General features: G+C 71.5%; 36 protein-coding genes (2 of these 36 only partly in view). 14 read left to right on the plus strand and 22 right to left on the minus strand.

Annotated elements, in window-relative coordinates; genetic code table 11:
* Positions 1 to 1,075, minus strand: the 5' portion of a protein-coding gene (locus OG912_RS03030) for an aminotransferase class V-fold PLP-dependent enzyme (protein ID WP_327708035.1). 74 nt of this gene lie to the left of the window's left edge; 1,075 of the gene's 1,149 nt are visible here — the first part of the coding sequence; its start codon is at positions 1,073 to 1,075; its stop codon lies off the left edge, out of view.
* Positions 1,076 to 1,325: 250 nt separating this feature from the next.
* Here OG912_RS03030 and OG912_RS03035 point away from each other — a divergent pair, with 250 nt between their 5' ends.
* Together OG912_RS03035 and OG912_RS03040 are read left to right on the plus strand one after the other, a co-directional pair.
* On the plus strand, positions 1,326 to 1,514 hold the full coding sequence (locus OG912_RS03035) for a hypothetical protein (protein WP_327708036.1): 189 nt from the start codon (positions 1,326 to 1,328) through the stop codon (positions 1,512 to 1,514).
* 61 nt (positions 1,515 to 1,575) lie between these two features.
* Complete coding sequence (locus tag OG912_RS03040) at positions 1,576 to 1,914, plus strand: SHOCT domain-containing protein (protein ID WP_327708037.1); 339 nt, start codon at positions 1,576 to 1,578, stop codon at positions 1,912 to 1,914.
* Positions 1,915 to 1,923: 9 nt separating this feature from the next.
* Here the strand turns inward: OG912_RS03040 and OG912_RS03045 are convergent, their stop codons facing one another.
* From OG912_RS03045 to OG912_RS03080, 8 genes are all read right to left on the minus strand, one after another.
* A complete protein-coding gene (locus OG912_RS03045; RefSeq protein WP_326739812.1) occupies positions 1,924 to 2,472 on the minus strand; it encodes an LURP-one-related/scramblase family protein in 549 nt (182 codons plus the stop codon).
* Between the two features lie 168 nt (positions 2,473 to 2,640).
* Entirely contained in the window at positions 2,641 to 2,970 is a 330-nt protein-coding gene (locus tag OG912_RS03050; RefSeq protein ID WP_327708038.1) for an integrase core domain-containing protein, read from the minus strand.
* 74 nt (positions 2,971 to 3,044) lie between these two features.
* A complete protein-coding gene (locus tag OG912_RS03055; RefSeq protein WP_327708039.1) occupies positions 3,045 to 5,471 on the minus strand; it encodes an NACHT domain-containing protein in 2,427 nt (808 codons plus the stop codon).
* Positions 5,472 to 5,875: 404 nt separating this feature from the next.
* The gene (locus OG912_RS03060) at positions 5,876 to 6,244 is read right to left on the minus strand and encodes a VOC family protein (RefSeq protein WP_327708040.1); all 369 of its coding nucleotides are present in this window, start codon (positions 6,242 to 6,244) and stop codon (positions 5,876 to 5,878) included.
* A 305-nt stretch (positions 6,245 to 6,549) separates the two neighbouring features.
* Positions 6,550 to 6,909, minus strand: coding sequence for a hypothetical protein (locus tag OG912_RS03065; RefSeq protein ID WP_327708041.1), 360 nt, complete (start codon positions 6,907 to 6,909; stop codon positions 6,550 to 6,552).
* A 69-nt stretch (positions 6,910 to 6,978) separates the two neighbouring features.
* Positions 6,979 to 7,983 carry an NADP-dependent oxidoreductase gene (locus tag OG912_RS03070; protein WP_327708042.1) on the minus strand — a complete coding sequence of 335 codons (1,005 nt, stop codon included), beginning with the start codon at positions 7,981 to 7,983 and terminating at the stop codon, positions 6,979 to 6,981.
* Positions 7,984 to 8,113: 130 nt separating this feature from the next.
* Positions 8,114 to 8,251 carry a hypothetical protein gene (locus tag OG912_RS03075; protein ID WP_443060939.1) on the minus strand — a complete coding sequence of 46 codons (138 nt, stop codon included), beginning with the start codon at positions 8,249 to 8,251 and terminating at the stop codon, positions 8,114 to 8,116.
* 56 nt (positions 8,252 to 8,307) lie between these two features.
* Positions 8,308 to 9,000, minus strand: a complete 693-nt coding sequence (locus OG912_RS03080; RefSeq protein WP_327708043.1) for an SDR family oxidoreductase — start codon at positions 8,998 to 9,000, stop codon at positions 8,308 to 8,310.
* 115 nt (positions 9,001 to 9,115) lie between these two features.
* Between OG912_RS03080 and OG912_RS03085 the strand changes: the two genes are divergently transcribed.
* Positions 9,116 to 9,676 (plus strand): TetR/AcrR family transcriptional regulator, encoded by a 561-nt coding sequence (locus OG912_RS03085; RefSeq protein WP_327708044.1) that lies wholly within the window; start codon positions 9,116 to 9,118, stop codon positions 9,674 to 9,676.
* A gap of 301 nt (positions 9,677 to 9,977) precedes the next feature.
* On the opposite strand, the gene OG912_RS03090 is transcribed toward OG912_RS03085, so the two are convergent.
* From OG912_RS03090 to OG912_RS03105, 3 genes are all read right to left on the minus strand, one after another.
* On the minus strand, positions 9,978 to 12,263 hold the full coding sequence (locus OG912_RS03090; RefSeq protein WP_327708045.1) for an outer membrane protein assembly factor BamB family protein: 2,286 nt from the start codon (positions 12,261 to 12,263) through the stop codon (positions 9,978 to 9,980).
* A 152-nt stretch (positions 12,264 to 12,415) separates the two neighbouring features.
* Positions 12,416 to 14,335, minus strand: coding sequence for a hypothetical protein (locus tag OG912_RS03095; protein WP_327708046.1), 1,920 nt, complete (start codon positions 14,333 to 14,335; stop codon positions 12,416 to 12,418).
* A gap of 609 nt (positions 14,336 to 14,944) precedes the next feature.
* Positions 14,945 to 15,403, minus strand: a complete 459-nt coding sequence (locus OG912_RS03105) for a winged helix-turn-helix transcriptional regulator (RefSeq protein ID WP_327708047.1) — start codon at positions 15,401 to 15,403, stop codon at positions 14,945 to 14,947.
* A 92-nt stretch (positions 15,404 to 15,495) separates the two neighbouring features.
* Between OG912_RS03105 and OG912_RS03110 the strand changes: the two genes are divergently transcribed.
* The gene (locus tag OG912_RS03110) at positions 15,496 to 16,335 is read left to right on the plus strand and encodes an SDR family oxidoreductase (RefSeq protein WP_327708048.1); all 840 of its coding nucleotides are present in this window, start codon (positions 15,496 to 15,498) and stop codon (positions 16,333 to 16,335) included.
* A 288-nt stretch (positions 16,336 to 16,623) separates the two neighbouring features.
* On the plus strand, positions 16,624 to 17,679 hold the full coding sequence (locus OG912_RS03115) for a GDSL-type esterase/lipase family protein (protein WP_327708049.1): 1,056 nt from the start codon (positions 16,624 to 16,626) through the stop codon (positions 17,677 to 17,679).
* A gap of 269 nt (positions 17,680 to 17,948) precedes the next feature.
* Here the strand turns inward: OG912_RS03115 and OG912_RS03120 are convergent, their stop codons facing one another.
* Positions 17,949 to 18,416 (minus strand): MarR family winged helix-turn-helix transcriptional regulator, encoded by a 468-nt coding sequence (locus OG912_RS03120; protein ID WP_327708050.1) that lies wholly within the window; start codon positions 18,414 to 18,416, stop codon positions 17,949 to 17,951.
* Positions 18,417 to 18,501: 85 nt separating this feature from the next.
* Here OG912_RS03120 and OG912_RS03125 point away from each other — a divergent pair, with 85 nt between their 5' ends.
* Positions 18,502 to 19,428 carry a zinc-binding alcohol dehydrogenase family protein gene (locus OG912_RS03125; RefSeq protein WP_327708051.1) on the plus strand — a complete coding sequence of 309 codons (927 nt, stop codon included), beginning with the start codon at positions 18,502 to 18,504 and terminating at the stop codon, positions 19,426 to 19,428.
* Between the two features lie 385 nt (positions 19,429 to 19,813).
* On the opposite strand, the gene OG912_RS03130 is transcribed toward OG912_RS03125, so the two are convergent.
* The 6 genes from OG912_RS03130 to OG912_RS03155 all read right to left on the minus strand — a co-directional run bounded on the left by OG912_RS03130 (position 19,814) and on the right by OG912_RS03155 (position 34,204).
* Entirely contained in the window at positions 19,814 to 21,694 is a 1,881-nt protein-coding gene (locus tag OG912_RS03130) for a hypothetical protein (protein WP_327708052.1), read from the minus strand.
* Positions 21,691 to 25,659 carry a vWA domain-containing protein gene (locus tag OG912_RS03135; protein WP_327708053.1) on the minus strand — a complete coding sequence of 1,323 codons (3,969 nt, stop codon included), beginning with the start codon at positions 25,657 to 25,659 and terminating at the stop codon, positions 21,691 to 21,693. The genes OG912_RS03130 and OG912_RS03135 overlap by 4 nt, the downstream gene beginning before the upstream one ends.
* A 3-nt stretch (positions 25,660 to 25,662) precedes the next feature.
* Positions 25,663 to 26,886: an ATP-binding protein gene (locus OG912_RS03140; protein WP_327708054.1), complete on the minus strand. Its 1,224-nt coding sequence runs from the start codon at positions 26,884 to 26,886 to the stop codon at positions 25,663 to 25,665.
* Entirely contained in the window at positions 26,883 to 32,102 is a 5,220-nt protein-coding gene (locus OG912_RS03145) for a hypothetical protein (RefSeq protein ID WP_327708055.1), read from the minus strand. Before OG912_RS03145 ends, OG912_RS03140 begins: the two co-directional genes overlap by 4 nt.
* The gene (locus OG912_RS03150; protein WP_327708056.1) at positions 32,099 to 32,959 is read right to left on the minus strand and encodes a DUF4132 domain-containing protein; all 861 of its coding nucleotides are present in this window, start codon (positions 32,957 to 32,959) and stop codon (positions 32,099 to 32,101) included. Before OG912_RS03150 ends, OG912_RS03145 begins: the two co-directional genes overlap by 4 nt.
* A gap of 231 nt (positions 32,960 to 33,190) precedes the next feature.
* Complete coding sequence (locus OG912_RS03155; RefSeq protein ID WP_327708057.1) at positions 33,191 to 34,204, minus strand: helix-turn-helix transcriptional regulator; 1,014 nt, start codon at positions 34,202 to 34,204, stop codon at positions 33,191 to 33,193.
* Between the two features lie 202 nt (positions 34,205 to 34,406).
* Here OG912_RS03155 and OG912_RS03160 point away from each other — a divergent pair, with 202 nt between their 5' ends.
* From OG912_RS03160 to OG912_RS03180, 5 genes are all read left to right on the plus strand, one after another.
* Positions 34,407 to 37,214 carry a M4 family metallopeptidase gene (locus OG912_RS03160; protein ID WP_327708058.1) on the plus strand — a complete coding sequence of 936 codons (2,808 nt, stop codon included), beginning with the start codon at positions 34,407 to 34,409 and terminating at the stop codon, positions 37,212 to 37,214.
* Positions 37,215 to 37,366: 152 nt separating this feature from the next.
* Positions 37,367 to 40,744, plus strand: a complete 3,378-nt coding sequence (locus OG912_RS03165; protein ID WP_327708059.1) for an ATP-binding protein — start codon at positions 37,367 to 37,369, stop codon at positions 40,742 to 40,744.
* Between the two features lie 183 nt (positions 40,745 to 40,927).
* Complete coding sequence (locus OG912_RS03170; protein WP_327708060.1) at positions 40,928 to 43,465, plus strand: S8 family serine peptidase; 2,538 nt, start codon at positions 40,928 to 40,930, stop codon at positions 43,463 to 43,465.
* Positions 43,465 to 46,398, plus strand: a complete 2,934-nt coding sequence (locus OG912_RS03175; RefSeq protein WP_327708061.1) for an FG-GAP-like repeat-containing protein — start codon at positions 43,465 to 43,467, stop codon at positions 46,396 to 46,398. Before OG912_RS03170 ends, OG912_RS03175 begins: the two co-directional genes overlap by 1 nt.
* 190 nt (positions 46,399 to 46,588) lie before the next feature.
* The gene (locus OG912_RS03180; RefSeq protein ID WP_327708062.1) at positions 46,589 to 47,269 is read left to right on the plus strand and encodes an AroM family protein; all 681 of its coding nucleotides are present in this window, start codon (positions 46,589 to 46,591) and stop codon (positions 47,267 to 47,269) included.
* Between the two features lie 7 nt (positions 47,270 to 47,276).
* On the opposite strand, the gene OG912_RS03185 is transcribed toward OG912_RS03180, so the two are convergent.
* Positions 47,277 to 48,059, minus strand: coding sequence for an IclR family transcriptional regulator (locus OG912_RS03185; RefSeq protein WP_327708063.1), 783 nt, complete (start codon positions 48,057 to 48,059; stop codon positions 47,277 to 47,279).
* A gap of 254 nt (positions 48,060 to 48,313) precedes the next feature.
* On the opposite strand from OG912_RS03185, the gene OG912_RS03190 reads away from it, so the two are divergent.
* From OG912_RS03190 to OG912_RS03200, 3 genes are all read left to right on the plus strand, one after another.
* Complete coding sequence (locus tag OG912_RS03190; RefSeq protein WP_327708064.1) at positions 48,314 to 49,945, plus strand: OPT/YSL family transporter; 1,632 nt, start codon at positions 48,314 to 48,316, stop codon at positions 49,943 to 49,945.
* A gap of 65 nt (positions 49,946 to 50,010) precedes the next feature.
* On the plus strand, positions 50,011 to 51,075 hold the full coding sequence (locus tag OG912_RS03195; RefSeq protein WP_327708065.1) for an S-methyl thiohydantoin desulfurase domain-containing protein: 1,065 nt from the start codon (positions 50,011 to 50,013) through the stop codon (positions 51,073 to 51,075).
* A complete protein-coding gene (locus tag OG912_RS03200) occupies positions 51,068 to 52,528 on the plus strand; it encodes a M20/M25/M40 family metallo-hydrolase (protein WP_327708066.1) in 1,461 nt (486 codons plus the stop codon). The genes OG912_RS03195 and OG912_RS03200 overlap by 8 nt, the downstream gene beginning before the upstream one ends.
* 99 nt (positions 52,529 to 52,627) lie before the next feature.
* Here the strand turns inward: OG912_RS03200 and OG912_RS03205 are convergent, their stop codons facing one another.
* Together OG912_RS03205 and OG912_RS03210 are read right to left on the minus strand one after the other, a co-directional pair.
* Positions 52,628 to 56,221, minus strand: coding sequence for a S8 family serine peptidase (locus OG912_RS03205; protein WP_327708067.1), 3,594 nt, complete (start codon positions 56,219 to 56,221; stop codon positions 52,628 to 52,630).
* Between the two features lie 20 nt (positions 56,222 to 56,241).
* Positions 56,242 to 57,671, minus strand: the final stretch of a protein-coding gene (locus OG912_RS03210) for a S8 family serine peptidase (RefSeq protein WP_327708068.1). 2,161 nt of this gene lie beyond the right edge of the window; the window shows 1,430 of its 3,591 coding nt (coding positions 2,162–3,591); its start codon lies beyond the right edge, outside the window — the gene reads right to left on this strand; its stop codon occupies positions 56,242 to 56,244.

The following is a 57,671-nucleotide window of genomic DNA, read 5'->3' on the forward strand; positions in this document are numbered from 1 at the left end:
TGGTGTGGAGGGCCTCGGTGAGCAGGTCCGCCGCGGCGTCGGACGTCGAGGCGTGGGGGGACAGCCGGATCCACTCGTCGCGGCGGGTGGTGACGACTCCGCCCGCTTCGAGGGCACGGTGGACGGCAGCTGGATCATGGCCGGGCAGCCGGAAGGCACCGATGCCGCCGCGTTCCTGGGGCCCGATCCCGTCCAGCAGGACCTCGGCACCGGCGAGGCGCGCACGGTCGAGCAGTTCGCCGAGTACGGCGCGGATGCGACCGCCGACGACGGCCGCTCCGCCCTGGGCCGCCAGGTCGTCGATCGCCGCACCGAGGGCCGCTGCGGCCGGGAAGTCCGGGTTGGTGGCGAGATGGGCTGCGGCCCCGGCCAGCGGCGGCGCCGGATGCCGCGCCGCGAAGGGCTCCGCGACGCCGGCCCAGCCGCCGAGCCCGGGAACCAGGCGCTCGCCGCACCGGTCTCGGATCAGCAGCAGTGCGGCTCCCCAGCCGGCCCGCATCCACTTCTGGCCGCCGCTGACGAGGATGTCCGCGGCGTCCGCTTCGAGCGGGACGGCACCCAGCCCCTGGATGGCATCGACGATCAGGAGCCGGCCGGGTCCGAGGACCTCCTTGAGGGCGGCGAGCGGTGCCAGGTGGCCGGTGAGCGAGTCGACGGCGCTGACGGTGAGGGCGGTGACATCGGGGGTGAGGTGTCGGCGCAGCAGATCGGGCGTGATGTGCCGCTCCCCGACCGAATCGACGAACCGGACGGCGGGGCCGCCGCGCCCGGCGAAGCGGAGCCAGGGGTAGACGTTGGCGGGGAACTCGCCGCGGGGTACCAGGACGGTCCCGGGGCCGGAGAGTGCGGCGGCCACGGTGAACAGGCCGTTGCTGGTGGACGGGGCGAGGGCGATTTCGTGCGGCCGGGCGTCGAGCAGCGATGCCGCCGAGGCCAGGGAGGCCTCGTGGAGGGCGAACAGCTGGTCGAGATCTGCAGGGTTCACCCGGCCGGCGAGCGCGGCCGCGTCGGTGCGCGCGGCGGCGGCCGGGCGGGAGAGCGGGCCGATCCTGGCGTAGTCGAGGTAGCCCGCCATCGGACCACCGACGGGAGCCGCGCCTGAGGCCGCGGAAGTGGCGGCTTCGGGTACCTGAATAATTTGATCGTTCAAAAAACTGACCTAACGAGGCTTGCTGCAAGTACGTTCCGGGAATTTGAAGGTTCAGATTAGGGAGATCACCCCCTCGCGGCAAGAGGTTCGGCAAAACCGGCTTCCCGGAGCCTGCCGATGGGTCCGCGCGAGTGCTCCGGTGCGCGCTGCATGCCGACGTGAGCCGGGCTCCGCCGTGACCTCCGGACAGGCGCGCATCCCGCCGGTCCCCGGCGGGTCCTCGCGCGAGTCACCCCAGCGCGCCGCACCACCCCGCCGGCATACGCGGCTGTGTTACGACCACCTGGCCGGCACCGTCGCGCCGGCAATCACCGACGCGATGGCCGGGCGCGGGCTGCTGGAGTGGGGGCCGAGCCGGGTCTGACCGGCAAGGGCACCCACTGGGCACGGCCTTCACGCGCAACTGCCGAGGGTGCGGGCACGCCATGTCCCTTCATGCCCGCAAGGACAACAACGCGCTCCCGCGGGTCCCGGACCACCGGGGCGCACCGGTCGTACCCAGTCACGCTGCTCCTTACCCGCCCACCCCGGCTCCCGCATGGGGCGCACCGGCCCTGGCACCCGCTCCCGCGTCGGGTGCGCCGCCCCGGACGCCCGCGGTGCGAGCCCCGCCCCCGGCGCCCGCACCGGCTCCGGCGGCCCCCACCCGGAGTTCGCAGGAGATCATGGATCTCCTGCGGCAGCTCGGCGAACTCCGCGACGCGGGTGTCGTCACTCCTGCTGATTTCGAGGCGAAGAAGGCCGACTTCCTCAGCCGCCTATGACCCCACGGATCAGTCCCCGGGGTGGGCCATCGCGTCGATGGCGACCGCCGCCGCCAGGACGGTGGCAGGGTCGGCATCCGGCCCGACGTCGAGGCCGTAGGTGTCCCGGACGCGGAACCACTTCTTCGACACCTCGGCCACTTTGTAGCCGTCCCGCTCGATCGTGTACTCGTGGTCGAGGATGTTGCCGACCACGCGCAGGTCCTCGCCGTCCTCCTGCTTGATCCGCCACCGGTCGCGCAGCGGTCCGATGACGGCCTTCTTGACGATCGCCACGCGCCGGCCGTCGGCGTCCTCGATCGCCATCGAGTCCTTGATCCGCAGCGGCCGACTCTGCACTGTGGCGACGCGCCGCCCGTCGCGGTCCTCGATGTGGTACGTCCGGCGTGCCCGCAGTGCCTTGCCGTTGACCTTGTACTGATGGTCGCCGGCCTCGTCGTCGATCCAGTAATCGTCGCCGATGGAGATCATCTTCTGCCGCATCCGAAAGCGGGTCACGCCTTCGCCGTGGTCGAACGCACGATTGGCGTGACGGCGGTCCTTGCGCTCCTGGAACATCACGCGTCCTTCCCGCCGTCTGTCGAGGGATCGGACCGGGCTCCGTGACGGCAGTCCCACCTTTCCTATCCCGCTCTCGGCAGACCCGCACCTTTTGGGAGGCGCCTCGGACTGACAGGCGCCTCAGGTGAGCTGCCCTGAGTTTTGCAGCGGCCGGTTTTTGTGGTTTCAGGCGGAGTTGGTTGTCGCCTGGGATCGGTGGTGCTGGGCCTCGAATTCTTCGGGTGGGAGGTAGTCGAGGGCGGAGCGCAGGCGTTCGGTGTTGTACCAGCCGACACACTGAACGGCTGCGCGTTCGACCTGGTCAGCGTCGCGCCATGGGCCGTGGTGCTCGATCGATTCGGCTTCGAGGGAGCCGTTGAGGGCCTCTGCCATCGCGTTGTCATAGCTGTCGGCGACGGAGCCGACGGACGCGGTCGCGCCGGCCTCGTCCCACAGCGAGGAGGGGCGGGCGGAGCCGAGGAGCGAAGGACGGGTCGGCGCTGCGCGGGATCGCACCGGGCCTCCCGCTCACCCGGCGGCCTGGCTCTCCCTCTCTGTTCGCGTCGCATGCTGCGCGAGCAGGTACGGGGTTACCCGCCGGCCCCGGCCATCCGGCGCTGCAGTTCCGCGTGGCGGAACTGGTAGACCGCCCCGACCTGGCGCAGGACCCCTCGGTGTTCATGAGCGTCGGCCAGGAATTGCATGAGCCGCCAGGGCAGCCGTCCGCGCAGAGCCAACCAGTAGTGCGCGAGGCGGAACGTCCCACCCGCTGCCTGGGTGAAGGCGATCGCGAGTCCCGAGATGACGCCCATGGCGGCACCGGGAGCAAGACCGGCGGTGAGCAGTACGGCCGGATCGGTGGCGAGCTGCAGTTCGGTGGTGACAGCCAGGCCGGTCACCAGATCGACGACGGTCCCGACGGCGAGCGCCATGCCGAGGAAGATCAACGCGAAGGTGCGGACGTCGCGACGCAATACCGCGTTGGGGTCTCCCGCCGCAGTCAGGTCCGTAGGAACTCCGGTGAGCCCGGCGATGAGAGTGCCGACGACTCCGGTGACGAGGCCGACCATGCCCCCGGCAGCGAGCCCCGCGACGAGTCCAGCCGCCAGGGCGAGCGCGCACCCCACCGCGAGACCCCCGGCCGCGCCGACAGGCGACCAGTGCAACCTCTGCGCCGGCTCGCTCCGCCCCGTGAGCCAGGCCGTGAGCCCGGCCGCCAGGCCGATGCCCACGCCGTTGATGATCCCGGACGGAAGGCCAGGACCGATACCGGACATGAGACCAGCTGTGGCCCCGCCAACGGTTCCACCGACAAGGCCGCCTTTCGGGCCGCTGGCGGGCCCGACGGCCAGCCCCACGCCCAGTCCGGCCGCGATGCCTCCCGCCGGGCCGACGGCGAACCCGATGTCCAGAAAGCTCGCCAGCCCTGACAACAGACCGCCCAGGAGCCCTCCGGCCAGGCCACCGGCCAGTCCGCTCAGGGCGCCCCGGCCAGACCCGCTGACCCGTCGGACCGGCAGCGCGACCAGGAATCCCAGGAGAATGCCACTTCCCAGACCAGCACCGAAGCCGATGCCGATGTTCGCTCCGAAGCCGGCGACAAGCGCACCGACAAGGCCACTCGTAGCCCCCATCAGAAGGCCGACGAGAGACCTCGGGGCGGAGTGCCGCAGGTGCCACCACGCAAAGTCGGTGGTTCCCTGCAGCCGCGATTCCAGATGGGCGCCGAGGAAGGCCAGCCAGCGTTGAGCGTCCGCGGCCTGCCAGCGGGGACGCTTCCGGGGATCCGGGTGGGGCCGGTAGGCCGCCGGAATAAAGGCGTCGAAAAGGTACTGCTGGATGCTGCTCACCGTGGGGAAGCGCGTCATGTCGCACAGTTCGGCAGGGTTCGGGAGGGAGCCGGTCTGTTCGCCGGGTCGGGGGTTGTAGAGGGTGCGGGCCAAGAAGAGCATGAGCGGCGTGCTGAGAGCCTGGGCGAGGGCGGTGTCGTCATTGCTGAGGTGGCTTATCACGGGTGCCCAGCGTGCGGCCGCGGCCGTGCCCGAACCGCCCGAATCACGCAGCAGGTACTCGTCCGTCACCTCGTGGTCTACCGGCTGAAGTGCCACCCCCGCTACCCCGGACAACTTCGATGGGACGGACGTGGTGGGGGCCAGCGCCTCCCGGAACTCGTGTTCCCTGCTGGACAGGACGATCCTCCCACCCGGTGACAGAGCGGCGTTGACCTGGCTGAGCGCCGCCGGGCGTACGGCTGCGGGAATCTCGTCGAGCCCGTCCAGGACGGGAAGCAGCAGACGGTGCGTGATCAGCGCCTGTGCCCAGTTCATACGTTCCAGGAAGCCGTGGCCCGGTGCTCGCAGGGCTGGGTAGTCCTGGAGGAGTTGCTCACACATCCAACTCTCCAAGTCCTGCTCGGACGGATTCCATGTGGAGAGGGAAAAGAGGATCGGCACAGCACCCCCGAGCGGTCGCCGCTCCAGCAGCGACAGAACCAGGCGAACCAGCAGGATGGTCTTGCCGGAGCCTGGTGCGCCGAGCACGACCAACCGACCGGTAGGGACGCTTTCCAGTACGTTGTCGATGGCGCCGTCGGTGCCCGCAAGTGCATGGGGGTCCGATGCCCAGGCGCCTGGGTCGCTGTGCAGCCCGCTGGGCCATGCAGCGGCTGCCGACGTGATGTGTCGCCACTCCTCCACCAGCTCCCCGGCCGCCGGCTTCCAGGACACTGCCAACGGGTAGGGATCGTTGAGCCGCCGCACGCGTGTCTCGGCTTCCCACTGACGGCGGACGGCGACAGCCAGCTCGTCGGCGATCTGTTCCAGTCCCCTACCCGTGGCGGCTTCGACGCGGTCGGCGCGGAATGCCGCCCAGGCCAGGTAGGTACCGGCAAGCGTCGGAAGAAGACCCGCGGCCGCCGACGCCACTCCCGACCCGGTCACGCGGGCGATCGCCAGCGCCCCACAGACACCTGCCAGGAACAGCCCGAGAACGATCGCACCCGTACGTCGTGTCGGCACCTCGAGACTCCCCTCACCATGGCCGCGAAGAGCCACCGCCAAGTTCGTGATCAGCTACGAGTTTGGGCCCGACGTACACGAGTCGGAAGGTGTTGCTCGGGAATCAGCCGGAAGTGACCCGTCCCTGGGAGAAGCGTGCGTGCGAGCAGGGTCAGGACTTCCTGCCATTACCGCGCGCGGGACGTAGAAACAAGCCATCGCGGCCCGCACCAGGGTCCCCGTCGGCGGTCGTGGCCCGCAGTGGCGGGGAGAGCGTGTTCGCTTCCCGTGGGTGTTGCCCAACGGGCTCCTTCGGCGGTCAGAGGGCGGCGCGGGTCGGCAAGCGCATCTGCTGCGAGGCCACTACTGGCGATTGATCCATGCCGCAGGTAGCCCACGATCGGCACATGCCCCCGGGAACCGCGTCACCGGGCCGGGATCGGTTGGGTGAGGTTCACCGGGTTGCCGTCGGGGTCCTTGATGTGGGCGACGCGCTGTCCCCACGGCATGTCCTTGGGGCCTCCCCCGACCGAGCCGCCGAGCGCCTCCACCCGGGCGAGCGTCTCGTCGACGTCGTCGACACCGATGCTGAGCAGGATCCGCGGCGCCGCCCCGGCCCCCGGGTCCGCCTTGGTCACCAGCCCGAGGTCGGTGTCGCCGATGCGCAGGCCGCGGTAGAAGGCCGGGCCTTCCTCCGGTACCCGGAAGATCTCCACGGCGCCGAACAACTTCGTATAGAAGCCGAGTAGAACGTCCTGGTCGGCAGTCAGGATCACGGGCTGGATGGTGGACATGGCACTCCTGTCGGGAACGGTTGTGTCTTGGGTAGACCGTTCGAGAACGGTCAACTCATCGGCAAAACCACCGCGCCGGACGACCTGCAACACAGGCTGCCGCCGCCCACGACGAGCACGAGTACCCCGGAACGAGGTCACGCCACCCTGCTGACCTGCCACATCAGGATGGCGGAGCTTCTTTGTATCGAGAAGCCGTCGCTGTTCATGGTGGCGATTACGCGGACGGACTTCCTGGTGCCGGTCTCGCTGGGTGCGGGGCAGGGGCCAGGGACCGTCCAACGGCTGGCTGAGGTTCGAGGAATTCAAGTGCTCGCGGGACGAACAGGTCGTGGTTCTGGAAGATCGCGCCGTGTCCGGCGTCGGGGTAGAGGGGGACGAGTTCGCCTCGGGGCAGCCGGGCAGCCAGGTCGATGGTCGTCCGTGCGCTCCTTCAGCCGCGCCAGGAACTCGCGCGCCGCCCGTCGGCCACCCTCGGTCCGGGTGAAGAAGAGGTAGTGCTTCGGGTCCTTGCGCCGCAGGGTCGCCCTCAGCATGTCTTGGACAGTGACGGACGTGACCTTGTCGATGCCGGGTCCGCCGGCGGGGCCCGCGCCCGCGAGGATGAGCTTGCGTACGAGATCGGGTTCCTCGGCCGCGATGACCTGGGCGATGAAGCCTCCCATCGACAGGCCAGCTGTACAGGAACTTCTCGTGGTCCGCGGTGACGGGTGCTCCGCGGCTCGTTCCCGCCCTCACGTCATCGTGACGACGACCTTGCCGGCCTTTGCCCGTCCCTTTTCGACGTACTCCATCGCCTGGAGGGTTTCGTCGAACGGGAAGACGCGGTCGACGACGGGGCGGATCTTTCCGGCGTCGATGAGAGGGGTGAGTTCGCGCAGTTGGTCGCCGTTGGCCTTCATGAAAAGGAACGAGTACGTCACACCGTGGCGCTTGGCGCTGCGCCGGGTCCTGAAGCTGAGGGCGGTCATGGCCAGGCGGAGGATCGGGTTCGCGCCGAGTTCGCGGGCGAAGGCCGGGTCGGGCGGGCCCGCGACGCTGATGGCCATGCCGCCGGGCCTGAGCACGCGCAGGGACTTGGCGAGGTTCTCGCCGCCGAGGCTGTCCAGGACGACGTCGTAGCCGTCGAGGAGCTCCTCGAAGTCCTGCGTGCGGTAGTCGACGACGATGTCCGCGCCGAGGTCCTTGGCCAGGTCGACCTTGGTGGTGCTCACGGTGGTGGCCACGTGCGCGCCCAGCGCCTTGGCCAGCTGGACGGCGATGGAGCCCAGGCCGCCGGCGCCCGCGTGGACGAGGACCTTCTGGCCCGGCTGCACGTGGGCCCGCTCGACCAGGGCCTGCCATGCGGTCAGTGCGACCAGTGGGAGGGAGGCGGCCTCGGCCATGGTGAGGGTGGCGGGTTTGGGTGCCAGGTCGTTCTGGTGGACGGCGATGAGTTCGGCGAAGGTGCCGATGCGGTCCTTGTCGGGCCGGGCGTAGACCTCGTCGCCCACCGCGAACCGGGTGACGGACGGGCCGACCCGGACGACCGTCCCGGCGAGGTCGTTGCCCAGGACGAGCGGGAGACGGTAAGGCATGAACGCCTTGAAGTCCCCGTTGCGGATCCTGAGATCCAGCGGGTTGACGCCCGCCGCGTGGATCTTGACCAGAACGTCGTCGGCGCCCACCTGCGGGTCGGGTAGCTCGGCGGCGCGCATCTCTGCTTGGCCGCCGTATCTCTCGACCATGAAGGCCCTCATCGTCGTCTCCGTTCCGATTCCTGCCCGTGAGAGGGCGGGGTTTCCACTCGCCCCGGGCTTCTCCCGGTACGAGACAGTTTCTGTTGTTCTTCTGGCTACGGCGCGGGCGCGCCGCAGCCCGCAGCCGCGTTCACCCATCAGGCCACCGGCACGAGCGGGCCTCGTCCGGCGCGCCGCCCGCTCCCCAGCCGGTGCCGAAGTTCGCGGTGCCGAGTGCGTACTCGGAGACGCGCAGTCCGGTCCGGTGGCCCAAGGTCGCGTAACGCATGAGATGCCCTCGTGCGAGGGGTCGGAAGGTGGTCGCGCCGGGGTGGAGGCGTGAGCTCAGCCGGCGTTCGGCTGGGGTGCCGCAGAAAGGCTCTGCTTGACGTACCGGCTGGTCTCGTCGGCGAGGATCTCGGGCAGGCCGGTCTCGATGCCGGACAGGGCCTGGGCCGCGACGTCGGCGGCGGAGACCTTCTGATCGGCGGGTACGCCGGCGGCCATGTCGGTGTCCATGTAGCCGACGTGCAGCGCCGAGACGGTGATGCCGCGCGGTGCCAGCTCCTCGCGGGTCGCGTCGCTCAGCGCCCAGGCGGCGGCCTTGGAGGCCGCGTAGGAGCCGAGGCCGGCCGGGTGGAACCAGGACAGGGCGGACAGGACGTTGAGTACGGCGCCGCCACCGTTGCCCTCGATGACGGGGGCGAACGCGCGGGTCGCGACGAGCGGGCCGAAGAAGTTGGTCTCCATCTCCCGGCGCACCTCATCGACGTCGCCTCCGATCAGCGTCACCCCGGTGGAGATGCCCGCGTTGTTGATCAGCAGTGTCGCGTCGGACGCCACACGGGCGGCCTCCTGTATCGACGCCTCGTCCGTGACGTCCAGTCGCAGCGGGATGACGCCGGGGACATCGACCGTCTCCGGGCGTCGGGCCGCGCCGTACACCTTCGCGCCGCGCTCGACGAGCTGGGCGGCCAGGTGCCGCCCGAGCCCCCGGTTGGCGCCGGTGACGACCGCGACCGTGTTCTTCAGTTCCATACCTGCTCCTGGTGCCGGCGGGCGCCGGCGGCAGCCCGCAACAAATTAGATTATGCACCCAATCTAAACATGGGTTTATGATAGATGCCAGTCGACATCCAAACGGGAGGTGGTCATGGGCCGCGTATCGCAGGCACAGGCGGAGGAGAATCGCAGGCGGGTCGTGGACACCGCATCCCGCCTGTTCCGGGAGCAGGGCACACAGGTCAGCGTCGCCGACCTGATGAAGGCGGCCGGTCTGACCCACGGCGCGTTCTACAAGCAGTTCGCCTCCAAGGAGGCGCTCGTCGACGAGGCCACCGCCCACGCCTTCGCCGAACTCACCCAGCGCTACGGCACTGGGCTCGAGCAGCACGACGGGCAACGCGACGCCGCCCAGCAGGCGCTGATCGACACCTACCTCTCCGCCGAGCACCGCGACGACCCGGCGGACGGCTGCCCGGTCGCCGCGCTCGCCACCGACATCGCGCGCGAGGGCGGGGGACGTGCGGCCCGTCGCGTCTACACCGAGGGAGTGGCCGGCTTCGCCGACTTCCTCGCCACCGACGACCAGGACGGCATCGTCCGCCTCTGCACCCTGTTCGGCGCACTGGTCCTGTCCCGGGCCACCAAGGGCTCCCCACTGTCCGGGGAGATCCTCGCCGCCGCGCACGCAGCTTTGACGGAAACCGGCTGATCAAGGGCGCGCGCTCGTGGGCGACGAGGCGTCTGCGGCCAGGCGGAGACGGTGGGAAAGGCGCCGGCGTCCGGCGCACCGACTGAGCGTCGATGATCCCCGCCGAAGGCTGCGCCTCACGGCCTCGCGCTCACGAACCTTCCCACGCAGCCGGTCATGGAATTCCGCGACCGGCCCGTGCTCCCGCCACCGCCGGAAGAGGCCCTGCCTTCATGCCCCGACGGGCCACGGACCACCCGCGCGGGAACCTTGTTCACCCCACACGCTCCACGACCACCGACCGAGCTGACAGGTGCCGGTGTCATCGCTGGATGGCGTACAGAGCGTGGTCCTTACTGCCGACGTAGACCACATCGCCCGCCACCATCGGGGAGCACTCCAGACCAGCGCCTGTGCGGAAGGCCCAATGCTTCTTCCCGGTTCGCGCATCCACCGCGTACAGATGACTGTCCTCACTGCACACGTAGACCACCCCGTCCGCTACGGCCGCGGCGGAGAAGACACTGCTTTCGGTTTCGAAAGCCCAGCGCTTCTTGCCTGTCGCGGCGTCCAGCGCGAACAGATACTCGATGCTGTCGCCGACGTACACCACACCACCTGCCACGGTCGGCGACAGGAGAGCACGGTTGCCGACAATGTTCTTGTATTTGGCGCCGGCGAGGGACCACTGCTGCTTCCCCGTCGCGGCATTCACCGCGTACAAGCGACTACTGGAGACGTAAACCAGGCCGTTGGCCACGACCGGGGCGGAGTTCACCCCATCGAGGATGGGGAAGGCCCAACGTTGCTTTCCCGTCTCGGCGTCCAGCGCATAGAGATGATCGTCGTCACTGCTGAAGTACACGACACCGTTCGCCACGACCGGCGACTCCGACACCTCGCCGTTCCTGCGGCAGCGAAAGCTCCATCTCTGTTTTCCTGTCACCGCGTCCACCGCGTAGAAGTGTTCGTCACTGCTGCCGCAGTAGACGACGTTGTCGACCACGACCGGCGACCCGAATATCGATCCGTCGCCAAATACCCAGCGTTTTTTGCCGGTTGCGGCGTCCACCGCGTACAGGCCGTTGAGGTACGTGCCCACATAGAGCAGATCGCCCACGACAACAGACGCCGAATAGACCACACTGCCGGTGTCGAGGGACCAGTGCTTCTTGCCCGTGGCAGCGTCCAGCGCGTACACGTTGTTGTCGTTGCTGCCGAAGTAGACGACGCCGTTCGCGATGGTCGGTGTCGTCTTCACCTCGTCGTCGGTCTGGAAGGCCCACAGTTGCCGGCCGGGCTTTCGGGGGGCCGCCGGTGGAGTGGTGGTACGGATCGGCTTCCGTGCGGATGATTGAAGGGCGGAGGGCGAGCCGGCGGAGCCGGAACCCCCGTCGGCGGTCTTCCAGGCCGCGACGGCGAGTCCAGCGGCGGCTGCCGTACCCGTCAGGGCGAACAGGACACTGCGCCGGGAGAGGGGCGGAGGCGTGTCGCCGGGGCTTTGCGCGACATGGTCGGCGGTCCGGGTGGGCTCGCTGTGCAGGGCCGGGGCAGTGGCCGGCGGGGTGTCGGTTGCGGCGGGTGTCGCGGGCACGGCAGGCATCTGCGGGGGTTCGGGCGTGGCTCCGTGCAGTGAGGCGAGTACGTCCGGCGCGGTCGGGGTCGGTGCTGCGGCAATCGCGGGCGTCGAGGCAGGGTTGCGGGGCAGAGGGGTGGCGGCCATGTTCCGGACCAACCGGTCGACCGCGTCGGGCATCCAGCCGGGCTCGGTGAGCAGGGGCGCCGCTTCGGCCGTATCTCCCTCGCCCGGGGCGGTCATCCGATGCAGCAGGTCGGCCACCGACGGCCGCTGATCGGGCTCCTTGGCCAAGCAGGCCGCCACGATCCGGCGCAGTTCCGGCGGAAGAGCGTCGAGGTCGGGCTCTTCGTACACGGCGCGGAAGTGCAGGGCGTGGGGGGTGCCGGTGCCGAACGGGCCGATGCCGGCGGCGGTGTAGGCGAGTACCGCGCCGAGCGCGAAGACGTCGCTGGCGGGCCCGACGGGCCGCCCGGTGAGTTGTTCCGGGGACATGAAACCTGGCGTGCCGATCGTCATGCCGGTATGGGTCAGTGCGCTGGCCTCGCTCGCCGTCGAAATACCGAAGTCGATCACTCGGGGGCCGTCAGGGGCCAGCAGAACGTTGGAGGGTTTCAGATCGCGGTGCACGACGCCGGCGGCGTGGATCGCCTCCAGTGCCTCCGCCAGACCGGCGCCGAGCGCCAGCGCGTGCTCGGCCCGCCACGGCCCGTGCCGGCCAACCGCTTCGCCCAGCGGCACACCCGATACGTAGACGGTCGCCAGCCAGGCCGGAGAACCGTCGGGTTCGGCGTCGACAACCCCGGCGGTGAAAGCCCCGTTCACTCTGCGGGCCGCCGTCACTTCGCGAACGAAGCGGCGCCGGAAGTCCATGTCCCGGGCCAGCTCCGGACGTACCACCTTCAGCGCGACCGGACGACCACCGGGCGAACGCCCCAGATACACCTGCCCCATGCCGCCCGCGCCGATCCGCGCCACGATCCGGTACCGCCCCACCTGCCGCGGGTCCTCCGGCTCCAGTCCGTCGAACAAGGCCCCTCCTCTGCGAACGACACAGCCCTCCCAGACGCTGACAGCGCATCTTGCCAGAACCGGTTGGGGTGGGAGGGGGAAGCATCAACGGGGCCACTGGGGCGCAACCGTCCTGGCGGTGTCCGCCCTCCGTTCTTGCGAGGTGTCAGTGTTCAGCGTTGGGCCACCACGGCAGCCGTGGCCGCGGCCAGAATGCGGTACAGGACGGGGACCGGTATCGCCGGGTTGGTGACCGCCGTGCCTGCCGTGTCGCGGTTGTGCAGAAGCCCGGCCAGAACGCGGGCCGGCAGCCGCGGATTGCGCACCGCGGTCCCCCGGACGTGGGCCGCCGGATCGTTCAGCAGCCGCACTGCGTCGGCCGGTGACAGCCGAGGGTCCTCGGCCGCGCGGCAGCGCACCTCGGCTTCGGGGTCGCGGGCCAGGCGCGCGACGTCGGCCGGCGTGGACTCCGGATCGTCCAGGGCCAGGCGGCGCATCCGCCCGCTGGGATCGTCGGCGTGACACAGCAGGCCGGCACGAGGGAAGTTGGGGTGGCTGCGAGGCCGGTCCGGGTGGCTGAGACTGCCGTCCCACCAGCGCCAGACCTCCAGCAGCAGGTCAGCCGGCGTGTCGTCGCATGATTCGGCGAGGAACAAGCGGACCACCCGATCCTCGTCCCCCGCCAGCCGCTTCACGACGTCCGGTGGGAGATACCGGGAGCGGGCCACGCTGCGGCGAATGAGCGGATGGGACGATGCGGCCAGACGGCGCATCGCGTCGGTGTCGCCGTGCAGGTCCGCGACCCAGAGCAGGGTGCGCGACGCCGACGTCGGTTCGAAGTCGTAGCGCACCAAGGCGCGTTGCTCTTCGGTGAGGTCGGGGCGCAGCGCCACCGTGGAGCGGATGTCGTCGCACCGATCCTCTGCCAGGACGGCGATGCCGTGCACGCTCAGGCCCGGGTTGGCGGCCAGCGCCCGGCGTATCCCCGCATCACTGTCCCGGACCAGCTCCGCCTCCAACTCGGGCTCGAGACGGCAGCGTTCGAGTGCTTCCCCTTGGGCGGGCAGCGCGGCAAAGACCTTGCGGGGCATGGGGGTGCCGGTGTGGTGGGCGAGCAGCGCCGCCGTTCGCACCGCGTTGTCGGTGTCGGTCAGCAGCCGCTTCTGCAGCGGCGCGGTGAGGTCCTCCCACCGGGCGCAGGCTGCCGTCCGCACCCGGGCGTCGGCGTCGGCCGCGAGGCCGGGGAGGTGGTGTGCGGGGAGCCCGGGGAGTTCAGCGGCCTCGGCGCGGGACGGCCCCGCGAGGAGGTCGTCGTACAGGTCTGCGGGAAGCTCGGCGCCCCAGGCGCACGCGTGCTCCGCCCAGAGCACGCGCCGCTTCGGCGACGGTTCGGCGCGGACCAGGCGTACCCACTGATCGGACGTGAGCTTGGGCCGGAAGGTGTCGGCCGGCCTCGAACGTACCCGCGGATCGGGATGCGCTACGGCGGCGTCAAGCACGGCGGGCCGGTCGCAGCCGTGCAGGAACCCCTCGTCCACGTCCAGCAGCCGGATCAGCAATTCGTCCGGCGCGACCGGATTGGCCCCGATCCCCTCCGCCCAGTGCAGAGGCCAGGCAGGCCGGTTGGGCACCGCCGCCCATACCTCAGCACGCTCAGCCTCCGTCTCGCGCCCGGCGGCCGTGGCGGCCTCCTCCAGCCGCTCCGGCAGGCGGTCGAGAGCCGTCACCCGGAGCCCGCCATCGATGGGCACCTCCCCCAGCAGCACCTGGCCGTCGAGGGAGAGTGCCACAAACCCGGGGTCGCCGGTCAGCCCCGGCACCCGGCCGGCGAGGTAGCGGACCCGGGTCCACCAAGAGTCGTTGCCGCCGATCCGATGTCCCAGGACAGCCACCAGGAACTCACCGTCGTCATCGGGAAGGCGGCGCCACCATGTGGCGTTGAGCGATTCTCGGGTGGCGCCGTCCGGAGCCGCGATCCCCCGTGCGATTCGCCAGGCGGCCTCCGGCGGGAACAGGCTGGTTGGGCGCACATCCTCGACGACCGCGAGTCCGGCCCGTACGAGCAGTTCCTGGAGTCCCTCTCGGTGCTGCACCCGGTCATGATCCCCGCCGGTTCGCGGGGGGACAAGGCCCTCGGCCCAGGTACAGCCGAACCTCACCCGCGTATACGCCGGTCGTATCAACTGGCCCCACGGCAGGATCAGGACGAGCTCAGCCACTCAACCAACAGCCCGTGTTATTCATCCCGCCAAGTCCGCCGGCCACGGATGCCCCGGCCTGGACGAGCAGACCGTGGTGGTGCCTGGCACCGAGCTGGCCGCGCTGATCGTTCCTGGCGTGGCCGCCTCGCTGACGGCCGTCCTTGACCGGCGCAAGCAATTGGCCGGGTGAATCGACGAACTGCAGGAACACCTCTTTCGCAGGTCCTGGCCTCGAAGCCGGGCGTCGGGATCAGGACCGGAGCCAGGATCCCCATATGGCCACCGGCCACGACACCGCCAGGTGCCGGTACGTCGGCGGAATCCGCGCGCGGTTCGATCCCGTACTCGAAGGCGATCAGCAGAATGCCAACCCGGGCCGAGGTCCTGAAGAGCCGGCCGCTCCTTCGCAAGTTCCGCTGCAGTCCCAGCCCCAGCTGCATCAACGCAATCTTCCAGGCCGCACTCGTCCCCCCTCACGCGTCAGCGTGAGTTGGATTGGGCTCAGTGTTCGTCGTCGGGACGACGAAGCTGTTGAGGGCCTGGGGCGGTCAGCTGCTTCGCTTGACCTGTTGCGCTCAGCCACTCCGTGGCGGACGCCCCGCCGGCTGCGAGCCGCTGCGTGATCCGGTCGAACAAGTCCGTCAACGGCGCACCGACGTCCTGGCCGAACTCAGTAAGTCCGTAGGTGACTTGGGGTGGCGTCGTCGGCTCGACCTTCCGCCAGACCAGATCGTCCCGGACCAGCGCGCGCAGTGTCTGAGCGAGCATCTTCTCGCTGATGCCCTGGATGCTGTCGCGCAGCTCGAAAAACCGAAGGTCGTTGCTCCGCAAGGAGATCAGCACCCAGATGCCCCACCTGCTGGTCACGTGGTCGACCACGTCCCGCGCAGGGCAGTCGGTGTGAAACACCTCATACCGATTGCCCGCCTCGGCCTGCGTCAGCTGCGCACCTTCCCTCATGTCCGGAGCTTACCTCTGGGTATGTTCTTACGAAAAGTAAGCCTGCCTCCTAGCGTCAATTTCCGTAGTGCACAACGGACTAGGAGCTGAACATGATCGTGGTGACCGGAGCTACCGGGAATGTGGGCCGTCCTTTGACGCAGGCCCTGGCCAACGCGGGCGAGCAGGTGACGGCGGTGTCACGGCACGCGGCGGCAATGCCGGCCGGGGTCCGGCACGTGTCGGCCGACTTGGCCGAGCCGCAGGGCCTCACCCCCGCTTTGGACGGGGCGAAGGCGCTGTTCCTCCTGCTGTCCGGCGACCTGCACGCCCCCGAAGCCAGGCCGACCGACATGATCGATCTGGCCGCTGCCAGCGGGGTCCGCCGAGTGGTCCTGCTGTCTTCGCAGGGCGTGGCGACCAGGCCGCTCGGCCCCTCGCGGATCGTGATGCGCGCAGTGGAGGACGCGTTGAGAGAGTCCGGCCTGGAATGGGCCGCGCTACGACCGGGCGGCTTCGCCTCCAACGCCTTTGCGTGGGCGGAGTCCGTCCGCACGCAAGGGACGGTCGCCGCACCCTTCGGCGATGTCGGGGTTCCGGTCGTCGACCCGGCGGACATTGCGGAGGTCGCGGCGGCCTGCCTGCTGGACGACCGGCACACCGGCGGAATCTGCGAACTCACCGGGCCCGAGGTGATCACGCCCCGTCAGCAGGCGGAGGCCATCGCCGCCGCGCTCGGCTCGCCGGTGCGGTTCCACGAACTCACCCGCGAGGAGGCCAAGACCGCGATGACCCGGTTCGTGCCACCGGAGCTCGCCGACGACACCCTGGACATCATCTCCGCCCCGAACCCCGCCGAACTGCGGATCAGCTCGGACGTGGAACGAGTCCTCGGTCGCGCTCCGCGCCGTTTCGACGACTGGGTCGCCCGCAACATCGCCGCTTTTCGCTGAGGCACGACTCAACTGAAGCGCCCGGGCGGCCCCGTGCGACTACGGGCGCATGAGGCCGCCCCATAGTGTCACCGCCCACCATCACCCAAGAGACGAACAGGCGTTGCCGCAGGTCGGCAACGCCTGTTCCGCCGCCCCCGCACGCAGCACCCCTGCGCCCAGTCCGAACCCGTCCAGGATATTGACGTGTCACCGCCAATCGTGGCTTGATGAACGCCGCAATGCATGGGAGCGCTCCCATGCATGCGTACCGCACTCCCGCTTCCGCCCCCTTCGGAAAGGACACCCGTGCGCAGCAGACGCCACCCCCTCCTCACCGCTTGCCTGGCCGCCCTGTTCGCCTTAGCCGTCGGCTTCGGCCTGACCGGCGCCCCACCCGCCGCGGCCGCCGCCGCGGCCCCGGTACGGATCATGCCGCTCGGCGACTCCATCACCGGCTCCCCGGGCTGCTGGCGCTCCCTCCTCTGGGACCAACTGCAGAACGCCGGTTACACCGACATCGACTTCGTCGGCACTCTGAACGCCCAGAGCTGCGCCCTCACGCACGACGCCGACAACGAAGGCCACGGCGGCTTCCTGGCCACCACCACCGCAGACCAGAACCTGCTGCCCGGATGGCTGGCGGCGACCGCGCCGGACATCGTTGTGATGCACTTCGGCACCAACGACGTCTGGAGCAGCATCGCTCCGGACACCATCCTTGCCGCGTACACCAAGCTGGTCGGCCAGATGAGGGCCGCCAACCCGGCGATGAAGGTGCTGGTCGCCCAGCTCATCCCCATCAACCCGAGCAGCTGCGCCGAGTGCGCCGCTCGTACGGTCGCCTTCAACCAGCGCATTCCGGCCTGGGCCCAGGGCATCACCACCGCGCAGTCGCCGGTATCCGTCGTCGACCAGTGGACGGGCTTCGACACGGCCACCGACACCTACGACGGCGTCCACCCCAACGCCTCCGGCGACGCCAAGATGGCGGCCCGTTGGTACCCCGCACTGTCGGCCCTGCTCACCCCGGGGGACCCCGGGGAGCCGGGGGAACCCGGGAGCGGCGGCTGCTCGGCGGCCTTCCGGGCGGTGTCGGCGTGGCAGGGGGGCTACCAGGGTGAGGTGACGGTCACCAACACCTCGTCCACGGCGGCGATCTCTTCGTGGGCGGTGACCCTCGCACTCCCGGCGGGCAGCCGACTCACCCAGGTCTGGAACGGCGCACTGACCGGGACGACGGTGCGCGACGCCGGGTGGAACGGCACGCTGACGCCGGGGGCGAGCACCACGTTCGGCTTCGTCGCGAGTACGTCGGACGCGGCGGGCACGCCCTCGGCGACGGCCCCGTGTTCGGCGTCCTGATCCCCTGCGTCGTGATCCCCTGCCCCTGATAGTGGGTCGGATGGCCGGATGTCCTGCTGCCCGAGGGGGCGGCAGGACATCCGGCTGTGCAGCACCTGTACGGCGCACGTGAGGGGAACGTTCTCCCGCGCCGCGGGCGACCTGGCGGCCGGCTACGGCACTTCCGCGTCTGCCGTCAGCGGTTGCGCCTGTGCATCACCCCGTCCGTCAGGGGCCGGTCCAGGACTCGGGAGCAGGGCTTCGCAGGCCGGGGACCTGGGTGCCACGGCTCAGGGCATGCCGCGCACCGGGCGCTCGGGACGGGCCGGTGCCGACAGGGGCGGGGAGAGGAGCGGCTCCAGCAGCTGAGCGAGCTGTTCGCGCTGCTCGGGACCGAGTCGGCCGGTGGCCGGCGCGAGGAGGGCCTTGCCTTCCTCGTACAGGCGCTGGGCGAGGGCGCGCCCCTCGTCGGTGATCAGGACGACGACGGCGCGCTTGTCCTCGGGACTGGAACCGCGGGTCAGCAGGCCGCGCCGTTCGGCGCGGGCGATGAGGCCGGACATGGTCGACTTGTCCAGCCCCAGGAAGGCCGCAAGGTCGCTCATGCGGGGGCTTCGGTCGCGCAAGATGCCGAGCACGCGCAGCTGCGTGAGGGACAGGTCGTGCTCGGCGCCGAGGCGGGTGAGCACACCCATGATCTGGAAGGCACTGCGGACCAGGCCGTCGACCAGGGCGTCCGTGGAGTCGTCGGGAGCCATGCACACGACCCTACTTGACATTGTTTGCATTACCAATAACTCTCATAGTGATTGGCAATACAAACCAACCCTGTGGGAGTTCCTCATGCGTGCTGCGATCATCACGGCGTACGACGCTCCGCCCGTGTACGGCGAGCATCCCGAACCCGAGGCCCGGGGCGAGCACGACATCGTCGTGGACGTCCTCGCGGCGGGCCTGCACCACCTGACCCGGTCCAAGGCGGACGGCAGCCACTACTCCGCCTCCGGCGTCTTCCCGCTGGTCCCCGGCACGGACGGCGTCGTGCGCGACGCTTCGGGCCGCCTGCGTTACGCGGCCCTGGACGACACGAACCTCGGCACCTTCGCCGAGCGCACCGTGATCGACTCGCGCCGAAGCATTGTTCTGCCGGACGACGTGGATCCGGTCCGGATCGCCGCCGCGATGAACCCGGGCATGTCCTCCTGGGTCGCTCTGCGCCGCCGCATCACCTTTCACGAAGGGCAGCGCGTTCTCATCCTCGGCGCCACTGGCAGCGCCGGACGCATGGCCATCCAGATCGCCAAGCGGTTCGGCGCCGCCCAGGTCTTCGCCGCCGGCCGCGACGCCACCCGGCTCAGGGAACTGCCCGCCCTCGGCGCGGACCAGGCCCTCACCTTCGACGACATCGCCGCCGCAGCCGACGTCGACGTCGTCCTCGACTTCGTGTGGGGCGAACCCGCCGCCGGCGCGATGCTTCCGATGCTCACCGCCCGTGCCGACCGCTCCGCCCCGCTGACCTGGGTCCAGATCGGCTCCATGGCCGGCCCGGCCGCCCCGATCCCTTCCTCGGCTCTGCGGTCGGCACAGCTGAAGATCGTGGGCAGCGGCATCGGCTCCGTCCCTGCCCGCGACATCATCGCCGAACTGCCCGAGTTGGCGAAAGCCGTGACCGAGGGTGCCGTTGACGTCCAGGCCCGCGCCGTGCCGCTGGCCCGGATCGCGCAGGCATGGTCCGAGAAGACCAGTGAACGCCTGGTCTTCGTGCCCTAGGTGTACTGCCCGGGAGTTTGTGGACGCGTGATGCAGGTCTCGGCAGAGACAGTGGGCGAAGCGAAGTGGCCAGCGTCTGGCGCGCAGAAGTGGTCAGCGTCTGGCGCGCATACGAAAGCGCACCGCGCAGTTGCGGCGTTCACGAGCAGCGCCTCCCCTACTTCGGCGGGCAGACCACCCGGCACCCCAACCATTCTCGCCCGCCCCCTCGGCGCTCCGCGACGACGGCCCGTGCGCGGTTGGCAGCTCACACGACGCGTGCGTTCCCGAGGTCCCTGCCGCTCAATCAACGCATGCAGGAGTGCGCCGCTTTGAAGCTTGTGCGTTTCCTCCACGTTGTCGAGAAGTGCGACGGACAGGGCGGGAACCGGACCTGTACCCGCTGCTACTGAGCGGTTCGCGCCACGGCCCGTCCTTGCTCCTGGTCCGGGACGGATGGCGCCGCGGCCGGGCCCTCCTGTGTCGGTTCCCAGGCTGACGCGCACAGGGAATCGGCCACAGCGGCCGCATATCGGGCGGCGGTGAGCCAGTAGGTGGCGAAGCCGTCGGTGTCGGCAGGGAGGAGGCGGCCGAAGAGGTCGCGATCGCGTTGGGACGCCGAGGCGCACAGCGCGGTGAGGAGACCCGCGGCCGTGGGGAGGCCAGCGCGATGGATGCGGCGGGTCTCGGCGGTGACGTCGCCGAGCATGCCGAGGGCGGCGCGGCCCGCCGTAACCGCCTGTTCGACCCGGCGCTCCAGGAGGTGGAGGGGCGAGTGCGCGCCGTCCCCTCCGGGCTGGGACGGGGCAAGGCGGACCGGGGCAGGCGGGACCGGGAGGTCGGCGCGGCGCAGGCGGTCGAAGCCGAGGTCGATCGTGCCCTCGCCGGTGGGGTGCGAGCAGGCGAGAAGGGTGAGCCGGGGGTGCGGGGCGGGCACCAGGCGGCCGATGATCCTCAGCCGTGTCCCCGGCACTGTGGCCAGCAGCATCAGGTTGTCGCGGTGGGCAAGCGCGGGATCGTCGTCCGCGACGGCGAGCCGGACGGGAATGCCTCCCTCGCACAGCGCGAGAAGGCAGACCCCGCCCGACTCCCGTACTGCACCGATGAGTTCGACGTCCAGGAAGAGCAGGTCGCTGCCACCGCCGTCCGGGTTCGCGTAGCGGGAGGTGGACCGCAGCGCGCGAGCGGCCTGTTCGGACGGCGGCGTCTCCCACAGAGCGGCGAGCGGCAGTTCCGTCCACGCCACGCCCCGGGCGGAGACGGCCTTGACGCCCTTGCCGGCGCCCAGTCTGCCGTCCGGCGAGACCGTCGCCCCCACGACCGCCAGGCCGGCCCGGCCCAGCTCCCGGTGGGTGAGCGCGCTGTCCCCCAGGCGCACGGCCCGGTCGGCCACGCCCAGGGCGCGCCCGACGCCGCCGGGTGCCACGTCGCCGACCGTGCAGAGGCGGCCGTCCGATCCGGCGACCCAGGTGCGGACGCCGCCGTGCCCCGAATCGGTGACCACGGGTTCGGTGAACAGGCCGTACAGGCGCAGCGAGCCGTCCGGGCTGTACGGGCGGCGCGCGCGGCCTCTGACTTCCGCCAGCTCCGCCCCGGACGTCATGCCCACTCGGTGTGCGGTGCCCAGGAGTTCGGCCAGGGCCGTGACGAGGTCGGCGGTGCGGTACGACGGGCCCCCGGCGCGGGCCGCCCGCAGCAGCGTGACGACGGACAGTGCGGCGCCCGCGGCGCGTGGCAGGTGCCGGATCCGGGCAGTGTGCGCGGCACGCAGGAGGACGGACTGGGTGACGGCGCCTGCCCCGTCTACGCCGGCCTCCAGCACGGCGGCGGCCGCCGACCACAGGGCGTCCGCCGCGGCACGCTGGGCCGGGCTCGCGACCTCTGGCGGGGAGGCCGGGGCCGGGGCGGGGGCCGTTGCGGAGTCGGGTTCGGGGGCCGTTGCGGGGGCGGGTTCGGGGGCCACCGGGGTGGACCGGTCGGTGTGGTCCGGCGCCGGGTCCGCCATGGGGGCGGCGCAGGCGGCGGCCGCCCGGTGGACGCAGGCCGGGGCGAGGAGGCAACCGCACGTGATGGCGTCCGCCGTCGCCACCACGCCGCCCGGGGCGTGCAGACGCAACTCGCTCTCGTCGTCGACCGCGATCGTCACCGTGTCCCCGTCGCGGTGCGTCGGGCGGGTGCCGAGCTTGGTGACCATCGCGTCCAGCCGCTTGCGCAGCCGGGGTGAGAGGTCCTCCACCAGCGTGGCCGTGACCTCCGGCGCGACGGGTGGCAACTGGGCGGCGGTCATGCGGTCTTCTCCCCTATCCAGCGGGCCAGTTCGAGTGGGCTGAGGGCCGCCACGGGCATGCCGGCGGCCACGAGCTGCCCGGCGACGCCCGTCGAGTAGCGGGGCCGGCCGGCGTCGTCGAGACTCGCGCACCCGAGGACGTGACAGCCGGTGTTCACCAGCGCCCGCACCTCGGCCAGCAGTCCGCCGAGCGGCGCGCCCTCCTCGAAGTCGCTGATGACGACGACAAGGGTGCGGGTGGGCACCGCGATCAGGCTGCGGGCGTGCCGCAGCCCGGCGGCGATGTGCGTGCCCCCGCCCACGCTCACCTCCAGCAGGAGGGAGAGGGGATCGTGCACATGGCCGGTGAGGTCGACGACCTCCGTGGAGAAGGCCAGGAAATGGGTACTCAGCGTCGGCACCCCGGCGAGCACGGAGGCGGTCAGCGCGGACCAGATCGTGGACGCCTCCATGGATCCGGAGACGTCGGTGACCAGGATCAGGCGCCAGTCGGCCGACCGGCGGCCGCGACTGCGGAACACCGGCTTCTCGGGGATCACCTGGACCGTTCCGTCGGCCGTGCGGCGGGCGGTGGCCAGGTTGGCGCGCAGCGTGCGCGGCGGGTCCAGCCGGCCGCCGGGGCGGCGGGTGGGCCGGGCCAGCATCGTGCCGGTGAGGGCGGGTCGCAGCCGGGTGGCGAGCTGCCGGGTCAGTTCGTCGACCAGGTGACGGACCAGGGGCCGCAGCGCCGCGAGGCGGGCTTCGGGGAAGCCGCCGGCGTACCGCAGGATCGTCCGGAGCAATTCCACGGAGGGGGTGGTGGCCGCCGGGTCGAGTTCGGCGAGGACGTCCTGCCGGCCTGTCACGGCTGCGGCGGCGAGGACCTCCTCGCGGATGCCGGGGCCGAACAGCGCGGCCAGTTCCTCGGACCACTCGCGGACTCCGGGGAACGACGGCTCCCGGCCGCCGCCACCGTGACCGGGGCCGGGCAGGCCGCCGCGTGATCCCTCGCCGTGGCCCGCGCCGTAGAGCTCGTCGAGAGCGGTCGCCAGCCGGGCGGCGCCGGGCGGCAGTTGGTCGGGCCGCCGGCCGAGCACGAGCCGCCACCGGTCGGCCGGCGCGAGGGTCCGCGCGGGGGTGGCATCGGTGGTGGCCTCCGTGGAGGGTGCGGTGGAGGGTGCGGTGGCGTGTACGGGTGCGGCCTCGGTGGCGGGTGTGACGGCGGGGCGTGGTGCTGCGGAGTGGTCCGACAACGGTGGGAACCGGTCGTCGTGCCCGGGTGGCGGGACAGGCAGGCCGAGGCCGGTCAGGAGCTTGCGGGCCGCGAGGTCGGCGGACGTACGGCGGGCCAGCTCGGCCGGATCGTCCGCGTCGAGGGTGCCCACCCGTTCGCCCAGCCGCTCCTCGACGGTGTCCAGCAGACGGTCCCGGGCGGCCGGGCTCAGGGTGTCGAAGCCACCGCGCAGGGCCGGCAGCCGGGCCAGGAACGCGGTGTCGTCCAGCTCGACGACCCGGTGCAGCAACGGGTCCAGGGCGCCGATGCCGACAGTCAGGAGCGGGCCCGCCACGGTCAGAACGCCGGTGAGGCGGGCGGTGAGTGCCGCCCGGGAGGTGCTGTCCCCGGCTCCGTCCACCCAGGAGGCGACGCGCCCTCCGAAGGTCTCGGCCTCTTCGTGACCCGTGAGCACCCTGACTGCTCCGGCGGCCGCGGCGATCAACGGGGTGCCGTCGGCGGCCAGCCGCGCGAGGGCGGCGGTGAGCCGGATGCCGCCCATCCGGTCGGCCCGCTGGGCCAGTTCGAGCAGCGCCCGGGCGTCCTCGGGCTCCTCTGAGCCGGTCAGGCCGTCGACCTGGCGGACCGCGGCCGAGGTCAGGAGTTCGGCCGCGTGCGTGGTGCGGGTGGCACGGGTGGAGGCGGAGTTGGTGGCGATAGCGGCGGCGGTGCCGGTGGCGTCCGGGGCCGCGGGGTCGTCCGGCGCGGCCAGGCCCGGCAGGTGGCCGGCGTCGATACGATCCAGCAGGTCGAGTCCGGCGAGGAGTTCGGGAAGGGTGCCGCTCGCGGGAAGTACGACCGCCAGTTCCGTCAGCCGTTCGTCGGCCAGGGCGGGGAGCCCGCACTCGGCGGCCTCCGTGAGGCCTCGGACGACCTGGGCAGCCGTCGGGCCGTCCTCCGCGCGCTCGGCCGCGTGCCGTTGCCGCAGCAGGCCCTCGGCCGCCTGGGCCGGGGTGACGCCACGGGCCCCGGCCGCGGTGAGCATCGCGGCCGTCGCCGGGGTCCACCGCACCTGCCAGCGCGTCGTGAGTCCTTCCGTGCCCGCCGCACCGGTCACCCCCTGCTCCTGCGCGTAAGGGATGCCGCACACCGTCAGCCGGCGCAGCAGCAGTTCGCGGCGCCGGTCCAGGGTGGAGCGTGCCGGGTCGAGCCGGAGGTCGCGCGGTGTCTTCTCGTGCACGTCCTCCGGGCCGGGGAGGGAGAGCGCGGCGGTCTCGGCCTCGACGGCGGGACCCAGTCCGCTGCGCGGTGCGGCGGGCGTGGGCCGTCCGGTGCGGACACCGACGAGTACGCGTTCGAGGGCCCGGGCGACCGCGCGGCCCGTGCCGTAGGTCTCGCCGCGCCCCAGCACCGTCTGCACGGCTTCCAGGAGTTCACCGCGACCGGGGGCGGGCAGGTCGCGCAGGCGGGCCAGGTCACCGGCCACCCGGACGATCTCCCGGCCGTCCGCCGGGCCGTAGGGGTGGCCCTGTTCGCGCAGGGCGGCGCAGACGCGGACCGCGGTGCGGATCAGCGCCTCGTGCAGCGCGGCCGGGTCCCCGGCGGCGTCCAGGACGGTGTGCTGCCACTCCGGGTCCCGGATGCCGGCCGGGTAGCCGGACCGTGAGTCGAGCAGCGGGTACGTGTACGGGACCAGGGAGACCGTGCACGCCGCCGCCCCGGCAGCGCCGTTCACGTGGTCGTCCGCGTCCGGTTCGGGCGCGGCGGCGGGCCTGTCCCGGGTGTCCGGTGCGGGGCCTCCGACCGCGGACGGCAGCAGCGCCGGGGTGTGGAAGGCTCCCACCACCACGGCGGGCCGCCGCCCGCTCGCCAGGGCCTCCGCGACTTGTCCGCGCATCCATGCCTCCCGCACCAGGTCCGTGCGGTCCACCCCGCCCCGCGCCTCGGCCTCATGGCGCAGCGCCCAGCCGGTGAGCAGGGCGGCGCGGCGGAGCGCCTCGGGTGTCGAACCGGGCGCGAGGGCCTCCACCAGCCGGTCCCACAGGTCGTCGCCGTCCCGGCCGGTGAGCCGGGACCGGAGCGCGGCGGACAGCCCGTGCCCCTCCCCCGGCATGAGCGCGGCGTCGGCGCCCGGGACGGGGGCGGAGGTGGGGGTGTCCGGACCGCCACCCGCCCACGCCCGGTCGGCCAGCGGAAGATCGCAGGCCACGGCCGGGACCCCGTTTCTGGCCGCCCAGCGCAGAGCGACCAGTTCGGGCGAGAAGTCCGCGAACGGGTAGAAGGCCGGCCCCCGTTCGCCTGCCGGGCCGGGCACGGGGCCGTCGGCGGGCACGGCGGCCAGCGCCACCGGGGCCTCGGTCTCCTCGTGGGCGAGCCAGCCCAGCCAGGGCTGGAACTCTGCAGGCAGTTCGACGAGGAGGACGTCCGGGGCCGCCGCGTCCAGCAGTGCCGGGAGGGCGGCCGCCAGCGAGGGCGCGTGGTGGCGCACCCCGATCAGGAACGGCACCCCGGGGCCGGTCGCCGCGAGCGCCGCCACCGCGGCTTCCGGCGTGCCAGGCCCGGCGGCCGGGCCCTGCACCGGGGCCACCGCGCCTTCCGGCAAGGCAGATCCGGCCGTCGGGCCCTGCACCGGGCCCTGCACCGGATAAGCAGCCGGTGCACCGGCGGTGGGCAGCACCTCGGCGCTGGACCGCGTCCCGCCGGTGGACTGCGTCCCGACGCTGGACCCCGTCCCGACGCTGGACCGAATCTCGGCGTTGATCGGCTCGCTCATCGCTCAGTTCTCCAGCACCGCGCGCAGGTCCCACAGGGCACGCCAGGTGGCCGACCCCTGCTCCGCGCGCCTGCGCACCGGCCCGTCCCAGTACCCCAGCAGCCGTGCCGCGTCTGCGGGGTCGTCCTTGCGGACGACGCCGAGCAGATGGCCGGGCAGGAGGGAGAGCACGTCCCGGTCGCCGGGGAAGTAGGCGGCGGCCAGGCCCAGGGCGCCCGCGACGGAGACCGCCTCCGCCGTGCTCATCACCGTGGAGGGGCGCTCGACCTCCCAGCCCTCCACGGAGCGGCCTTCGCGCAGATCCCGGAAAGCGGTGACCAGGGCTTCGAGGACCGCGTCGTCCACCTGGTAGGCAGCGCCCACACGTTCGACGGCCGCCCGTGACTGGCGCCGGACGAGCGCGGTCTCGGCGTCCACGTCCCCGATGGGGCCCACGGTCTCGAAGTTGAAGCGCCGCTTCAGCGCGGCGGACATCTCCGAGACGCCCTTGTCCCGGAGGTTGGCGGTGGCGATGAGGGTGAACCCGGGGGCCGCGTGCATCTGGGCGCCCTCGCCTCCCGCGAGTTCGGGGACCGCGATCCGCCGCTCGGAGAGCAGTGACACCAGGGCATCCTGGACCTCCGGCAGACAGCGGGTGACCTCCTCGACGCGGGCGACGGCCCCCCTGGTCATGGCGGCGAGCACCGGGGAGGGCACCAGGGCCTGCTCGGTGGGGCCCTGGGCGAGCAGCAGCGCGTAGTTCCAGCCGTACTTGAGCTGGTCCTCGGTGGTGCCCGCGGTGCCCTGCACGGTGAGTGCGCTGGTCCCGCAGACGGCCGCCGACAGCAACTCGGAGAGCATGGACTTGGCGGTGCCGGGTTCGCCCACGAGGAGGAGCCCGCGCTCTCCTGCCAGGGTGACCACGCACCGTTCGACCAGGGCTCGTTCGCCGACGAACTTCTGCTCGATCACCAGGCGGGGCGGCACCCCGGCCCGGGGCCGGGCGCCCTTCGGCAGGCTCAGTGCCTCGCCCGCGCTGCCCATCACGAAGGTGACGACGGCACGCGGGGTGAGCAGCCAGCCGGGTGGGCGGGGCCCGGAGTCGTGGGCGGCGAGGAAGGCCAGCTCGGTGGCGTACCGGTCCTCGGGCGGGGTGACCTGGCGGTGCTCCCTGCCGGGCGCCGTCGCCTGGTCCGGGACACCGCCCGAGGTGGCGCTGTCCATGGTGGTCGTGGTGTCGTTCGTCATCGGCGGCGGCCCTTCCGGGGTGCGCGGGTGTCCAGTTCCTCGAAGCCGGGGGCGTCGCCGCCTCGGACCCTTGCCCAGGCGGCTGCGAACAGCGCGGGCACGGGAATGTGGGGCAGGGTCCGGGTGGACCCGGCCACGGGGTACAGGCCTTCCTTCCAGGTCTCCAGCGGCAGTCCGGGGGCGCCGCGTTCGAGCCATCCGCAGGGGAGGAACAGGGTGCGGCCGGCTCGGGAGCGCTTCGCCTCCACGACGAGGTCGGTGGCGGCGAGTTCCGCCCGGGCCTTCTTGACCCGTGCCGGCTTCCATTCGGTCCAGCGGACGCAGTTGCGGTCCGTCGGGTCGGGCAGGGCGAGCAGCATGAGGTAGAGGACGGCGGCGTCCTCGCTCAGGCCGAGGGTGTCGGCGGCCTCGGCCACCAGGTCCGGGACCGCACGCGCCGGGTCCTGGGCCGGGTGGTGCGGGGAGCCGTCGGGTGCGCCGGCCGAGACCAGCGCCTCGGTCTCCTCGTCCAGCAGTGCGCGCAGGGCGAGCACATAGGCGTTGGCGTGCTGGCCGACGGTGCCCTCGACCAGGCCGAACGCCGGGTCGTCGGGGCCGGCCAGGCCGGCCGGCCGGATCAGCAGCTTCTCGTTGTTGCCGTAGCCGGGGGCCAGAAGCAGCGCCGTGCCGACCCGGACCAGACCGTCGGCGTCGGCGCCGCCGGACTCGGGGAGCCCGTGGGCGGCGCGTACCGCGGGCCCGATCGAGTCCCCCGACTCGGTCCATTCCAGACCGAGGTCCAGCACCAGGTCCGGGTCGGCGAGGCGGTCTCGCAGGGCCGCGAGCCCTATGGGCAGGTGCGCCCGCAGGGGATGTCCGTACGGCAGCGTGTAGGCGAGGGTGCGCAGGGCGGTCAGCGCCGAGGCGACCTCTCCGCGTGCGCCCACCCAGCGCAGGCCCGGGCGGCCGGTGCCGTCCTGGACCACGGTGCCGTGGGCGAGCCAGGCCCGGGAACCCGTGTTGAGGATCAGGTCGACGGCGCCCGGAGTGGTGCCCGACAGATCGACGTCGAGTTCCTCGGGGACACGGACGAGGGAGGCCAGGCGTTTCTGCCAGACCTCGGCGGCGGCCCGGACATCTGGGCCCGTGGACCACAGCTCGGCCGGGTCGGCGGGCAGCAGTGCCTGGAGCAGGGCGTGCCGGTCGTCACGGGGCAGGGCGTCCAGCCTGGCCTGGGCGGCCTCGAAGGAACGTGTCTTCACCCCGAGGAGCGCGAGCGCATCCGCGCCGGACTCCTGGACGGCTGCCGACAGCAGGGCGGCGGACTGGAGGGGACCGATGCCGGTGGCCGTGTGGAACGCCTCGGCGGCCTCCGGACGCCAGGGTGCCGGGCCCTGTTCCCGTACCAGCGCGATGAGCCGGGTGAGCCGTTCGCGGTCGATGCCGTGCCGGTGCACGTGCTCGTGGTCCAGGGTGAAGCCGGGGACGGGGCCGAAGGCTCCGGTCGGGTCGTGGTCCAGGACGAGCCAACGTACTGCGTCGTTACGGGAGTTCCATCCGCGGCCGGCGAGGACGACGATGGTGCGGGCGCCCCTGCGCAGCACCTGGCCGAGGCGGTGCACGGTCTCCGGGCGTCCCGATCCGGTCGCCCCTCGGGAGATCGGCTCGACGAGTTCCACCTGCCGGACCGTGCCCGCCGGGTCGGCCAGCGGGCCCGCGGCAAGGGCCTCCAGGAACACGAGGAGACCGGTGCGGTGCTCGGGTGAGGTGGTCGCCGAGGCGGCTCGGTAGGCCAGTTCGGGCAGGTTGTCGAGGAGATCGGTCCAGGTCAGGGAGTCAGCGGGCACGGTGTACTCGTCCCGCTGCCAGCCGTCCACGGGAGTGAACGGGACCGTGGACAGGATGGATGGACCGAACGCCGGCTCGCCGCCGAAGACATGGTTGACGGCGAGGATCTGGCGGATCACGGTCCAACGGCGCCCGGCTCCCCACCAGCCACCGCGCATCCGCTCGGAGTTCCAGGCCGAGGCCGACTGTAGGGTCATGTCGTCGCCGTGCTCGGGCTCCTGATCGAAGAACATGCCCTTGGTGCGCGCGGTGTTCCGGGGCGTGGCCGGCTCCACGGGCTTGGGCGGTGCCAGGTACTGGGCGGCTGCGACAGCCCGGTACACCGCTTCCTGGACGAGGGCGGTGACGCCCGTGAGGAGCCGTGCGTCGGACACCTCGGGCAGCAACCGGGCGACGACCTCCTGGCTCAGCTCCCGCGAAGAGGGCCCGGTGTACTCCTTGACGGCCCGGAACGCCTCCAGGTGTCGGGCGACCACGACGGCGACCTCCTCCAGCAGTTCCTCCGCCCGGGAGTCCGTCAGGTTCCGCAGGGCGGTGGAGCCCCGCTCGTCCCTCGGGCGCAGGGCGTGCCAGTAGGTGAGGGGAGGTACGTAGGGGGTGCCCGCCGCGTCGTTCCCGCCGGAGGAGTCGGGGGTGACGGACCACAGGCTGCCACCGGTGCCGTCCGTGTCCGCCGGGTGTACTTCGACGGAGCGGTGGTGCAGGGCCGCGAGCGGCCGTGACCCGCCGGGCAGGGTGAGGCCGCCGAGCGGCACCGGGGCGTACCCGCCTGGCAGCGGGTGCGGCAGGGTGACGGTGTGGCCGTCGGGGGTGCCGGCGACGATCCGGTGCCCATCGGCGGGGGCGGCTGTGCCGGGCTCGGTGACCGTATGGCGGACCCAGCGGCCGAGGACCGTGCCGTCCGTGCCGAACGGGGTGGTCTCCAGACCGGGCTGGAGCGGCAGCACCTGGCAGTGCTCGGCGAGCAGCCGGGTGCCGTCCTGCACCCCGGAGCGGAGGAAGGCGGGGAGGGATGCGCGGCCGTGGGTGCCGCCGGCCGGGTCGTACTCCAGCCACACCCGCTGCGTGCCCTGGTGGCCTTCCCGCCAGAGCCCGGTGCCGTCGGAGATGACGGCGCGCTGGGGCGGGAGGGAGGTGTCGCCCGCGTGCAGGGCCTTGCCGCCGGTGGCACGGCCGCCGCCGGGCAGCGGCAGGCAGACCTCGTCCGAGGGGCCGGAACCGCCCCAGCGCGGGATCTGCTCGCCGCCGACGGTGAACACCTCGGCGGGGCGGTGCGACCAGTAGCCGCGCAGCTTGCCGTCCTCCCACCAGATGACCAGCAACTCGCCGTCGACGTAACGGAAGGCGAGCTGCCGCCAGTGGTCGACGGTGGCGGGCAGCCGCAGGGTGTGCCGCAGCAGAACGCCTTCCGGGCCGACGACGACGGCCCGTTCGAGCGTGTTCAGGATGAGCGCGGGCCAGGCGCCGGTGACACCGACGTCCTTCGACCGGTGGCGCTGCTGACTCACGGCGGCGGCCTCAGCGGCCAGTTCGGTGTAGGTGTCGTCGAGCGCGGGCCAGCCCAGTTCGTCGAGGACGCCGGTACGCAGGGTGGAGGCGAGCAGCGGCACGACGTCGTGTTCCTTGAGGAGGCGCACGGCTTCCGGGGCGACGTCCGCGACCACGACACGGAACGCCGAGAGCCTGTTGAGAGCCCTCTGCAGCCCGGGGAGCCCTCGGGCTGCTGTGTACTCCTCGGCGCGGGCGGTCAGCCACTCCCGCAGGATTCCGGAGAGCACCGGGTGTGCCGCGAGCTTCGCCAGGCCGGCGTCGCTCAGCCGCTGGCCGCGTCCGTTGCCGAGGCCGCCGACGTCCCGGCGGAGAAGGGCGCGGAAGACCGGCTGTTCGGCGACGGCGGTGAGATCCCGCGCGCCAGGTGCCGTGTCGATGAGCCATGGGCCGACCGGGACCCCGGCGGCCTGCGCGGTGCCCGTGTCCTGGTCGTCCGGTTCGGCCACGGGGACGCCGGAGGCCAGGCAGAGGTCGAGCAGGTCAAGGTCGGCGTTGCGCTGCCAGCGCCCCTGGAACAGCTCGACGGGGCGCCCGTCCGCGCGCAGCCGGTCCGCCATCCGGGCGGCCAGGTCGAGGGTCTGCGGGCTGCGGGCTGCGACGCCCCGGTGGCGCCGGCGGTGTGCCTCCCAGCGGGCGAGCCAGTCCGCCGGGGAGACGGACGGGTCGTAGGGGGTGGCGGAGTCGGAGGGAGCGTTTTCGGAGCTGTCCGGGAGGGCGGTCAGCAGGTCCTCTGCGCCGGATTCGGCCAGCAACGCGAGCCAGCCGCGTTCGCCGTCCGCGTCCTGGCCGTTCTCGCTGAAGGTCTCCGGGAAGAAGCCGAGCAGCCGGGCCCGCACAGCCGCGTCCCGGCCGGCGAGGGCGATGAGCGCGGAGTGGTAGGCGGTCCAGAACGAGGCGGGGGCGCGGACGACTCCCGGGGAGCCGATCAGATCGGCCACCAGCTCGCGTTCGGCGGCCTCGCGGTCCAGCCCGGCGGCCTTGACCAGGGCGCGGACGTCCTGTGGCAGCGCCGCGTACGGCGGCATGCCGGCCGCGCAGCGCTCGACCAGCAGACGGCGGAACTGCGCCCAGGCGTCCGCCGGTGCGAGCCGGGCCACCAGGTCCCGTACGTACTGTCGGAGCGCCTTGACGGTCAGCGCGCCGGCGAAGGCGAACTCCAGGAAGACGGCCCGCTGCCGGTCCTCGTCCACGGCCAGACCGTGCACCCGCTCGGCCTCGCGGGCCTTGCCGAAGAAGGAGGCGGCGTAGGTGGTGTTCTCGGCCTGGAGGAAGAGGCGTGCCACCTGCTCGTAGTAGGTGGGGAGGAAGTGGGGTACGGCCCGGCCGAGCCGGGTGCCGAGTGCGTCGAAGCCCTCCTTGGCCGCTCCGGCGCGGGTCTTGGCCTGTCGGCCCAGCCGTTCGATGTCCTTGACCAGGGCCAGGGCGTGGTGCCCGTTGGCCGGGTCGTTGACCAGCGCCCAGGCCGGGAAGCCCAGCGTCTCGCGGCGCACCTGCCCCACGACGGGGGCTTCGGCGGTCCGGGCCAGCCCGAGGAACTCCAGGGCCAGGTCCTCGGCTTCACCCAGGGTTCCGGGCACGAGCCGGACCACGGGGCGGTCGCCGAGGGCGGTGTGCGTGTAGGTGCGGGCGGTCAGCGCGTCGGCGTCGTCCCGGTCGGTGGCGCCGGCCGGGAGGATCGCGCCCGCGTCCAGCAGGGCCGCCACGCGGGCCTCGGCGGCGAGGGCGGAGGGGCTCTCGCCCCGGGCCTGGCCGGGGAGGATCGCCTCGCTCGCTGCCGCCGTGTTCACGTCGGTGTTCGTCGTCATGTTCGCGTTGGTGTTCGTCGTCGTGGTGCTCATGCCGCCTGCTCCTCGTCCGCCACGTCGCGGCCGGCGTAGAGCGCCGCCGCCATGCGCATGCCCTCGGACCACGCGACGGGGCCGACCTCGGCGGCCGTCAGCGCGCGCCCCGCGGGGTCGGTCCAGCCCAGGGGGCCCGTCTCGGTGCCGTACTCGTCGTATCCGTCGTGCTCACCGATCCAGATGCGTGCCTCGGCCGTGGCACCGTCCTCGATGACCGGGCAGACCGCGTATCCGCCGCGCGAGCGGTACCCGAGCTGGGTGACGCGGCCGTGCAGGAAGCGCAGTTCCTTGAACACGCCGCCGGCGTAGGTGTCCACGGAGGTGGTGTCCGGGGCGAGACCCGGCGGGCGGCGCCACACCTCGCGGAACAGCTGCTCGACGTTCTGGCTCACCCCCAGTTCGACCGCGAACTCCCGCAGATCGTCGAGGTCGTCGAGGAGGACGGGGTGGGGCACGCTGACGACGTCCGGGGTGATGCGGACCGTGTCGCCGTCGAGGTCGACGAGACCGAGGCCGCGGTCGGGGTCGACATCGCGCAGGAACCCGGCGACCCCGCCGTCCGCGCCGGTGACCACCACGTCCCGCAGGGCCGCCTGCCACGCCGGGTCGGGCCAGACCCGGGCAAGCACAGCCGTGGGGACGGGCAGCGAACGCACCATCCACTGCTCGACGTCGGTCAGGCACTGGTGCTCGTGCCGCTCCAGCCACTCGGTCAACTGCCGGAGCCCGACGACCGCCGGGTCCTCCTTCAATTTGGCCGGAACCGACTTCAGCTGCCGCCCCTTCCCGTTGCGGCAGACCACCTTGCCCGCTTCCAGAGCGACTTCGTAGTCGCCCGCCGGAACCCACCCCATGCGCTGTTCTCCCCGTCGTTACGGACGGCCGCCGAACCGGCGGCACGCTGATGAAACCCGTCAACGACAACGCACTGTGACGAGTGGGAGAGACTCTAGGCGTCCCCACTGACAATCAGTTCGGACCCCTCCGCTTCGCCGTACGGGCCCGCACCCTCCCGCGCCGAGCGGCCGGTGAGCCGGTGAGCCGATCGGTGCGCCCGGGAGGTTACGCCCCCGAGCCGGCCGCCCTCACACGGTCAGCCAGCCCCGCAGGGCCGCCCGCACCCCCGCCTGGAACCGGGTCTCCGCGTTCAGGGCCTGCATCAGTCGGGTGATGCGGCGGCGAACCGTGTGCACGTGGATGTCGAGGCGCCGGGCCATCGCCTCGTCCTTCAGGCCGGAGGCGAGCATGGTCAGCAGCTCCCTGTCCTCGTCCGTGATCCGGTCGTGCGTGACGGACCCGATGGGGACAGCCCGTTCCCAGACCGCCTCGAACAGCGGCACCAGCGCGTTGCTCAGAAGCGCGTCACTCACCACCAGGGCCGAGGCCGTCGGGTCCGCCGCGTCGGTCGGCGGCAACAGGGTCACCCGCCGGTCCACCGTGATCAGCTTCGTGGGCAGATCCGTGCCCACCCGTATCTGCACACCCTGCAGGGCCAGATCGCCCAGGCCGCGGGCGCGCCCCTGGAAGCTCAGCCCCTCTCGGTCCACGGCGACGCGCACCCGCACCCCGCGCCGGACCGGTTCGGCCACGTCGAGGGGCGCCGGCATCCCGTCCGGCTGGCTGGCCGCATAGGGCGGCCGGTCCAGAAGCGCCACCTCCTCGCTGGCCGACACCAGCAGCGAGGCCACCCGCGCGGCGATCGCCGCCCCACCTCTGACCGTCTCGATGCCGGTGGTGCGGGGGGTGTTCACGGAGCTCAGCAGCTGGGCGGCGATGCGGTCGACGGATCCGGTGAGCTCCTCCAACTCGGCTGATTTGCGGAGAAGTTCGGCCTGCCTCAGGTGGATCAGATTGCGCAGCGCGGTGGACGGGGCCACGGCTTGGGGAAGCGCGGCCGCGCCCCGGGCCGGGTGGGTGAAGCTGTGCTCGGCCAATTGATCGAGCGCGTTCGCGACCCGGCGGACGGCCAGCCCCAGGGACTGGGCCAGCGCGGTACGGGAGGCGTGTTCGGGTACGTCGAGCAGCGCTTCGTACACCCGGAGTTCGTCCGCTCCGAGCCCGAGCGCCTGCCATTGCGTGTCCCACCCAGTCAGCCCCACTGTCCGGATTCTCACCTGTCAATGCAGGCCACACAAGTGTGGACGTCCACAAGTGCGCACCCGGAACACATTGTTCACACCCCTGTTCCGGTACTTGCATGTCCGTATCCGATATCCGTTCATGCAGTAGTGGCACCGGAGGGGCACCGTGCGGAGTTCAGCACGCAAGAGATCAGCCAGAGCAGGACAGGGGACCGGCAGCATGATCGTCGGCCAGGGCATCGCCGCAGTGCTGGCCGCCGCAGGCCTGTTGGTGACGGCGATACCGGCCGCCCACGCGGACACCGCCACCACGGCCGCCGCGTCCGAGGTGACGCCGGGTGCCGAGACCGAGACTCCGTCGCTCGTCACCGGGCTGAACGAGGAGGCCTCCGCCACCGGCACCGCGGCCGACGCCGCCCGCGGTCACCTCAAGGCCAGGAAGGGCCGCTACCACATCGCGGACACCTCGGCGAAGGACCTGGCCACGGCCGGGACCACGACCGAGAAGGGCGGCAAGGAGACGGTCCGTCTCCAGCAGAAGTACAAGGGCGTCCAGGTCCTGGGCGGCCAGTACCTCGTCCGGATGACCAAGAAGGACGGCAAGCGCACCGTCACCGGCACCTCCGGCAACTACTTCACCGAGCTCAAGCTCGACACGGTCGCCCCGAAGATCTCCGAGAAGGCCGCCATCGAGCGGGCGATCGGCGCCGTCTCCACCAAGCTGGGCGGCGGCCTGCTCCACGCCCCCGCCAAGGGCGGGAAGCCCGCAGAGCAGAAGCTCGCCGGCACCGCCGAGGGCGTCACGATCCTCCCGCAGGGCACCGGCGTGCTCACCCGGCAGATCACCGTCACCGGCATCAGCCCGGTCGACGGGCAGCCGGTGAAGCAGCAGGTGTACATCGACGCGCACTCCGGCTTCCCGGTCCTGCAGTACAGCGACATCAAGACGTTCGGCGCGACGGACACCGCCACGGCCGCCGCCGGCGCGACGGACGCGACCCCCGAGGCGACCCTCCCCGCAGGCGACGAGCTCGTCGTCAAGGGCACGGGCACTCGCTACAACGGCGAGAAGGTCGACGTCAGCCTCTACAAGAACACCAAGGGCCTGCTCCAGACGATCGACTACAGCAAGCGGGCCGCCGCCACCCCGTTCGAGGGCCCCATGCTGGTGACCTACGACGCCCGCGGCCGCGAGGTCGCGAGCGCGTCCGGTAACTGGCCCACCGGCGTCCAGCCGTTCAGCCCGGCCACCCCCGAGCTCGGCGAGGAGTACACCAACTCCGGCGCCGTGGACGCCCACTGGGCGGCCGGCAAGGTCTACGACTACTACAAGAACCACTTCGACCGGAACAGCCTCGACGACAAGGACGGCTACATCTACTCCCTGGTCGGCGTCGTCGCCAACCGCCAGCCGTACAACAACGCCTTCTGGGACGGCCAGAAGATGGTGTACGGCCAGGGCGGCGGCGACTACCGCACCTTCTCCGCCGACACGGACGTCGTCGGCCACGAGATGACGCACGGCGTCGTCGAGCACACCGCGAACCTGGTCTACGCGGGCCAGTCCGGCGCGATGAACGAGGCGCTCGCCGACTACTTCGGCAACGCCATCGACCTGGAGGCGAACAACGTCTCCATGGACGACCCGGACGCCGGTCTGCTCGGTGAGGACCTGTGCACCACGCTCAGCCCGCGCGAGTGCGCCCTGCGTGACCTCAACGACGGTGCCACCACGTCGAAGAACTTCATCGGCGCCACCTACGGCGGTGACAACGGCGGGGTGCACCTCAACTCCACGATCTTCTCCGGCGCCCTGTGGGACATGCGCCAGGACCTCGGCAGCGAGCTCGCCGACCAGATCGTCTACCGCGCCCTGTCCGCGTACATGACCCCCCTCGACGGCTTCACCGAGGGCCGCGCCGCGGTCATCGCCGCCGCGCAGGAGCTGGGCGTCACCAAGGCCCAGCTGAACACCGTGAAGAAGTCGTTCGACGCGCACGGCATCGTTCCCGGCTGGGAGAAGGCGCTCGGCGTCGACACCGACACGCTCCTGAACAAGGTCAACATCGCCAGTACCGGCGTGGGCGCGGGCGGCGGCAAGTACGCCGTCTCCAACTCCAACGCGGACGGCAGCGAGCCGTACTCGGTGTGGCTGGGCAACACGTCAGGCAAGGGCCAGCCGCAGCTGATGAGCGCCAACAACGGCGACTACAACGTCTACGCGAACACCGACGGCAAGACGGTGGTGTGGGCCGACTACAGCAGCCAGGGCATCAAGATCATGGCCCGCCCCGTCAAGGGCGGCCTCGCCAAGATGGTCGACAGCATCGGCAGCGACGTCTCCGGCCTCGTCGTGGACGGCGACTGGGTCGCGTACACCGCCTTCAACCCGCAGTTCGGGGTCACGAACGTCCGGTACGTCAACATGAAGACCGGTCAGATCGGTTTGGTCGACGGCGGTCGCCCCTACAACATCTCGGGTCTGCCCTCCATCAAGGACGGCAAGATCGCCTACGCCAAGGTGGCCCCTGACGCGAACGGCAACTACAAGGTCGGCGTCGAGGTCTTCGACGGCGCGACCAGCACCAAGACGGCGATGCCCACTCCCGACGACGTCATGGGCATCGGCCAGACCGCGATCACCGACGACGGTGTCTTCTGGATCGAGGACAACGACGTCACCGACTCCGGCAAGGCCGCGGTGCGCCGTGCGAACCTCGACGGCTCGAACCCGGTCACCGTCACCCCGGAGGCGGGCGCAGACTCCCTCTACGCCTACAGCCTGACGGCTTCGGACGACGCGGTCAGCATCACGAGCACCCCGCCGGCCACGTGGTGGGCCAACGACACGATGGCGAAGCTGTACCAGGTCGCCCCCGACGGCAAGGGCGGCCCGCAGCGGATGTCCTGCAACCGCGGCGAGCAGGTGTTCGGCGTTGCCGACGAGGGCCAGCGCGTCCTGTGGCTCGACGGCACCACCGGCTACACCAACCTCGTGAAGCGCGACCGCCCGGCGGGCCGGTGCTGATCGGGAACTGACACCCGAAGGGAGGCGGCCAGGCTTTGGGGAGCTCGGCCGCCTCCCCTTCATGTGCCCGGCCGGGTCCCGTTCCGCCGGCCGGTCTCCAGGCACGCCCCGGGCCCTGCGGGCTCAAGGTGCCCGGCTAAAGTGGCGCCCCCATGAACACGCAGCAAACGCCCTCCACCACCGGCCATCGCGCCACCCCTTTGCTGCGTCTGCACCTTTTCGGCCGATTCCGGGTATCACGTGACGATTGTTCCGAACTTACCGGGCGGTGGCCGCGGCTGACGGCCCAGGCACTGGTCAAGCTGCTCGCTGTCACCCCGGGCCATCGGCTGCACCGGGAGCAGATCATGGACATCTGCTGGCCGGACACCGATCCGCACGCGGCCGCCGGCAATCTCCGCGTCGCGCTGCACGCCGCGAGGCGCGCGCTGGAGCCCGAGCTCGCCCCGCGCGCCGCGTCTTCGTACCTCGTGTCGGACGGGGCGATGCTCTCGCTCGACCCGGCCACCGTATGGGTCGACACCGACCATGCCGAAGAGGCTGCCGAGTCCGCTCTGGCGTCGCGCGACCCCGCCGCGCTGAAGGACGCTCTGGCCCTGTTCACGGGCGAGATGCTGCCGGAGGACCGTTACCTCTCGTGGACGGAGCCGCGCCGGGCACGGCTCACCGCCCTGAAGGAGGAGATGTACCTGGGGCTGGCATCGGCCCACCTGGAGAGGGGCGAGTTCCAGGAGGCGACAGCGGCGGCGGAACACGTCCTGCGGGCCAGCCCGGCCGAGGAGGCGGCGCACCGGATCCTGATCGACGCCTGCATACGCCAGGGGCTGCGACGGCGCGCGGTGGGCCAGTACCACCTGTGCCGTGAGGCGCTCGCGGCCGAGCTCGGTGTCCCGCCCGGTCCGGAGACGGAGCGTCTGCACCGGCTCGCCCTGGCCACCACGCACAGGCCGGGCCCGGCCCAGGTGGCCCTGCCCGCGCCCCTGCAGAGCCCGGACGTGGCCCCCTTGCGCGGCCGGGACGAGCTGCTGCGCCGGCTGCTCACCACCGAAGGTGCGCCGGTTCGCATACTGACGGGCGAGGCCGGTGTGGGGAAGACCCGGCTGGTGGCCGAGGCCGCACGGCTCGCCGCCGCCTCCGGATCGGCCGTGCTGTGGGGCGCCGGCCACGATGCCGAAGGACACACTCCTTACGGCGTCTTCGCAGAGGCGCTCGACGGCTGGCTGGCCGAGCGGGACGTGACCGAACGCGCCCGCGTGGGCGCGGAGTATCCGGAACTGGCGGCCTTCCTTCCGTCGCTGGGCCAGGTACGGTCCCCCGGTGACCGCAGTCCCGGGGAGGAACGCGACCGCCTGTTTCGCGCCACGGCCGGCCTTCTCACCGAACTCGCCACGGTGCAACCGGTGTTGCTCGTTCTGGACGATCTGCATGCCGCGGATTCCGGCTCGTACCAACTGCTGAGCCACCTGGCACGACGCGCTTCCCGTCCTGGATTCCCCTTGCGCGTCCTGGTGACGTACCGGGCCGAGGAACTCGCCGACTCCGGTCCTCGGGTCGTGGATCTTGCGGCTCTGCTGCGGCAGCCGCAGATCGTGCACGAGACCGTCCAGCGCCTCGACCGGGAAGCGTGCATGGCCGTGGCGCGCGATGTCGCATCCGCGATGGGCGAGGCGTCTCTTCCCGGGGCCGGGCCGGACAGTGCGAGGCGGTTGGACCGGGTGTGGGACCTGTCTCTGGGCAACCCGCTGTTCGCCGGTGAACTCGCCCGGAACCTGAGCGCGGACGACCCCGGGGACGTGGCGCCGGACGGGGTCCGGCAGTTGGTGGCGGAGAAGCTCGCGCGCCTCGACGGGAACACCCGACGCGTGGTGGAGGCGCTGTCCGTCGGCGGCGCCGAGACATCGTTGTCGGAGCTGCTCGACGTGGCCGCCGACGGCTTGCATCCGCCTCTCTCGGGGGCCGCGGCGATCACCGCTCTGGACGAGGCCATCGGCGCCGCGCTCATCGAGGAGCGGACCGTCGTCGTGACCGGACGGCACGAGACGGGAATCGCCTTCCGGCACCCGTTGGTCCGCCTCACCTGTTACGAACGGTTGTCCGCCGTCCGCCGCAGGCACCTGCACGGCGCCTTCGCGCAGGCGGTGCGCCGCCGCCGCCCCGACGCCGTCGACACGCTCGCCTCGCATTTCGCGCGCGCCGACGACGCCCGCGCGGCCGAGTACCTGCGCCTGGCGGCGGAACGGGCCGCGGCCCTGTACGCGAACGACACGGCCGACCGCTACTACCGGGACCTGATAGCCCGGCTCGATGTCGACGCGGGCCGCGCCCGGCTCGCGCACGCTCAGGTGCTGCGCAGCATGGGCCACTTCGAGCAGGCTGTCGGCGCCCTGCGGCCGGCCCTGGCCGAGTTCGAACGGCTGCACGACCACGACAATCGCGTCCTCGCAGCGGCACTGCTGGCGGAAATGCTGGTCAGAACGGGGTCCCCCGCACCCGGCCTCGCCATCCTGCGGCAGCATCCCGTAACGGAGGAAACCGCGCCCGAACCGACGGCGGGTCACTTCCTGACGCTGTCCGTCATCCTCAGTACCCAAGGTCATTACGACGACGGGTGGGCCGCCGCCGAACGCGCCCTGACAGCGGCGGACGCGGTGCCGGGACATTCCAGCCACGGTCTGAAGGCCCGTGCCATCGTCCTGCAGGCGAGCAATCTGGGGCTGGCGGGCCACTTCGACCTGGCGCATGCTGCGGGCGACAGAGCGTTGGCGCCGGCCGAGGCCTACGGCGATCCGACGCTCCTCGGATCGGTCCTGTCGATGCTGCGGGAGAACGCGCGCCGCGCCGGCCGCCTGCGCGAGGCGATCGAGAGGGGAGAGCGCGCCCTCGGCCTCGCCGAACGGTCCGGCGGACCGGCGGCCGCCGCCTTCGAGCGGGCGAACCTCGCGGAACTGTGGCTGCTCCTGGAGGAGCCCGAGCGGGCCCGCGCTCTCGCCGAGGCCGCGGTCGCGGGCGCTGAACAGGCCGAGGCCTGGTGCCTCCCGTACGCACTCGCGGCGCTGGCCCGCACCCGGTGGGCCATGAACGACGCAGTCGACGCCGAGGTCCTCCTGGACCGCGCCGAGTCGGTCGCCGCCACGCTCGGGGACCAGCGGGGGAACCACGCGGTGCGCACCTCACGTGCGGAACTCGCTCTGCACATGGGGGATCCGGAGACGGCGCTGCGGGTGCTGGACCGTTTCAGCGACGAGGAACCGGTGCCGGCGGCCTGGGGCGAGCTTCTCTCCGGCCGTGCCGAATCCGCCCGGCAGCGCGCCGTGGCCGAGGTGTCGCGGGCGGAACGTACCGGGGAGCATCTTGCGGAGGTGGAGGCTCGTCTCGCACTCGGTGCCGCCTTGTCCGTGCTCGGCGAGGACGCCGAGGGGGCCGGGGAACTGGCGCGGGCCGAGTCGCTGGCCGAGCTCCTTCCCTACCCGGCCGGGACGAGCCGCGCCGCCTGGGCGCGGGCTCTGTTGCGCGCTGCGGAACAAAGCTGAGAAGCACAGCTGACAAGCACAGCTGCGAGACACGGCTGAGAAGCACACACCGGAGGCACCGCTGACGGCGGTTGGCCTGTCCGTGGTTGTCCGGCAATGGCAAGCCGCGCACTGTAATGCCCGAGTAACGGCGTCTGTCTAGTGTCCGAGCTCCCCCGTACCGTTCCTGGAGGAGCTCCCCCGATGCACCTGTCCCAACCGCCGTGGCGTGGCCGCGCCGTCTGGGCGGCGGCCGCCTTCACGGTGACCGCTCTGCTGACCGCACCGCTTTCCACGGCCGCCGCAGCCGATGCCGCGCCGTCCCCCAAGGTCGACTCGGCGCTGCTGAACGCCGTCGACGGCGGCGGCGAGGCGTCGTTCTTCGTCGTCCTCAAGGACCAGGCGGACCTGTCCGCCGCCAAGAAGAAGAACTCCCACGCCGCAAAGGCGAAGTCCGCGTACAGCGAACTGCGCGCCCACGCGAAGAGCAGCCAGAAGTCGCTGAACACCTTCCTCGACAAGGAGAAGGTCGGCCACCAGGACTACTGGATCGCCAATGCCGTCCAGGTCACCGGCGACCAGGACCTGGTCGACCGGCTCGCGAAGCGGTCGGACGTCGCCCGCATCGTCAAGGAGCAGACCTACAAGCTCGACGAGACGGAGAGCAAGGTCTCCGCGGCTACGGGCAGCACGGTTTCTGATGACGGCACCCCCGAGTGGGGTGTCAAGGACATCAAGGCCGACCAGGTGTGGTCGCAGTACGAGGACCGCGGCGAGGGCATCGTCATCGCGAACGTCGACTCGGGTGTACAGTACAACCACCCCGACCTGGTGGCGAACTACCGGGGCAACAACGGCGACGGCTCCTTCTCCCACGACTACAACTTCTACGACCCGACCGGGAACTGCGCCTCCGACGGCACCCCCTGCGACAACAACGGCCACGGCACCCACACGATGGGCACCATGGTCGGCAAGGGCGGCGTCGGCGTCGCGCCGAACGCGAAGTGGATCGCTGCCAAGGGCTGCGAGAGCGACGAGTGCTCCGACGAGTACCTCCTCAAGGCCGGTCAGTGGATCCTCGCCCCGACCGACCACACCGGGCAGAACCCGCGCCCGGAACTGGCACCGAACATCGTCAACAACTCCTGGGGCGGCGGCGACACCACCTTCTACCAGGACATCGTCGAGGCGTGGAACTCCGCCGGAATCTTCGAGGCGTTCGCCGCGGGCAACGACGGTGACGGAGCGACCTGCTCCACCGCCCACGCCCCCGGCTCGCAGGCACCCGCCTACGGTGTCGGCGCCTACGACGTGAACGGCAAGATCGCCAACTTCTCCGGTTTCGGCCCCTCCCTCGTCGACAACTCGATGAAGCCGAACATCTCCGCCCCCGGTGTCGACGTCCGTTCCACCTGGCCGGGTTCGTCGTACATGGTCGAGTCCGGTACGTCGATGGCCACCCCGCACGTCGCAGGCGCCGTCGCGCTCCTGTGGTCGGCGGCCCCCTCCCTGATCGGGAAGATCGACGAGACCCGCGCGCTGCTGAACCAGGGCGCTTCCGATGTCGATGACACGCACTGCGGCGGCACCGCCTCCATGAACAACGTGTGGGGCGAGGGCAAGCTCGACATCCTCGCCTCGATCGACAAGGCCCCGCACATCGCGGCCACCGTCACGGGCAAGGCCACCGACAAGGCCACCGGCACCGCCCTGGCCGGCGTCACGGTCAGCGCCACCGCCAACGGCACCACCCGTTCGGTGACCACCGCCGACAACGGCACCTACCGGCTGACCCTGGCCGCGGGCACCTACGACTTCTCCTACACCGGTTACGGCTACGCCACCGACACCATCAACGGTGTCGCCGTCGCCGAGAGCCAGGCCCTGACCCAGGACATCACCCTCGACGCCGTGACGCAGCACGCCGTGTCCGGCACCGTCCTGGACGTCACCGGCAAGCCGCTCGCCAAGGCCACCGTCACCGTCGAGGGCACGCCCGTCCCCGCGGTCACCACGGACACCGCCGGCCACTTCACCCTGCCCAAGGTCTCCGAGGGTGCGTTCACGATCACCACGACGCCGGCCGTCCCGGTGCTGTGCAACGGTGTGGACAACACCAAGCTCGCCGTCGACGCCGACAAGACGATGAACGTGCGGCTCCCGGCCCGCTCGGACGCCTCCGGCAACAGCTGCACCCCGGGTACGTACTCCTGGATCGCCGGTTCGACGAAGGTCGCCCTGTCCGGTGACGAGGACGCGAAGAACGTCGCGCTGCCCTTCCCGGTGAAGTTCTACGGCGCCTCTTACAACAGCGCCGCCGTCACCACGAACGGCCTGATCGACTTCCTGGCCCCGCGCGTCGGTGACTACACCAACACCGCCCTGCCCTCCGCCGCGAAGCCCGACGGCATCGTCGCCCCCTTCTGGGACGACCTGATGCTCGACAAGAAGTCGTCCGTGCAGACCGCCACCACCGGCAAGACCGGCAAGCGCACCTTCGCCATCGTGTGGAACAACATGCTGTTCGCCGACGGCGGCACCGACCGCGCCACGTTCGAGGCCGTCTTCGAGGAAGCGACCGGCGCGATCACCTTCCAGTACAAGACCGTCCCCGGCAACGGCGGCAAGGCCACCGTCGGCATCGAGAACCAGACCGGCACCGACGCCCTCCAGTACTCCTTCAACCAGACGGTACTGACCAACGGTTCCGCCATCCGCATCGCGCAGGGAGCCAAGTAATGACGACCCGTACCTCCCGCCGCGCCCTGCGCCTGGCCTCCACCCTGGTCGCCGCCGGCCTCGCCCTGACCGCGGCCCCGCACGCCCTCGCCGCCACCGGCGACGACGGCTCCGCGATGAAGCTCACCAGCCAGCAGGCCGACAAGCTCGCCTCGCACATGGGCGTCGACGTCTACGGCGAGAACCTGAAGTCCATCAACGCCGGTGACGACACGACCGGTGACACCGACGACGGCGACGACGCTCCGGTCTCCGGCCTCGACGCGGCCGGCACCGACGCCTCCACACCGGTGACCTTCACCAACACCTCCGCCCTGGAGGGGGTGCGCGGTCTCGGTGCGACGATTCCGGCGGGCTCCGACGGCAGCTACTTCACCGTCCACAGCCTCGGCAACGTCCAGCTCCACAAGGCCGACGGCACCACCGCCTGGGCCCGCAGCAACTCCTCGCTCTACACGGACTGGCAGGCCAAGCCGCTCCGCGTGTGGCAGGTCGAGCCGTACCCGGCGCACATCATGATGGGCTACAACGCGGTCAGCCCGTTCACACCCGCCTCCGACCAGGGCTTCGACACCGGTGACCTGACCGGCGACGGCACCCCCGACCTCGTCTTCTCCGCGAGCGTCGGCTCCTCGCCCTACCGTCCGATCACCTCGCCCGGTTCCACCCTGCCCACGGGTACGTTCGTGACCGTGCTGGACGGCAAGACCGGCAAGATGCTCTGGTCGAAGCTGTACTCGTACGCCACCAGCGTGAAGCTCGTCGAGGGCACCCTGCTCGTCGGCAACACACCCGCCTACAACGGGAACGCCCCCGTGGGCGAGACGGCCACCCTCTACGGCACCCGCTTCTCCTACGCCGACGGCGCACTGACGCCGACCACCACGTGGTCGTACGACACCCAGCACACCCAGGCGACCTGGGGCGCCCTGGAGTCCGCGGGCGACGGCAAGGCCGCGGTCTCCTGGGACCTGGAAAGGACCGCCACCACCCCGAGCAGCAGCCGCACCCTCGTGCTCGATGTGACCGACGGCTCCGTCACCTGGCAGGCCGACAGCGCCCTCTACAGCCGCCAGCTGCACCTGGACACCACGCGCAACCGAATCGTCGCCCTGGAGCAGTCCGACTCCACCGACGGCGTCCGCTACGAGATCGTCTCCTACGCTCTCGGCACCGGCGCCCGCGCCACCCTCGACAGCCGCTCCAACGTGCTGCCGACCGCCATGACCATCGGCGACCTCAACGGCACCGCGAAGACCGAGTACGCGGTCGCCGAAGCCACCTTCGACCCCAACCTCTATGTCAGCGCTGCCACCGTCCGCGTCCTCGACGGCACCGCTCCCGACACGGCTCTGTGGTCACACACCACCAAGCGGAACGCCGAGAACCCCCAGGACGGTGCCAGCACCTGGCGCCTGGACATAGTGAACGGCAGCCTGGTCGCGTCCTCTCAGAACGACAGTGGCATGGACACCGCCGACAACGCCGGCGGTGACGGCAAGGCCGACCTGACGGTGTTCAACGGCAAGGGCGCCGTGCGCTGGCAGCACCGGGACAACACCGCGTCGCCGATGTTCCAGCAGGTCTTCAGCGACAAGAGCGGCAAGCACGTCCGGGTCATCGACCAGGAACAGAACGTCCGCACCTTCGACCTCGCCAAGGGCGCCGAGCAGAACCTCACGCCGCTCCAGGGCGAGCTGTCGTTCGCGAAGGCGCTCGATGTCGACGGCGACAAGAAGCAGGACGTAATCGCCGGCGGAACCTCGCACGGCGTGTGGGCCTACGAGGGCGGCTCGCTGCTCACCGGAAAGCCCAAGAAGCTGTGGCAGGCCACCGTCACCGGCCAGGTCCACGCCATCGAGACCGGTGACGTCACCGGTGACAGCAAGCCCGAGATCATCGTCGCCGCGGACACCGCCACCGTCGTCCTCGACGCACGCACCGGCAAGACACTCACCACCATCGAGGGCGGCAACAGCGCCGGCACGTTCGTCCGCTCCGTCACCGTCGCCGACGTCAACGGCAAGGGCAAGGACGAGATCCTCGTCCCGACCGACGCCCTGCGCGCCTACAACGGCAACGGCAAGAAGCTCTGGCAGTACGCGGCACCCGCCGGCTCCGGTGACGTCGTCTTCTCCGACACCACCACCGCCGACGGCCGCGTCTACACCCAGTACGCCAGCGTCGGCGCGATAGGACTCGACACCGCCGCGGTGGACGGTGTCGCGCTCGACGGCACGAACGGCAACGTCCGCTGGACCGCGGCCCCCAAGGCCCCGGCCCAGGCCGTCGACGGAAGGATCCACGGCGCACTGCTCGACCACGGCGTCTTCGCCTCTCCGAACATCCCCTACGCCGACGGCCACGCCGTCGTCTACACGTGGATCGTCCAGGCCGTGCCGAACTTCGACTCGACCACCGCCGCGTCCGCCTACGTCGTCGCGGAGATCCGCGACGGACGCACCGGCGAACTGCTGCACCAGACGCTGACCGGCAGCCCCTGGTCGCACGGCAACTTCTTCACCGGAGATGCGAGCGACGGTCTGCTCGCCACCAGCTTCGGCACCATCCGCGTCTTCGGTGCCGACGGCCAGGACGGCAAGGGCTCGGTGTCCGCGCCGCTGCGCACCACCCAGTTCATCACCGGCCCCGGCGGGCGCAAGCTGCTGGCCGGTGGTGTCGAGGGCGGCGTGGGGGCATGGGACCCCGCGATCCTCACCAGCGGGGACTCCTTCAGCAGCGCCCTCGGCGCCGGCAATGCATCGGGCGGCCGCAACTACCTCGCCGTCGACCTCGACGGTGACGGAGCCGAGGAGATGATCTCGCTCAACTTCAACACCACCGGCTACGACCGGATGGCGGAGGAGGTGGGCGGGCGCGTTCTCAGCCCGGACAACAACATCCACCAGATGACGACGTTCAAGCTGTCCTGACCCCCACCCGGCCGATCGCCGGGGTGCCCCACGCCGTGAACCCCCTGGTCCATGCCCAGGGGGTTCACGGCGTATCGGGGGGGGTGCGGCTGTCTGCGCGTCACGGCCCCCCTACCCGCACGTGACGCCACCGACTAACTTTTTCCGGTACCCATATCCATTATCTGGAACTCATGAGAGATGAGGCGCTGTGTACACGCTCACCTTCCTGACCATCGGCCAGGCCCCGCGTCCGGACCTGTCCGAAGCCATCGAGGCGCACCTGCCGGCGACCGCACGCATACGGCACGCCGGTGTACTCGACGGTCTGACGCGTCGGGAGGCCGAGCTCCGCTTCGGGGCGACGGAGGGCCGCGCGACCCTTCTGAGCCGGCTGGCCGACGGCAGTTCCGTGACCCTGGACGCCGGTGCCGTCGGAGCCGGGCTGCAGTCCCGTATCGATCAGGTGGAGGACGCGGGCGCCGACGTCGTGGTGCTCCTGTGCACCGGCTCGTTCCCCGGCCTGCGGACCCGGCGGGCACGGCTCGTCGAGCCGGACGCCCTCGTCACCGGATACGTCGGCACGGTCCTGCGGGGCAGCCGTGTCGGGTTCGTCGTGCCGCTGCGTGAGCAGGTGACCGAGGCGCGCGAGAAGTGGCGGGCCGTCGTTGCGGACCCCGCGTTCACCATCGCCTCGCCGTACGCGGACAACGACGCGGCTCTGCTCTCGGCAGCCTGCAAGCATCTTGAGTCGGGCGCGGACGTCCTGATGCTCGACTGCATGGGGTACGGGGCGCGGCACCGCCGGTCACTGCGCGAGGCGGGGCTCACGGTGCCGATCCTGACGCCGGGTGCGGTGGTGGGCGCCGCCCTCGGCCCGCTGCTGGACTGAGGGCGCCTCAGCGGCCGGCGTCGGTCTCGACGTACCGCAGCCAGTACGGGTCGCCGATGCGCTTGCCGACGCGCAGGGCGGCGTCCCGTACCGCCCGGCCGAAGCGGGCCGCGTTCCCGTCGTGCAGCTCGGGCGCGGGCAGCGCGACGCCGATGCCGAAGACCTGTCCGGTGTCGCTGTCGAGTACGGCGGCGGAGACGCCGGCGACGTTCGGTACGTACTCGCCGCGCGAGGACTCCCAGCCGTCGGCGCGGACCCGGGCCAGGCAGGAGGTCAGTTCGCCGGGGGTGCGCGGCGCCGAGCCCGTGCTCCGTTCGAGGCGCGCGTCGACGAGGCGCAGCACCTGCGCGTCGTCCAGGCGGGCGAGCAGGGCCCGCCCCATGGAGCTGGCGTAGGCCGGTGCCCGGGTGCCGGCCGGGGTGTACGCCTGGAGGGCGCCGGTCGTCCCGAGCCGCATGTGGAGCACGAGCGACTCGGGACCGTCGAGCACGTCCACGTACCCCGTGTACCCGATGGCGGCGACCAGCCCGGCCAGCTCCTCCTCCAGGAGGGAGGCCGTGCTGCGTGAGGCACGGAAGTGGTACGAGGCCTCCATGACGAGTACGCCGGGGCGGTAGGCGCGGCTCGTCGGGTCACGGTCGAGGAAGCCGTAGTCGGCCATCATGCTGAGCGTCCGCGAGACGGAGCTCTTGGGCAGGTCCAGCGCCCCCGCGACATCCGTCACGGTCAGATCGCGCTGCAGACGTGCCATCAACTGCAGGACATCGCGCGCGTTGGCGAGTGTGCTCACCGTTCTCCCGCCTCCCCCGAGCTCCCCCGAGTCATGTCGTCCGATCGTAAAGGGCGCCCGGGCGTCCCCTTCACCGCCCCTCGTCCGCGATTTCCGGACCGCCCACATTTCGAGAACCCGGGCCGGACCCTTGACGGCGGACTGCGCCATATGGATGATCCAAGGAGATCCAAATATTCAGACGTAGTTCCATATTTTAGAACTTCCCCAGGCGACTGACAAGGCGCCCACCCGCACGGGAGCACCGAAGACCCATGAGTACTGACGCCTCGCCCCAGGCAGAGACCTCGCACCCCGCGAGTGAGGGCCGACGCCATCCCCGCGCCCTCGCCCCCGGCAATCTGATCCTCACCGTGGTGCTCAGCGTGTTCGGCGCGATCGTGGGCGTACAGCTGCTCGCCACGCTCGGCGTCACCCCGAGCACCTCGCTGATCGGCGCGCTGGCCGCGATGACGCTGGCCCGCGTACCGCTCGTCATGTTCCGCGGCTTCCGTTCGGTGCACGCCCAGAACCTCGCGCAGACCAGCATCTCCTCGGCCACGTTCGGCGCCGCGAACAGCCTGTTCCTGCCGATCGGCATCCCGTTCCTGTTCGGGATGGACAACATGATCATCCCGATGCTGATCGGCGTCTCGGCCGCGATGCTGGTCGATGCCTGGCTGCTCTACCGGATGTACGACACCCCGGCCTTCCCCGCGAAGAACCCCTGGCCGCCCGGGCTCGCCGCCGCCCAGGCCATCAAGGCCGGCGACGAGGGCGGCCGCCGCGCCAAGGTGCTCGGCCTGGGCCTGCTGACCGGTCTGGTCGGCGCCGCGTTCACGCTGCCGATGTCGGCGTTCGGCGTGGCCCTGATCGGCGGGTTCGGCGCCATGGCCGCCTTCGGCGTCGGCCTGCTGTTCAACCAGTACGCCGACCCGCTGTTCGGCCTCGACCTGGGCGCCATGTACCTGCCCCACGGCATGATGATGGGGGCGGGCCTGGTCGCCCTGGTCCAGGTCGGCCGCACCCTGGTCAAGGCCCGGCGCACCCCGGCGGACGACATCCGCGCGGCCGAACCGGCCGACGCGCCGGAAGGCGCCCGACGGCTGGGGCGCTCCATGCGGCTGGGCTTCGGCGCCTACCTCGCGATCTCGGTCCTGCTGGCGTTCGGCACCGGTGCCGCCACGCACATGAGCCCCGGCATGCTGATCGGCTTCCTCCTGTACGCCTCCGTCGCCGCGTTCCTGCACGAGCTGCTCGTCGGCATCGCCTCGATGCACTCCGGCTGGTTCCCGGCCTTCGCGATCGCCCTGATCACTCTGCTGCTCGGCATCCTCATCGGCTTCCCGCCCGAGGCGCTCGTCGTGCTGTCCGGCTTCACCGCCGCGACCGGCCCGGCCTTCGCCGACATGGGGTACGACCTCAAGGCGGGCCATCTGCTGCGCGGCGAGAACGCCGACCCGGCCTTCGAGCTGGAGGGCCGCCGCCAGCAGCTGATCGCCGCGATGATCGGCTTCGGCGTCGCCATCGTCGTCGTGCTGGTCTCGTACCGGATGTTCTTCGACAACGGGCAGACCGCCCCGATCGACGCCGCGTACGTCGCCGCGATCAAGGCGGGCCCGTCCGCGGAGACCGCCCGGGACCTCGCCCTGTGGGCGATCCCCGGCGCGATCGTGCAGTTGATCGGCGGCTCGAAGCGCCAGCTCGGCATCCTGCTGGCGACCGGGCTGCTGATCACCACACCGATGGCCGGCTGGATGGTCGCCGCGGGCATCGCCGTCCGCGTCCTCGCCCCGCGCGTCCTCGGCCCGAAGGCCAAAGACGACCTGGAGGTCTTCGCCGGCGGCGCGATCGCCGGTGACGCCCTCTACTCGTTCGGCAACGGCGTGTTCAAGGCCGCCAAGTAGGCCACGCAGCCGGACCCCTCCACCTCCTCTCGCACCTCTGTACAGAACCACCCTGGGAGACCCCCGTGAAGCGACAGTTGACCCATGACGACATCCGCGCGGCCGTGTACGGCGGTGCCGTACTGGGCGGAGGCGGCGGCGGATTCGTCGAGCGGGGGCTGCGCACCGCCGAACTGGCCCTCCAGATCGGCATACCGGAGCTGTGGTCGGCCGACGAGTTCGCGGCCGACGACCTGACCGCGACGGTGGCCCTGGTCGGCGCCCCCGCGGCGCCCGACCCGCAGGTGCTGCCCACGCACCTGCTGCGCGCCCTGGAGCTGCTCCGCCGTGACCTGCCGCGCCCGCTCGTCGCGATCCACACGAACGAGAACGGCGCCGAGACCACCATCAACGGCTGGTTCCACTCCGCGATGACCGGCCTGCCCGTCATCGACCTGGCCTGCAACGGCCGCGCCCACCCCTCCAGCGTGATGGGCGCGATGGGCCTGCACCAGGAGGAGGGCTACCTCTCCTCCCAGGGCTACGCCGGCGGCAAGCCGTACGCCTACGTCGAGGGCTCGGTCTCCGGCCGCCTGGAGGCCACGTCGAACGTGGTCCGGCGCGCCTCCGTCGAGGCGGGCGGCTGGGTGGGCGTCGCCCGCAACCCCGTCGAGGTCGGCTACGCGGTGCGCAACGGCGCACCGGGCGCGATCGGCTTCGCCATCGAACTGGGCCGCCGCTTCCTGGCGGGCGGTGTGCTCGGCGCCGCCCAGCATCTCGGCGGTGAGATCGCCGTGACCGGCACGGTGCGCGAGTACCGCTGTGAGCAGCGGGAGGGCCTGGACGTCGGCGTCGCGGTCCTGGACGACGCGGCGCGCACCACCCTGTACATCGTCAACGAGTACATGGCACTGGACGTCGCCGGTGCCCGCCGGGCCTCGTTCCCCGATCTGATCACGACGTTCGACGCGGCCGGGCAGCCGCTCGCCTCCGCCGACGTCGAGGTCGGCAAGCAGGTCAGCGTGCTGGTCGCCCCGGCCGAGAACCTCCTGCTCTCCCGGACGATGTACATGCCCGAGGTGTACGCGCCGGTGGAGGAGCTGATCGGCATCGAGTTCGCCCCGGCCGCAAAGGCCCTCGCCGATGCCTGAGCAGGCTCCGGCCGGTGTCGCCGACGCCGGCCCCGTACGGGACTTCTGTGACGCCCAGTGGGAGACGGAGGTGCTCCCCCTCGTCCGGCAGCACATCCGCGTCCCGGCGGTCAGCCCCGCGTACGACCCCGACTGGGAGGCCCACGGCCACCTCGACCGGGCCGTCGACGCGGCGGCCGAGTGGCTGCGGAACGTTCCGCTGCCGGGGTTGCGGGTGGAGGTCCTGCGCGCGTCCGGACGTACGCCGCTGATCTTCTTCGAGGTGCCGGGCGAGGGCGCGCGGGCGCAGGAGACCGTCCTGTTCTACGGCCATCTGGACAAGCAGCCCGAGGGCGACGGCTGGACCGATGGCCGCAGCGCCTGGGAGCCGGAATTCGACGACACCCGGCTGTACGGCCGCGGCGGCGCCGACGACGGGTACGCGCTGCCCGCGTCGGTGACCGCGGTCCGGGCGCTGGCCGAGCAGGGCGCGGCCCGGCCGCGCTGCGTCGGCGTGTTCGAGGCCGGCGAGGAATCGGGCAGCCCCGACCTCGGCCACTGGTTCGCCCGGCTCGCGCCGCGCATCGGCGAGGTCGGCCTCGTGGTCTGCCTGGACTCCGGGGCGGGCGACTACGAACGGCTGTGGCTGGTCACGTCGTTGCGCGGGGCGTGCGGCGGGACGCTCGATGTGCGGGTCCTCGGCGACGGCGCGCACTCCGGGGACGCGGGCGGCGTGGTGCCGTCGTCGTTCCGGGTGCTGCGGCAGTTGCTGGACCGGCTGGAGGACGGCGCGTCGGGTTCGCTGCGCCCGGACGTACTGCACTGCGAGGTGCCGGACGAGCGCCGCGCCCAGACGCGTGAGGCGGCGGCGCTGCTGGGCGAGCGGGTGTGGGGCCGCTTCGACTGGTACGGGAACGCCTCCCCGGTGACACGCGATCCCGAGGAGCTGCTCCTCAACCGGGCCTGGCGTCCCAGCCTGGAGGTCACCGGAGCGGACGGAATTCCTCCGGTCGTGTCGGCGGGCAACGTGCTGCGTCCGCGCACCCGCGTCAAGGTCTCGCTGCGGCTGCCCCCTGCGGTGGACAGCGCGGCGGCCCTCGCGGAGGTCGGCCGGATCCTTGAGGCGGACCCGCCGTACGGCACGTCGGTCCGGTTCACACCCGACCGGGTCCTCGCCGACGGCTGGCACGCACCCGCCGAACAGCCGTGGCTCCGGGCGGCACTGTCGGCGGCGAGCCGGGCCTGCTTCGACGGGGCGGACGCCGCCCGGATCGGGCAGGGCGGCACGATTCCCCTGATGGGAAAGTTGACCCGGCAGTTCCCTGAGGCGCAGTTCCTGGCCTGCGGAGTGCTGGGTCCCGGTGCGAACGCCCACGGCCCGAACGAGTCCCTCCATGTGCCGTACGCGCGACGCCTCACATCGAGCCTGGCGCTGATCCTCAACGCCTACGCCCTCTGGGCCCGGCCTGAATGAACCCGCCTGCGCGGACCGAACGACGCGCGGGAACGAAAGGGGGCCCGCCCCCGGAATGCTTCCGGGGGCGGGCCCTTTCGCGCCAACGGCCGTGCTGGATCAGCTCGTCAGGTCGGGGCGCTGCGTCACCCGGATCGAGTTGACCAACGTCGTGCCGGTGACCGCCTTGAAGCCCACGTCCAGCCGGCCGTCGGTGACCTTGACCGTGAACGTCCTGGACAGAGCCGTGCGGACACCGCCCGCCTCCAGGCGGATGTCCACGTCCGCCACCTTCTCCACGCCCTCGGCCATGACGTCGAAGACACGGGCACCGGGCTTCATGGCAACCGGTTCGGCGAAGCCCAGTTCCACCTGGTAGACACCGTTCGGAACGGCGTCGAAGCGGTACCCGTCGACACCCTGGCGGCCCGAGCGCAGCAGCTGCTGCTCCGGGGAGCTGGCGACGCCGGTGATGTCCTGACGGGTGTACGTGAGAAGGGTGCTGTCGCCCACGTACCCGAACGCGCCGTCCGCGTAGGCCCGGTCCGCCGTCCAGGCGTCACCCGCGGCGTCCAGCGACGCGGTGTCCGCACCGACGTCCACGCCCTTCTGGTACGCCGGGACGACCAGCTTCAGCGGCAGCGAGAACGTCGGTGTCCGGGCACTCTCCGACGTCACCACGAGGGTGCCGGAGTACACGGTGCCGGGCTTGGCCGCCGCCGTGTCGAACGTCAGCGTGACCTGCTGCTGAGCGCCCGCGCCGAGCGTGCCGGACGCCGGGGCGACCTTCACCCAGGAGGCGCCGGACTTCTCCACGACGGTGTACGCGGCGGACGAGCCGCCGTTGGTGAGGGTCAGGGTGCGCCGGCGCTGCTCGCCCGCCGGGACGACCAGCTGCCACCCGGAACCGTTGTCGGCCCGCACCGCGCCCGTGGTCAGAGCGGATTCGGTGCGCAGCGCGGACAGGCTGCCCAGTTCGGCCGTGCGGGTCGCCGTGGCGTAGTGCGGCGCCGTGATCGTGACCTTGTGGTCGGCAGCCGCGGTCACCGGGACCTGCGCCAGGTACGCGCCGTCGGCCCGGGTGGTCGCCGTGCCGATGCTCGTCCCACCGCGGGTGACGGTGACGGTGGCGCCGGTGACCGGCTTGCCGTCGTTGGCGTCGGTCACCGTGCCGGAGACGACCGCGTGGCCCTCGGTCCGGAAGCTGATCGCCATGCCGTCACGGACGGAGAGCTGGTCGAACGAGTACTGGAAGGCGTCGGTGCCGTCGTGGTTCTCCGCGCCGATGGTGGCGCCGGCGCCCTGCTCGAAGCCCTTCTCGCTGGGGTCGATGCCCTTGTAGTGGAAGGAGTAGGTACCGTCCTCGCCGAGCACGGCGGCGAAGCCGATGCGCCGGCTCGTGTCGCGGGCGATGAGCATGTCGCGCCACTCGACGACGTACTCGCGGTGCGGGGCGGTGCCACGGACCGACGTGTAGATGCCGGACGAGGCGTCCATGGCGAGCTGGTCCCAGAAGGGCGAGAGCGCACCGTTGGCCGGGGCCTTGGCGGGCAGCGAGGTGTTGTCGAGCAGCGCGAGGTAGCCGAAGATCAGCTGGCCGTCGCGGTTGACCCAGCCCTTGTCGTAGGTGTGGCCGTACAGGGCGACGGGGAACGGCGGGGTGACGGCCTGGTAGGTCGACGAGGACGTTCCGATGCCGAGCTTGGTCTCGCCGGTGGGGTAGTCCGCGGACACCTGGTGGCAGGTGGTGCCGAAGGCGTCGGTGCGGGTGGCGAGGGCGATGTCCTTGGTGGCCGTGCCCGTGACGATGTCGGTCACGATGCCGATGGTGGCCGCGCAGTGGTTGAGCGGGGTCAGGCTGATCCGGTAACTGCCCACGGGCAGCGTCACCTTGTAGCTGCCGTCGGCCGCGGTCGTGGCGCGGACCGGGGTGCCCTGCACCTTGAACGCGACGTCGGCCTCGGTGCCGGAGTCGCTGCGCACGGTACCGGTCAGGGTGCCGGTGGGTGCGGTGGCGAGCGCCGCGTCATGGGTGGCGGACCCGCCGTCGGTGACGGTGAGTCCGGCGCTGTCGGTGACGTAGCCGAACTTGGTGACGGTCACCGTGTACGCACCGGAGACCAGCCGCGGGAAGGCGTAGGTGCCGTCCTTCTTCGTGGCCAGGGTGGCGTGCGTGGGACCGGCCACGGAGACCTCGACGTCGGCGGCGCGTTCACCGCCGACGGTGACGGTGCCGGTGAGGGCGCCGACGTGGTCGCGCGGGGCCGCGTTGACGGCGGCGTACGCGTCGAGACGGCCTTCGCCGTAGACGTTGTTGAAGGCCGTGGTGCCGCCGCAGGAGGTGTCGTCGACGTCGATCGCGGCCTTGTTCAGCACGGCTTCGGTGGCGGTGATGTCACCGCGCAGCGCCGGGGCCGCCGACCAGAGCAGGGCGACGGTGGCCGCGGTGTGCGGCGAGGCCATCGACGTGCCCGACTTGGCCGCGTAGCCGCCGCCGGGGGTGGCGGAGCGGACGTTCACGCCGGGGGCGGAGATGTTCGGCTTGACGGTGCCGTCGATGCCCGGTCCGCGTGAGGAGAACGAGGCGATCCTGTTGTTGCTGTCGAAGGCGCCCGAGGCGTACGTGTTCGTGAGCGCGCCCGGGGAGCCGGCGGTGTCGCAGTACGGTCCCGCGTTGCCGTTGGAGAAGGCCGGGAAGATCCCGGCGTCCCGCCACGACTGCACCATCGCCTGGTACCAGGTGTCCAGGCTGTCGGAGCCCCACGAGTTGTTGATGACGTCGGGGGCGCGATCGGGGCGCGGGTTCTCCCCGTCGGCGTCGGTCGGCGCGAGCATCCACTGCCCGGCGGCGAGCAGCGCGTCGCGCGAACAGCCGTCCGGGGTACAGGCCTTGGCCGCCATCCAGCGGGCGCCGGGTGCGACGCCGATGGAGTTGGCGGTGCCGTCCTCGCCGACCATGGTGCCCATCGTGTGGGTGCCGTGCCCCTGGTCGTCGCAGGGCTTCGCCGTACCGCAGGTGTGGGTCGCGTCGAACCAGTTGTAGGCGTGGTCGTACGTGCCGTCGGCCTTCAGACCGCGGTAGGCGGCGGCGAGGGCCGGGTGCTGGTGGTCGACGCCGGTGTCGATGCTGCCGATGACCGTGCCTTCGCCGCGTACCCCGTACTCGTTCCACACCTTGGGGGCGTTGATCCGGTCGACGTTCCACTCGATGCCGTCGACCTTGGCCTCGTTGGTGCCGTTGACCGTGGGCGGGAGCGCGACGGTGTCGTCGGCCTCGATCGACGCGACGTCGGAGCGGGCGGCGATCTTCGTGGCCAGGGCCTTGCTGCCGGTGACCTTGACGGTGTTACTGATCCAGTACGACGTGTAGGACGCGTCGGCCTGCTTCAGCAGGCCCGTGAGTCCTTGCTGCGAGGTCTTGGCGTACGCCGTCTTCACCTTCAGGACGGCACGGCCCCGACCGGTCTTGGTCGCTGCCTTCTTCGCGGCCGAGGTGTCGGCCTGGGAGGCGAGCTGCACCCAGAACGAGACCTTGTCGTGCCGGGTGAAGTCCTTGAGCAGGGCGCTGTCCGCCTTGCTCTGCAGGGTGGTCGGCGGGACCGGTTCGGTGTCGGCGGCGACGGCCGGCAGGGCGCCCAGGAAGGGGACACCGAGGGTCGTGGCGAGCGCGGTGGTGAGCAGTCCTCGCCACCGGGGTGTTCTGTGTCGGTTCACGTCTGCTTTCCTCATCGGGATCAGCTGCTCAGGTCGGGACGCTGGGTGACGCGGATGGCGTTGACGAGGGTCTTCTCGGTGCCGGTGGCGACCAGCCGGACGTTCAGTCGGCCGTCGGTGACGGTGACCGTGAAGGACTTGGTGAGCGCCCGGTAGCTGCCGCCGGTCTCGGCGACGATGTCGAGGTCGGGCAGGTGGACGGAGCCCTCGGCGAGGACGTCGGTGAGGCGCTGCCCGGCCGTGACCTTGCCGAGCTCGGCGAAGTCCAGCTCGACCTGGTAGGTGCCGTTCGGTACCTGGTCGAAGCGGTATTCGAGGGCGCCTTCGCGGGCGGTCCGCAGCAGCTTGTCGTCGGTGGTGTCCTCGATGGCGTTGGTGGTGCTCACCTTCGTGGACTGGCCGACGAAGCCGTACGAGCCGGCCGTGTACTTCTGGTCCGGGGTCCAGGCGTCGGACGCGGAGTCGGTGTACGCCTTGGCCCCGCCGGCGTCGATCGCCGTGCGGTAGGCGGGCACGGACACGGTCACCGGAATCCTGATCTCCGGGGTGCGGCCGCTGTCGGAGGCGACGACGACGGTGCCCTTGAGGGCGGTGCCGGGCGCCACACCGTGCGTGTCGAAGGTCAGGACGACCTTCTGCTCAGCGCCCTTGGCCAGCTGCCCCTGTGCGGGCGCGGCGCTGAACCAGGAGGAGCCACTCGCCTCGGTGACCGTGTAGCCGGTGTCGGAAGCGGAGTTGGCGAGGGTGAGGGTGCGCTGCCTGCTCTCCTCGGCGGGGACGACGACGGTGGTCGCGTTCGCCGGGGCGGCGGTGACCCTTCCGGTGGTCAGCGCGGTGGAGAACTGTTCCGTCGAGCCGGTCGCGAGCGCGAAGGTGCGGGTGCCCGCCGTGTAGTGCGCGGCGGTGACGGTGACGTCGTAGTCGGCCTTGTCGCCGGTCACCGGCGTCTGCACCAGGTAGCCGCCATCGACCCCCGTGGTGCCGGTGGCGACGGTCTCGCCGTCCCGCGCGACGGTGACGGTGGCTCCGGCGAGCGCCTTGGCGTCGTTGCCGTCGGTGACGGTGCCGGACAGGGCGGCGCTGCGGGTGGGCCGGAACTCTACGGCCAGGCCGTCGCTGACGGACTTCTCGTTGTACGAGTACTGCAGGGCGTCGGTGCCGTCCCCGTTCTCCGCCCCGATCGTGGCGCCCGAACCCTGCGCGTAGTCGCCGCCGGTGGGGTTGCGGTAGTGGAAGGAGTAGGTGCCGTCCTCGCCGATCACCACGGAGAAGTCGAGCTTCTGCGTGCGCGCGGCGGACGTCACCACGTTCCGCCACTCCACGACGATCTCGCGGTGCGGGGCGGTGCCGCGGGCCGACCAGTAGAGGTCACCGCCGTCGGTGGCCAGCTGGAGGTTGTCCCAGAACGGGTAGAGGGAGCCGTTGGGGAGTCCCGTGTAGGGCAGGGTCC

The sequence above is a fragment of the Streptomyces sp. NBC_00464 genome, assembly GCF_036013915.1.
Taxonomy (GTDB): Bacteria; Actinomycetota; Actinomycetes; order Streptomycetales; family Streptomycetaceae; genus Streptomyces.

Coding starts and splice junctions, on each gene's coding strand:
- OG912_RS03040 (WP_327708037.1), top strand. CDS start 1,576: ATGTCCCTTCATGCCCGCAAGGACAACAACGCGCTCCCGCGGGTCCCG.
- OG912_RS03135 (WP_327708053.1), bottom strand. CDS start 25,659: ATGAGCGAGCCGATCAACGCCGAGATTCGGTCCAGCGTCGGGACGGGG.
- OG912_RS03065 (WP_327708041.1), bottom strand. CDS start 6,909: ATGGGAGGCTTCATCGCCCAGGTCATCGCGGCCGAGGAACCCGATCTC.
- OG912_RS03075 (WP_443060939.1), bottom strand. CDS start 8,251: ATGCGTTACGCGACCTTGGGCCACCGGACCGGACTGCGCGTCTCCGAG.
- OG912_RS03070 (WP_327708042.1), bottom strand. CDS start 7,983: ATGAGGGCCTTCATGGTCGAGAGATACGGCGGCCAAGCAGAGATGCGC.
- OG912_RS03130 (WP_327708052.1), bottom strand. CDS start 21,694: ATGACCGCCGCCCAGTTGCCACCCGTCGCGCCGGAGGTCACGGCCACG.
- OG912_RS03060 (WP_327708040.1), bottom strand. CDS start 6,244: ATGTCCACCATCCAGCCCGTGATCCTGACTGCCGACCAGGACGTTCTA.
- OG912_RS03160 (WP_327708058.1), top strand. CDS start 34,407: ATGATCGTCGGCCAGGGCATCGCCGCAGTGCTGGCCGCCGCAGGCCTG.
- OG912_RS03045 (WP_326739812.1), bottom strand. CDS start 2,472: ATGTTCCAGGAGCGCAAGGACCGCCGTCACGCCAATCGTGCGTTCGAC.
- OG912_RS03150 (WP_327708056.1), bottom strand. CDS start 32,959: ATGGGGTGGGTTCCGGCGGGCGACTACGAAGTCGCTCTGGAAGCGGGC.
- OG912_RS03125 (WP_327708051.1), top strand. CDS start 18,502: ATGCGTGCTGCGATCATCACGGCGTACGACGCTCCGCCCGTGTACGGC.
- OG912_RS03175 (WP_327708061.1), top strand. CDS start 43,465: ATGACGACCCGTACCTCCCGCCGCGCCCTGCGCCTGGCCTCCACCCTG.
- OG912_RS03200 (WP_327708066.1), top strand. CDS start 51,068: ATGCCTGAGCAGGCTCCGGCCGGTGTCGCCGACGCCGGCCCCGTACGG.
- OG912_RS03080 (WP_327708043.1), bottom strand. CDS start 9,000: ATGGAACTGAAGAACACGGTCGCGGTCGTCACCGGCGCCAACCGGGGG.
- OG912_RS03145 (WP_327708055.1), bottom strand. CDS start 32,102: ATGAGCACCACGACGACGAACACCAACGCGAACATGACGACGAACACC.
- OG912_RS03110 (WP_327708048.1), top strand. CDS start 15,496: ATGATCGTGGTGACCGGAGCTACCGGGAATGTGGGCCGTCCTTTGACG.
- OG912_RS03105 (WP_327708047.1), bottom strand. CDS start 15,403: ATGAGGGAAGGTGCGCAGCTGACGCAGGCCGAGGCGGGCAATCGGTAT.
- OG912_RS03085 (WP_327708044.1), top strand. CDS start 9,116: ATGGGCCGCGTATCGCAGGCACAGGCGGAGGAGAATCGCAGGCGGGTC.
- OG912_RS03120 (WP_327708050.1), bottom strand. CDS start 18,416: ATGGCTCCCGACGACTCCACGGACGCCCTGGTCGACGGCCTGGTCCGC.
- OG912_RS03140 (WP_327708054.1), bottom strand. CDS start 26,886: ATGACGAACGACACCACGACCACCATGGACAGCGCCACCTCGGGCGGT.
- OG912_RS03190 (WP_327708064.1), top strand. CDS start 48,314: ATGAGTACTGACGCCTCGCCCCAGGCAGAGACCTCGCACCCCGCGAGT.
- OG912_RS03170 (WP_327708060.1), top strand. CDS start 40,928: ATGCACCTGTCCCAACCGCCGTGGCGTGGCCGCGCCGTCTGGGCGGCG.
- OG912_RS03165 (WP_327708059.1), top strand. CDS start 37,367: ATGAACACGCAGCAAACGCCCTCCACCACCGGCCATCGCGCCACCCCT.